This window comes from Roseibium sp. AWQ4_290 (assembly GCF_056160985.1).
The window spans coordinates 1-57,671 of the sequence record NZ_JBSWYG010000022.1; the positions used below are offsets into that span (position 1 = coordinate 1).

At 57.8% G+C, this 57,671-nt stretch carries 41 protein-coding genes and 1 pseudogene; 23 read left to right on the top strand and 19 right to left on the bottom strand.

Features of this window, described 5'->3' with window-relative positions; translation table 11 throughout:
• Positions 1 to 67: 67 nt before the first annotated feature.
• Complete coding sequence (locus tag ACXAH0_RS20300) at positions 68 to 631, bottom strand: hypothetical protein (RefSeq protein ID WP_475194589.1); 564 nt, start codon at positions 629 to 631, stop codon at positions 68 to 70.
• A 191-nt stretch (positions 632 to 822) separates the two neighbouring features.
• Positions 823 to 1,851, bottom strand: coding sequence for a hypothetical protein (locus ACXAH0_RS20305; RefSeq protein ID WP_475194595.1), 1,029 nt, complete (start codon positions 1,849 to 1,851; stop codon positions 823 to 825).
• Between the two features lie 94 nt (positions 1,852 to 1,945).
• Here ACXAH0_RS20305 and ACXAH0_RS20310 point away from each other — a divergent pair, with 94 nt between their 5' ends.
• Positions 1,946 to 3,007: a trypsin-like serine peptidase gene (locus ACXAH0_RS20310; protein WP_475194601.1), complete on the top strand. Its 1,062-nt coding sequence runs from the start codon at positions 1,946 to 1,948 to the stop codon at positions 3,005 to 3,007.
• A gap of 395 nt (positions 3,008 to 3,402) precedes the next feature.
• Here the strand turns inward: ACXAH0_RS20310 and ACXAH0_RS20315 are convergent.
• Positions 3,403 to 3,567 (bottom strand): annotated as a pseudogene (locus ACXAH0_RS20315) (transposase); the annotation flags it as partial.
• Between the two features lie 486 nt (positions 3,568 to 4,053).
• Entirely contained in the window at positions 4,054 to 4,932 is an 879-nt protein-coding gene (locus ACXAH0_RS20320; protein ID WP_475194606.1) for an ABC transporter substrate-binding protein, read from the bottom strand.
• 222 nt (positions 4,933 to 5,154) lie between these two features.
• Between ACXAH0_RS20320 and ACXAH0_RS20325 the strand changes: the two genes are divergently transcribed.
• The 12 genes from ACXAH0_RS20325 (at position 5,155) to ACXAH0_RS20380 (ending at position 19,895) form a co-directional block, all read left to right on the top strand.
• Complete coding sequence (locus tag ACXAH0_RS20325) at positions 5,155 to 6,819, top strand: arylsulfatase (protein WP_475194609.1); 1,665 nt, start codon at positions 5,155 to 5,157, stop codon at positions 6,817 to 6,819.
• A 92-nt stretch (positions 6,820 to 6,911) separates the two neighbouring features.
• Positions 6,912 to 7,898: an HAD family hydrolase gene (locus tag ACXAH0_RS20330; RefSeq protein WP_475194615.1), complete on the top strand. Its 987-nt coding sequence runs from the start codon at positions 6,912 to 6,914 to the stop codon at positions 7,896 to 7,898.
• Between the two features lie 38 nt (positions 7,899 to 7,936).
• Positions 7,937 to 8,746 carry an HAD family hydrolase gene (locus ACXAH0_RS20335; RefSeq protein WP_475194620.1) on the top strand — a complete coding sequence of 270 codons (810 nt, stop codon included), beginning with the start codon at positions 7,937 to 7,939 and terminating at the stop codon, positions 8,744 to 8,746.
• Positions 8,747 to 8,782: 36 nt separating this feature from the next.
• Positions 8,783 to 10,732: a multiheme c-type cytochrome gene (locus tag ACXAH0_RS20340; RefSeq protein WP_475194624.1), complete on the top strand. Its 1,950-nt coding sequence runs from the start codon at positions 8,783 to 8,785 to the stop codon at positions 10,730 to 10,732.
• Positions 10,733 to 10,827: 95 nt separating this feature from the next.
• The gene (locus tag ACXAH0_RS20345; RefSeq protein WP_475194627.1) at positions 10,828 to 11,640 is read left to right on the top strand and encodes a hypothetical protein; all 813 of its coding nucleotides are present in this window, start codon (positions 10,828 to 10,830) and stop codon (positions 11,638 to 11,640) included.
• Between the two features lie 263 nt (positions 11,641 to 11,903).
• Positions 11,904 to 13,505: an arylsulfatase gene (locus ACXAH0_RS20350; protein WP_475194629.1), complete on the top strand. Its 1,602-nt coding sequence runs from the start codon at positions 11,904 to 11,906 to the stop codon at positions 13,503 to 13,505.
• Positions 13,506 to 13,637: 132 nt separating this feature from the next.
• Entirely contained in the window at positions 13,638 to 14,660 is a 1,023-nt protein-coding gene (locus ACXAH0_RS20355; RefSeq protein ID WP_475194635.1) for an AAA family ATPase, read from the top strand.
• A gap of 13 nt (positions 14,661 to 14,673) precedes the next feature.
• Positions 14,674 to 15,660: a DUF58 domain-containing protein gene (locus ACXAH0_RS20360; RefSeq protein WP_475194638.1), complete on the top strand. Its 987-nt coding sequence runs from the start codon at positions 14,674 to 14,676 to the stop codon at positions 15,658 to 15,660.
• Positions 15,657 to 16,133: a DUF4381 domain-containing protein gene (locus ACXAH0_RS20365; protein WP_475194643.1), complete on the top strand. Its 477-nt coding sequence runs from the start codon at positions 15,657 to 15,659 to the stop codon at positions 16,131 to 16,133. Before ACXAH0_RS20360 ends, ACXAH0_RS20365 begins: the two co-directional genes overlap by 4 nt.
• Complete coding sequence (locus ACXAH0_RS20370; RefSeq protein ID WP_475194646.1) at positions 16,130 to 17,113, top strand: VWA domain-containing protein; 984 nt, start codon at positions 16,130 to 16,132, stop codon at positions 17,111 to 17,113. Before ACXAH0_RS20365 ends, ACXAH0_RS20370 begins: the two co-directional genes overlap by 4 nt.
• The gene (locus ACXAH0_RS20375; RefSeq protein ID WP_475194653.1) at positions 17,110 to 18,636 is read left to right on the top strand and encodes a VWA domain-containing protein; all 1,527 of its coding nucleotides are present in this window, start codon (positions 17,110 to 17,112) and stop codon (positions 18,634 to 18,636) included. Before ACXAH0_RS20370 ends, ACXAH0_RS20375 begins: the two co-directional genes overlap by 4 nt.
• Positions 18,637 to 18,641: 5 nt before the next feature.
• Positions 18,642 to 19,895 carry a hypothetical protein gene (locus tag ACXAH0_RS20380; protein ID WP_475194656.1) on the top strand — a complete coding sequence of 418 codons (1,254 nt, stop codon included), beginning with the start codon at positions 18,642 to 18,644 and terminating at the stop codon, positions 19,893 to 19,895.
• An 891-nt stretch (positions 19,896 to 20,786) separates the two neighbouring features.
• Here the strand turns inward: ACXAH0_RS20380 and ACXAH0_RS20385 are convergent.
• Entirely contained in the window at positions 20,787 to 21,422 is a 636-nt protein-coding gene (locus tag ACXAH0_RS20385) for a TetR/AcrR family transcriptional regulator (protein WP_475173051.1), read from the bottom strand.
• 83 nt (positions 21,423 to 21,505) lie between these two features.
• Here ACXAH0_RS20385 and ACXAH0_RS20390 point away from each other — a divergent pair, with 83 nt between their 5' ends.
• Both ACXAH0_RS20390 and ACXAH0_RS20395 read left to right on the top strand, forming a co-directional pair.
• Positions 21,506 to 23,551, top strand: coding sequence for an oxidoreductase (locus ACXAH0_RS20390; RefSeq protein ID WP_475194660.1), 2,046 nt, complete (start codon positions 21,506 to 21,508; stop codon positions 23,549 to 23,551).
• Between the two features lie 572 nt (positions 23,552 to 24,123).
• Positions 24,124 to 24,708, top strand: a complete 585-nt coding sequence (locus ACXAH0_RS20395) for a VPLPA-CTERM sorting domain-containing protein (protein WP_475194664.1) — start codon at positions 24,124 to 24,126, stop codon at positions 24,706 to 24,708.
• Between the two features lie 90 nt (positions 24,709 to 24,798).
• Here ACXAH0_RS20395 and ACXAH0_RS20400 read toward each other — a convergent pair whose 3' ends face one another.
• The 4 genes from ACXAH0_RS20400 to dctP are packed head-to-tail and all read right to left on the bottom strand — an operon-like array spanning position 24,799 to position 28,692.
• Positions 24,799 to 25,737 carry a dihydrodipicolinate synthase family protein gene (locus tag ACXAH0_RS20400; protein WP_475194667.1) on the bottom strand — a complete coding sequence of 313 codons (939 nt, stop codon included), beginning with the start codon at positions 25,735 to 25,737 and terminating at the stop codon, positions 24,799 to 24,801.
• Positions 25,738 to 25,781: 44 nt separating this feature from the next.
• Positions 25,782 to 27,077 carry a TRAP transporter large permease gene (locus tag ACXAH0_RS20405; protein WP_475173057.1) on the bottom strand — a complete coding sequence of 432 codons (1,296 nt, stop codon included), beginning with the start codon at positions 27,075 to 27,077 and terminating at the stop codon, positions 25,782 to 25,784.
• Positions 27,074 to 27,640, bottom strand: coding sequence for a TRAP transporter small permease (locus tag ACXAH0_RS20410; RefSeq protein ID WP_475173058.1), 567 nt, complete (start codon positions 27,638 to 27,640; stop codon positions 27,074 to 27,076). Before ACXAH0_RS20410 ends, ACXAH0_RS20405 begins: the two co-directional genes overlap by 4 nt.
• A 32-nt stretch (positions 27,641 to 27,672) precedes the next feature.
• Positions 27,673 to 28,692 (bottom strand): TRAP transporter substrate-binding protein DctP, encoded by a 1,020-nt coding sequence (gene dctP / locus ACXAH0_RS20415; RefSeq protein ID WP_475173061.1) that lies wholly within the window; start codon positions 28,690 to 28,692, stop codon positions 27,673 to 27,675.
• Positions 28,693 to 29,198: 506 nt separating this feature from the next.
• Here dctP and ACXAH0_RS20420 point away from each other — a divergent pair.
• Positions 29,199 to 29,858: a GntR family transcriptional regulator gene (locus ACXAH0_RS20420; RefSeq protein ID WP_475173064.1), complete on the top strand. Its 660-nt coding sequence runs from the start codon at positions 29,199 to 29,201 to the stop codon at positions 29,856 to 29,858.
• A gap of 351 nt (positions 29,859 to 30,209) precedes the next feature.
• Here the strand turns inward: ACXAH0_RS20420 and ACXAH0_RS20425 are convergent, their stop codons facing one another.
• Positions 30,210 to 32,432, bottom strand: coding sequence for a peptidase domain-containing ABC transporter (locus tag ACXAH0_RS20425; protein WP_475194671.1), 2,223 nt, complete (start codon positions 32,430 to 32,432; stop codon positions 30,210 to 30,212).
• The gene (locus tag ACXAH0_RS20430) at positions 32,429 to 34,174 is read right to left on the bottom strand and encodes a peptidase domain-containing ABC transporter (protein ID WP_475194674.1); all 1,746 of its coding nucleotides are present in this window, start codon (positions 34,172 to 34,174) and stop codon (positions 32,429 to 32,431) included. The genes ACXAH0_RS20425 and ACXAH0_RS20430 overlap by 4 nt, the downstream gene beginning before the upstream one ends.
• A 183-nt stretch (positions 34,175 to 34,357) precedes the next feature.
• Here ACXAH0_RS20430 and ACXAH0_RS20435 point away from each other — a divergent pair, with 183 nt between their 5' ends.
• Positions 34,358 to 39,316 carry a cadherin domain-containing protein gene (locus ACXAH0_RS20435; RefSeq protein WP_475194677.1) on the top strand — a complete coding sequence of 1,653 codons (4,959 nt, stop codon included), beginning with the start codon at positions 34,358 to 34,360 and terminating at the stop codon, positions 39,314 to 39,316.
• Positions 39,317 to 39,375: 59 nt separating this feature from the next.
• Here the strand turns inward: ACXAH0_RS20435 and ACXAH0_RS20440 are convergent, their stop codons facing one another.
• Entirely contained in the window at positions 39,376 to 40,614 is a 1,239-nt protein-coding gene (locus ACXAH0_RS20440; protein ID WP_475173070.1) for an HlyD family type I secretion periplasmic adaptor subunit, read from the bottom strand.
• A 288-nt stretch (positions 40,615 to 40,902) separates the two neighbouring features.
• Here ACXAH0_RS20440 and ACXAH0_RS20445 point away from each other — a divergent pair, with 288 nt between their 5' ends.
• Positions 40,903 to 42,126, top strand: a complete 1,224-nt coding sequence (locus ACXAH0_RS20445; RefSeq protein ID WP_475194680.1) for a zinc ABC transporter substrate-binding protein — start codon at positions 40,903 to 40,905, stop codon at positions 42,124 to 42,126.
• Positions 42,127 to 42,417: 291 nt separating this feature from the next.
• Here ACXAH0_RS20445 and ACXAH0_RS20450 read toward each other — a convergent pair whose 3' ends face one another.
• Positions 42,418 to 44,313: a L,D-transpeptidase family protein gene (locus ACXAH0_RS20450; RefSeq protein ID WP_475173419.1), complete on the bottom strand. Its 1,896-nt coding sequence runs from the start codon at positions 44,311 to 44,313 to the stop codon at positions 42,418 to 42,420.
• Positions 44,314 to 44,895: 582 nt separating this feature from the next.
• Entirely contained in the window at positions 44,896 to 45,450 is a 555-nt protein-coding gene (locus ACXAH0_RS20455; RefSeq protein WP_475194683.1) for a single-stranded DNA-binding protein, read from the bottom strand.
• Positions 45,451 to 45,908: 458 nt separating this feature from the next.
• Between ACXAH0_RS20455 and uvrA the strand changes: the two genes are divergently transcribed.
• The 4 genes from uvrA to trmFO all read left to right on the top strand — a co-directional run bounded on the left by uvrA (position 45,909) and on the right by trmFO (position 51,728).
• Positions 45,909 to 48,839: an excinuclease ABC subunit UvrA gene (gene uvrA / locus ACXAH0_RS20460; RefSeq protein ID WP_475194687.1), complete on the top strand. Its 2,931-nt coding sequence runs from the start codon at positions 45,909 to 45,911 to the stop codon at positions 48,837 to 48,839.
• Positions 48,840 to 49,186: 347 nt separating this feature from the next.
• Positions 49,187 to 49,339, top strand: a complete 153-nt coding sequence (locus ACXAH0_RS20465) for a DUF1127 domain-containing protein (protein WP_475173078.1) — start codon at positions 49,187 to 49,189, stop codon at positions 49,337 to 49,339.
• Positions 49,340 to 49,819: 480 nt separating this feature from the next.
• Positions 49,820 to 49,969: a DUF1127 domain-containing protein gene (locus ACXAH0_RS20470; protein WP_475173080.1), complete on the top strand. Its 150-nt coding sequence runs from the start codon at positions 49,820 to 49,822 to the stop codon at positions 49,967 to 49,969.
• Positions 49,970 to 50,309: 340 nt separating this feature from the next.
• Positions 50,310 to 51,728, top strand: a complete 1,419-nt coding sequence (gene trmFO / locus ACXAH0_RS20475) for a methylenetetrahydrofolate--tRNA-(uracil(54)-C(5))-methyltransferase (FADH(2)-oxidizing) TrmFO (protein ID WP_475194690.1) — start codon at positions 50,310 to 50,312, stop codon at positions 51,726 to 51,728.
• Between the two features lie 56 nt (positions 51,729 to 51,784).
• Here the strand turns inward: trmFO and ACXAH0_RS20480 are convergent, their stop codons facing one another.
• The 5 genes from ACXAH0_RS20480 to yajC form a co-directional block, all read right to left on the bottom strand.
• Positions 51,785 to 52,648 carry a phytoene/squalene synthase family protein gene (locus tag ACXAH0_RS20480; protein ID WP_475194693.1) on the bottom strand — a complete coding sequence of 288 codons (864 nt, stop codon included), beginning with the start codon at positions 52,646 to 52,648 and terminating at the stop codon, positions 51,785 to 51,787.
• Between the two features lie 103 nt (positions 52,649 to 52,751).
• The gene (locus ACXAH0_RS20485; RefSeq protein WP_475173087.1) at positions 52,752 to 53,129 is read right to left on the bottom strand and encodes an Mth938-like domain-containing protein; all 378 of its coding nucleotides are present in this window, start codon (positions 53,127 to 53,129) and stop codon (positions 52,752 to 52,754) included.
• Between the two features lie 139 nt (positions 53,130 to 53,268).
• Positions 53,269 to 54,219: a protein translocase subunit SecF gene (gene secF, locus ACXAH0_RS20490; protein ID WP_475173088.1), complete on the bottom strand. Its 951-nt coding sequence runs from the start codon at positions 54,217 to 54,219 to the stop codon at positions 53,269 to 53,271.
• Positions 54,220 to 54,234: 15 nt separating this feature from the next.
• On the bottom strand, positions 54,235 to 55,848 hold the full coding sequence (secD, locus tag ACXAH0_RS20495) for a protein translocase subunit SecD (RefSeq protein WP_475173090.1): 1,614 nt from the start codon (positions 55,846 to 55,848) through the stop codon (positions 54,235 to 54,237).
• A gap of 83 nt (positions 55,849 to 55,931) precedes the next feature.
• The gene (gene yajC, locus ACXAH0_RS20500) at positions 55,932 to 56,264 is read right to left on the bottom strand and encodes a preprotein translocase subunit YajC (RefSeq protein WP_475194696.1); all 333 of its coding nucleotides are present in this window, start codon (positions 56,262 to 56,264) and stop codon (positions 55,932 to 55,934) included.
• Between the two features lie 239 nt (positions 56,265 to 56,503).
• Between yajC and ACXAH0_RS20505 the strand changes: the two genes are divergently transcribed.
• The gene (locus ACXAH0_RS20505; RefSeq protein WP_475173421.1) at positions 56,504 to 57,376 is read left to right on the top strand and encodes an ATP-binding protein; all 873 of its coding nucleotides are present in this window, start codon (positions 56,504 to 56,506) and stop codon (positions 57,374 to 57,376) included.
• Positions 57,377 to 57,671: the final 295 nt, after the last annotated feature.

Sequence of the window (57,671 nt, forward strand, 5' to 3'; positions counted from 1 at the left end):
GAGACAACGGCGCTTGCAGCACGATAAATCCGCTGCTTAACTGAAATCCAGGTGCGCCAGACCCTCCTTAAGTCAGGCAGCCATCTGTCTCAAAATACATGACGACGGACACTATTTGACCGGTGTGACAGGCCCCGCAGGAAAGGGTTACGAACAGCGGCTGAGGCAGCAAATAGTCGATTTCTCCAACAGGATTGCCCTCACTGTCCACCGGACGGCCCTGGCTACCTGTTACCCCGAGCCCGCGTGGCAATATTCTGTCCGGAAGCGCCGGATCCGGAAACAGACCAAACTGCCCAAATTTTTCCTCAGGCAGCCCCCAGATCTCGGGAGCGAGGTCCGGCAACAGCTTCATCAGGACGAGCGGAGTTCCAACGAACCCGTTGCCCGCATTCACGAACCAGGCATGGCCGATCGGATCGGCCTGCCTGTTGCGGTCGATCTCGTCTGAACAAAGTTGCCGCAGCTGGTCCCATTGCAGACCAGGGTCGGCCTTCATGGCTTCGGAAAGCGACAGGCGCGACGAACAACTGGTCTCCGCTACCGCCTCTGACGGCATGAGAGCAGTTGCGGCCAGGAGTGAGACAGAAAATGCAGCAAGAGGCCGCAATGCAAATAACTTGAGTACCATGAATCCTCCTGCGATTACGTCTGTCGCGCAGCGTTCGCCAGTATCTTCCCAAAGCCGGGTGAGTGTCGGATATCGCGTTTGCGTGCCGTGGAGCGCGATGATTTTGCCGACCCTGCAGTGGTTGCTCCCTCGCTCACCAGCGACGTCTGCGAGGTCTCCCGCAGGCCGCTGGCGTTCGCAAGAGACGGGACTTAGGGCTTCAACGCTTCCTTGATCGTCTTGTCAAACCGGGCGGCAATCTTCACGAAACCCTCGTTGGTCGCATGGATCTCGTCATTCCAGTCGGTCACCTTGGGCAGAGCACCCCTGCAATCGACAACCCAGATCCGGGTTTTCATTGACTGCCCCGCCAGGCCTGAAAGCATGACGTAGAGCTCGTCCACCAGGAACTTGATGATGTTCCGGCGCAGGTTGTCGTTCTTGATGTTCCGGTCATCGAGCGGCTCGCCCAGCCATTCGTTGTTCGCCGCGTAGCTCGGATTGCGCGGGTCGTTGTTTCCAAAGGGGTAAGGGAACGCGTAGTCGTAACCGTGAATGATAATCGGCAGCTTTGCGAAGGAGGAATCGGCCCGGACGTCGGTAATCATCTTTTTGTAGGCGGTTCTCAGAAAATCGAGCTTGTCCTTCAAAACCCCGTGGTTGATGTGCCCCTGGACGTCGCTGGTGTCGCCGTTGAAGGGTCGAATAAGCTCATATAGCGCGGCAACCCCGGTTACTGGATCTTCGCCGATAATGTCATTTCCGGCGGCTGAAAACAGAAACGCTTTCACGTGGTCCCTGACTTGCCGCAAGGCGGCCATGTATTCGCGGCCGCCGTCCTTGAGCGGTCCATGCACCATGTTTTGCGCAGTATCGCCGGCCGCTCCGACAGAGTAGATGCGGTATTTCGGTCCGAGCTGGTCGATAACCTCTTTGATAAGCAGCGGAAACTGGAACCAGCTATCCCCTTCCGATACGAGAACCGGGGTCTTTTCACCGGAGTTCAACCGGTTCAGGAAGGTTCTCCGGCGCCGCCAGCGGGCCAAGCCATTGCCGATGGCCATGGCGTTTTCCATCTGCACCAGGTCATCCGACATCTCGACCTTTTTCGGGTCGGGCACCAGTCTGAAATCGAATCCACCTTCACCTTGTACAATTTTCGAATAACGGAGAATTTCTTCGTCGGCTGAATTCAGGTCGGTCAAAATTTCGTAATATCGGGCCAAAGAAATTTTAGGCATTATCCCCTCCACTTAACATCACGTAAAAAAGAAGTTGCTATTTATGCGTTAATTTTTAAACTTTTTAAACACATCACTTAAGGGAATGCAACTCATGGGTATAAAGATCGAAGCCCTTGGTGACCACGAGATGGAGGAGGCTATCGAGCGCTACAAAAAGCGCGCGTCGATCATTCAAAGGGCAATTTCGGACGCTCAGGACGGCAAGATCTCTTCAGCTGTGAGCAAGGAGCGCAAGGAACGATTTCTCGAGCGTCAAGGCTTTCTCAAAGTCGACTCGCCGGACGCACTGAAGATCAATCTCGAGGCGGCGATCGGAAAGACAGATGACATCGTTTCCATCGAATTTCTGGAAGCCGGCCTGCTCGCTGCGAAACCCGTCGGCAGGGTTACTGTATCCGGAGGCCTTTTGTTCGGGTCAGGATTTCTGGTCGGCGAAGGGCTTTTCCTGACCAACCACCACGTCCTCCCGACAAAGAAGCTCGCCGAACAGAGTGTCGTCGAATTCAATTATGAGGAACACAAATTTGGAACGATGCTGCCTTCAGCAGAGTTCTTTATCGAGCCGGATCGTTTCTGGATGTCTAGTAAGGAATTTGATTTCACGCTCGTTGCGCTTAGTCCATTCGACATATCCGGCGTCAACGTCAAATCCTTCGGCTGGCACCCGCTTCTTGGTGAAGGAAAGATCCTTGAGGGCATGCCGGTGAATATCATTCAGCACCCAGATGGAGGCTACAAGTCGATCGCAGTCCACAATTCCTATTTCCTGCTTGCTCAGAACGGCACGGAAAGCGAACAGTTCTGCTGGTATACGGGCGATACCCGCAAGGGAAGTTCCGGGGGACCGGTCTTTAACAAGGCATGGGAAGTCGTCGCCCTGCATCACAAGGCAGTGCCACGCGTGAACGAGCAAGACGAAATTCTGGACACCAATGGCGATCCGATCAGCAAGACGGACTTTGAGAAACGTCCATGGCTAGCAGATTATGTGGCCAATGAAGGCATTCGCGCCTCCCGATTGTTGGCCGCAATCACGGAAGGGAAGCTTCCGAACAAAAACCATAAGTATTTGCGGGAACGGTTGCTTAGGCTTTGGTCGTCGCACGCTGCAAAATCTTTGACAATGCGATTTAGAGGACTGAGCTCTTCTTAAAAATGCTTGTTTCAAATATATTAATTTGTAGAAGTTGAGACTTGATCTGACATCTCGGTTTTCAAGCTGAGGGTTACCGGCTTTGATGGTTGTGACCAAACAATCATCTCAAGCCCAAAAGGTAACCCTCATGTACGAGAGTAACGAACGGATCATCAAACACTGTTCCCCGTCAGCAACCATGAGACATATCGGCGAAATTGCTTAAGGAGGGTCTGGCGCATCTGGATTTCAATTAAGCAGCGGATTTGTCGTGCTGCAAGCGCCGTTGTTTCATGGTCCTCCTTTTGGTCTTTTCCCGTTCGAGCAGGATGATCTGTCCGCGACCTGTGTAGACATCGGCCGGGGTGAGATTTTTCAGGCTCTCGTGATAGCGGTGATGGTTGTAGTAGCTGCGCGATCCCCTCACGCCGACACAGCTCGGCGATCGAATACTCCCCACGCAAGCCTTCCAGTACAATGCAGATCTTCTCCTCCGCCGAGAATTTGCGCCGGGTCTTGCGGCGAATGTCTTTCACATGTTTTTCGGCCGATCCTTCCGGCCCGGATTTCTGTCTCATCTTCGCTCCCTTGGCGGGCTACGATGTGCCAGAAATCCTCCTTAAGCAATTTCGCCGATATGTCTCATGGTTGCTGACGGGGAACAGAGCGGATGCCAAGGCATCCGTGCAGGCCTCTTCGGATACAAAGAAGGGAAGAGTTTTATGGTGTCAGCGTCCCAATTCGGAGTCGGGTTCGTCACAGTCTGCATCAGTGGCTTGATGGAGAAGGGTCGCGAGCGGATACCGACCGACGAGATTCAGACGATCTTCCCCACTCCGGACGAGCGAGCCGCTGCCGTAATAAAAGCAGAGGGAGCAGCAGCAGTGTGCAGTGGTTCGCACACACAAATTCCTCGAGAGCGCGTTGCTCTTCGCGCGATAGCTTTTGCGGAGATTCGCCGGACCGAGCGGCAAAGCGTAATGCCTGCTCCTGCATTGTTGGGCGAGCTACTGTATTTCCAGAAAGTTGCTGCAGCGCTTTGTTTGGTAAGTCGAAGGTTTCTGCTAGGCGGTAAGGCGCGCCATATCTGCACCTATGTCTTCAAAAAGGTTTACCTTCCCGCCAACTATGCCGGTGCCTAAAAAGGTGCTGTAGACACTGTAAACTGGAGCCGTTGACACCCGTGCGATCTCGGTAGCGACGTCTCGAGGAATGAACTTCTGACCGTCGGCATCCTCCAAAACCGTGAGAACAATCAGAATGGTATTCTCGCCAAGGTCTGAAGCAGCTGTCTTGAACTGAGCCAGGGTCAGTTCCGAGAGATACTCCACTTCAAGCCCTTCGAAATTTGGACCCATCATCTTGTGAGCGCGTTCCAGCCATTCATGGTCGTAAGGCGCAGATCCAGTAATGACGACAATCCGGTTTGCATCTGGATGCAATGTTTTTGCAAGGCGAGCGGTCTCTCTAACGTCGAATTTTCTGACGATCGCGTAAACGTTATCCGGAAGGCCTTTGTCTTTTACTCTGGCTTCGTTCACACCGCCCAAAACGATTGGCACGTTACGCCCCAGTCGTTCGCGCAACTCGAGTGACATGTCGAGTGATTTCGAGCCGACGGCAACAATCGCATCAATCGAAGTATCGCTATATTTCTCAGTGAGAAATGCCGACAATTTTTCTCTGAAACCCGCCGACGTGAAGCGGATGAGATCCAGAAACTCGCTGTAAAACTCGGTAGCGACCGGCTGTGCGACCTTAAGTTCGGAAAAAAAGCCGGAAAAAATTTCTCGAGTTGCCGGGATTGTGCTTTCGGTCTCGTAGAGGACAAGCACTTTGTGAGCGCGCTCTTGTGCATTGATGCCGGTGCTGATCAAAACCACGCAAGTGAACAGAAACGAAACGAGCTGCACCCTCCCTGCAATTCTCGATTTTTTTTTCATAGTTGCCCTTTGGTCCAACTTACGCTACGAGACTTCAAAGGTTTTTACTTTCGCAGATGTCCGCTCACATCAAGCATTCGCATTTGATTTCAGACAGATAACAAGCCGATTTTATAACAGCTCTTGATTTCAAACGAATTGATGAAGCTCAAACAGTTGAACAAGAAGCGGGCCAAGTGATCAGAAATGACGAATGGAGTATTGGCTATGAATACACGATCCATGCCCACTCAACGACCATCGAGACCAAGAGCGGTCGCGGGTGTCCTCGCCCTGGCTGCCGCGTTCAGTCTATCGGTTTCCGCCGCTGCCCTTGCGCAGGAAGCACAAAAACCGAACATTCTCCTGATCGTCTCCGACGATACGGGATGGGGCGACCTCGGCCCCTATCTTGGCGGGGAAGGGCGCGGCATGCCCACCCCGAATTTCGATCAACTCGCCAGCGAGGGCATGACCTTCACCAATTTCTATGGCCAGCCGAGCTGTACGCCGGGACGCGCCGCGATCCAGACCGGCCGCATTCCCAACCGGTCCGGCCTGACCACCGTGGCCTTCCAGGGCCAGGGAGGCGGCCTGCCGAAGGCGGAATGGACACTTGCCTCGATGCTGAAGGAAGGCGGCTACAAGACCTATTTCACCGGGAAATGGCATCTGGGAGAATCCGACTACGCCCTGCCCAATGCGCAGGGCTACGACGTGATGAAATACGCGTTCCTGTATCACCTCAACGCCTACACCTATCCGGACCCGGCCTGGCACAAGAACATGAGCCCGGAGCTGCGCGAAATGTTCACGAAGATCACGACCGGGTCGCTGTCCGGAAATGCGGGCGAAAAGGCCAAGGAAGACTTCAAGGTCCTCGGCAACGAAGACACGCCTGACAAGGGCAAGGTCGGCATCCCCTATCTTGACGGCTATGTCGAAAAGGCAGCCTACGAGTTCCTCGAGGACGCCGCGAAGGACAAGGACACACCGTTCTTCATCAATGTCAATTTCATGAAGAACCACCAGCCGAACCTGCCGCACCCCGATTTTGTCGGCAAATCCATTTCCAAGTCCGACTATGCGGACTCGGTGGTCGAACTCGATGCACGGGTCGGCAACGTGGTGAAGAAACTGGACGAGCTCGGCCTCTCCGACAACACTGTCGTGTTCTATACCGTGGACAACGGCGCCTGGCAGGACGTTTATCCGGATGCCGGCTACACGCCCTTCCGCAGTACCAAGGGCACGATCCGCGAAGGCGGCAGCCGCGTACCGGCCATTGTCAGATGGCCTGATCATGTCAAGAGCGGCACCGTCAGTCACGACATCCTGGGGGGCCTCGACCTGATGGCAACCTTCGCCTCTGTCGCCGGCATCGACCTGCCCAAAGAAGACCGGGAAGGCCAGCCGATCATCTTCGACAGCTACGACATGACCCCGGTCTGGACCGGTGAAGGCAAGTCCAAGCGCGAGGACTGGTTCTACTTCACCGAAGACGAGCTGACACCCGGCGCCGTGCGCGTCAACAACTTCAAATATGTCTTCAACCTGCGCGGTGACGACGGTGCGCAGACCGGTGGTCTGGCTGTCGATACCAACCTCGGCTGGAAAGGCGCCTCGAAATATGTCGCCACCGTGCCACAGGTGTTCGATCTGCTTGCCGATCCGCAGGAACGCTACGACATCTTCATGACCACCTTCACCGAAAGCACCTGGGCGGTCGTTCCGGCCAACGATGCGGTCAAGAAACTCATGAAGACTTACGTCAAGTATCCGCCGCGCAAGCTTCAGAGCGAGACCTATTCCGGCCCCGTCACCATCACACAGTACCAGCGCTTCAAATGGGCGAAAGACCAGCTGGAGAAGGACGGGTTCAGCATCGGCATGCCGACCGGCAATTGATACCTTCAACAACCAGTGTCCGTCCCGCAGAGATGCGGGGCGGACCACGTTTTTCGACCGCAAAGAAGCCGGAGTAAATTGAAATGGAAGCCATGCCTTTTCTTCGTGTCATCGTATCCTGCGTTGCCGGTGTTGTGTTCAGCGTCTCTGCGGCATGTGCCCAATCCGACCCTCTACCTTCCTGGAACGAGGGCGCTAACAAACAGGCAATTGTCGACTTCGTCGAAGCCGTCACCACGGAAGGCGGGGCAGACTATGTGGCACCCGGCGACCGGATCGCCACCTTCGACAATGACGGCACACTGTGGGTCGAACACCCGATGTATATCCAGCTCGCCTTCGCGCTCGACAGGGTCAGAGCGATGGCGCCCGACCATCCGGAGTGGAAGACCACCCAGCCGTTCAAGGCCGTGCTCGACAACGATCTGGAAACTCTCGGCAAGGCCGGTGAGAAGGGGCTGCTGGAAATTGTCGGCGCGACCCATGCCGGCATGAGCACGGATGAATTCGAGCAAATCGTCTCCGAGTGGATCTCGACCGCAAAACATCCGAAGTTCGACAAGCCGTATACGGACCTCGTCTACCAGCCGATGCTCGAGCTGATGGATTACCTGCGCGCCAACGGATTCAAGACCTTCATCGTGTCCGGCGGCGGTATCGAATTCATGCGCCCCTGGACCGAAGAGATCTACGGCATCCCGCCGGAACAGGTCGTCGGCTCGTCCATCCAGACGGACTACAAGGTCATCGACGGTGTCCCGACCCTGCAGCGCTCGGCCAAGATTGCCTTTATCGACGACAAGGAAGGCAAGCCGGTCGGCATCCTGACCCATATCGGCAAACGCCCCGTCGCGGCTTTCGGCAACTCCGACGGCGACTACCAGATGATCCAGTACACGACCGCCGGGGACGGCAAGCGGCTGGGCATGTTCGTTCATCATGACGATGCGGATCGTGAATACGTCTATGACCGGGACACCCATTTCGGAAAACTCGACAAGGGGCTGGATGACGCCTCAGGGGAAGGCTGGCACATCATCAGCATGAAAAACGACTGGAAACAGGTCTTTCCGGAGTGACCGGTTCGAACAGTTCTGAGTTTAAGGGAGACACCAGCATGCAGCGGATACTTACGGGACTGTTCCTGAGCGTGTTTCTGCTCTTCGGTTCGGCCGGCCTGAGCCTTGCCCAGACCGATCCGCTGCCATCTTGGAACGACGGCCAGACAAAGCAGGCCATCATCGATTTCGTTGACGCCGTGACGACGGAAGGCGGTCCGGACTATGTCGCTCCGGACGACCGGATCGCCACCTTCGACAATGACGGCACGCTGTGGGTCGAGCAGCCCATGTATGTGCAGCTCGCCTTTGCGCTGGACCGGTTGAAGGACCTGTCCTCCCAGCATCCGGAATGGAAGGAGCGCGAACCTTTCGCCTCTGCCCTCTCAGGCGGGATCAAGCTGCTGGATGAATTCGGAGACAAGGGCGTCCTCCAGATCGTCGCCGCCACTCATGCCGGCATGACGACCAAACAGTTCGATGCCATCGTCACCAACTGGATCGCAACCGCCAGACACCCGGAGACGGGTATGCTCTACACCTCGATGATCTATCAGCCGATGCTCGAGCTGATGGACTATCTGCGTGCAAACGACTTCGAGGTGTTCATCGTCTCCACTTATCTTCAGCCCTTCCTGTCCTACACGACAAAAGACGCCTGGACATTCACGTTGAATTCGGAGGCCACCTACAACTGGACATCGAACGAGTGGTCTGTTCCGCTCAATGCCATGGTCTCGAAACTGGTCACGATAGACAAACAGCCGATCAGCTTTCAGGCCGGTGTCAGATATTATGCGGCGAGTTCCGACAACGGGCCGGACGGGTTCGGGGCGCGGGCAGCAGTGACGTTTCTCTTTCCAAAATAGACGGAAAACCAGGAATTGGGATCAGGCTTCTTGAACATGTCTTTCGTGAAAGGATTTCCGGCGGTCATCGCGCTGCTTTTCTTCGCCGCAAGTGCAACTGCCCAAGTGGATACGAAGGACCATCCTGCCTATCTCGGCAGTGCCGTTTGCACAAGCTGCCACAAAGCGGAAGCGGCAGCGTGGCAAGACTCCCACCACGCCAAAGCCTGGATGGAACCGGGGCCGGAAACGGTCGATGGTGATTTTGACGATACTGAATTCACCGCCCGCAACCGGACCACGCGGTTCTATACCGAAAACGGTGATTATTTCATTGAAACGGAGGACGTACCTGACGGGCCGAAGACCCTTAAGGTCATCGGTGTTGCTGGCATTGCCCCACTCCAGCAATACCTGGTCGAGACCGAACCCGGGCGCATCCAGTCCTTTGACGTGGTCTGGGACCAGGAGCAGAAGCGCTGGTATCATCTCTATCCGGATCAGGAGCTGAAACCGGCGGACGGGCTACACTGGACGGGGCCCTACAAGAACTGGAACGCCCGCTGCGCCGAATGCCACGCGACCGGATTTCAAAAGAATTACAGTCAGAGAGAACGGAATTATTCCAGCGAGCAGGTGGAAATCGGTGTCGGTTGCGAGGCCTGTCACGGACCTGGCGAGGCGCATGTTTCATGGGCCGATGATGAGGAAACCTACGCGGCGAGCCCCTTTCCGGGAACAGGCGAGACTGGCCTCCTGATCGATTTTACCGACGCGCTCCCGGAAACCGAAATCCAGCAATGCGCCGGCTGTCACTCAAGACGGGAAGCGTTCGAGGACGGCAATACGTTGCCGGGAACGCCGTTTTACGACGCCTACCGGCTCTCCCTTCTGCGCGCGGGGCTTTATCACGCCGACGGCCAGATCCTAGACGAGGTCTATGTCTACGGTTCCTTCTTGCAGTCGAAAATGTACGCCAACGGGGTGCGCTGCACGAACTGCCACGAACCGCATGGCAGTCAGCTCAAGGCGGAAGGAAACGCCATTTGCACCCAGTGCCACTCCCCGGCCGGCAACGAAGCCTTCCCGACCCTAACGAAAAAGCTCTATGACGACCCGTCTCATCATTTCCACGAGGTGGCCACGGCAGGTGCGGAGTGCAAGTCCTGCCACATGATCGAGCGGACCTATATGGGGATCGACAGCCGGCGCGATCATTCCTTCCGGGTGCCGCGCCCGGACCTGTCGGCCCGGCTGGATACGCCGAATGCCTGCAACGACTGCCATGCGGACAAACCCGCGGCATGGGCGGCGGCGGAGCTTGAACAGCGCTTTCCGGACAGCGCACACCGGGGACCTCACTTCAGCGAAGTCTTTGCCGAAGCGCGACAGAGCACAGGAGTGAGATCCGGCGATCTGTTGTCGATTGCACAACAGACGTCGCTGCCCAGCATCGTGCGCGCGTCCGCCCAGGAACTGCTTCTGCCCTCGGCGACGCCCTCTCTTGCCGGGGACGCGGCCGAGCTCATTCAGGATCCGGATCCTTTGGTTAGGGCCGCTGCCGTCGCCTTGCAGCAACAGGCGCCGCTGCCTGACAGAATCCAAAGGATAAGTCCAGCCCTGAACGATCCCGTCAAGGCCGTCAGGCTCGCGGCGGCCCGCCTGGTCGCCACTGCCAGGGTTGCCAACCTGCCGGACGCGCTGTCGCAAGCGGCGGCCAAGGCAACCGGCGAATGGCAACAATCTCTGGCCAACAAGGCCGACTTTCCCGAAATCCATATGGTGCTCGGTGGCACGGCCCTCGTCATGCGCAACGCGCCAGCGGCCATTGCCGCTTTTGAGGAAGTCACGCGACTCGACCCGCAACTGGTCAACGCCTGGGTCATGCAGGTGCGCATCAGGCTGGCAGTCAGGGACATGGCCGGCGCGCAACTCGCCCTGCAAAAGGCGTTGTTGGCAAATCCGGGCGACCCAACCCTTGAACAGTATAAGGCGCAATTTCGATGAATTTTCACGGACGTCGAACCAATCCAGTCGGCATCGCACTAAAAGACAGGTGTGACCGGGCGCGCTATCCGACTCCTGAGCACAAGGTGGCAATAATGCTGAAGACACATCTTTCTAAAGCGGCAATGGTCCTCGGCTGCCTCCTGTTCCAGAACCAAGCACAAGCGGCAGACCTGCCAAGCGCTTCAGCTCCGGATCCCGCCCCGGACGTTCGCATCGAACGCGCTTGGAAATTTGTCGTCGCACCCTATCTTCTCGCGCCGACAATCCAGGGCGACTCTCGCATCGGACGCTTGCCGTCGACCTCCCTTGACGTTTCTCCCGGGACGATTTTCGAGAACCTTCAATTCGGCGCCATGGGACATTTCGAGGCGCTTTATGACAATCGCTTTGGTGCCACCCTGGATATGGCCTACATGGATCTGGGCAAGGGACGCACCTTCCCGCGGGTTGGCGGAACTGTCGATGCGGGGGTCAAGCAACTCGTCACCGAAGCGTTTTTCGGCTACCGGTTCTGGCATCAGGACCGGAACTGGGCCGAAGCCTATGCCGGCGGGCGCTGGTGGTACAACCAGCTGAAGGTCACGGCCAACACGCCAGCCAACACCTTCACCCGAACAATCACAGAACAGTGGATTGACCCCGTCATCGGTTTGCGCGGGCAGGTATTCGTTGCACCCAAATGGTCTCTTTACGGCAGTGGCAATGTGGGTGGATTCGGCCTTGTTTCCGACTTCACCTGGGGGCTTCAGGGCGGTGTCGGTTACCACTTCAACGACAGGGTTGCCCTGCACCTACAGTACAAGGCCACAGGCGTCGACTATGACAACGACAAGTCGGGCACATCGGCCTTTGCCTACGACACCGTCACCCACGGCCCGATGATGGGCGTCGCCATCAGTTTCTAGTCATCGGGGGCAAGCCGGAACGAGACATTCTGGAAAGCGATCTTGCGGAGCTTTCTGATTTCTTTTCGATGCACTCAAGAGGTGTCTGGCCGATCTGCCCAGGATCTCCGTCAGTGTGGACCCTAACCACCAGCTAGGAGGATTTGATCATCATCAATGAATACACGCTTTGGAAATCTCATGCATTTTTGTGAGTGCCTCCAGTCCGAAGGCAAAGCCGATGGACGACCAGTACACCTGCATCTCAGGGGAAGGAACCAACAATGAGAATACGATTTAGACATTTGGCTGCGCAGCTGACCGTGTGCGCCGTTGGGGCTCTTGCCCTTGCGGGGGCTCCGGCTCAGGCGCAGGAAGCAGAAAAACCAAACATTCTCGTTATCTGGGGGGACGATATCGGCCAATCCAACATCTCCGCCTACACGATGGGGCTGATGGGTTACCGCACCCCCAACATCGACCGTGTCGCCGACGAAGGCATGATCTTCACAGACTATTACGGCGAGCAGTCCTGCACCGCCGGCCGTTCGTCCTACATCATGGGCCAGAGCGTGTTCCGCACCGGCTTGTCCAAAGTTGGGCTTCCGGGTGCGGATCTCGGCATGCAGGAAGAGGATCCGACCATTGCCGGACTTCTGAAGGCTGAAGGCTACATGACCGGTCAATTCGGCAAGAATCACCTGGGCGACAAGGACGAACACCTGCCGACCAATCATGGTTTCGACGAGTTTTTCGGTAATCTCTATCACCTGAATGCGGAAGAAGAACCGGAGAATGAGGACTATCCGGGTGATGTTGAACTCGCCGACGGACGCACGTTCCGCGAAGCCTTCGGTCCGCGCGGTGTCCTGAAGTCGTCCGCGGACGGCAATATCGAAGACACCGGACCGCTGACGAAGAAGCGCATGGAAACGGTCGACGATGAAACCGTCGCTGCGGCCATCAACTTCATCAAGCGCGCCAATGAACAAGGCAAGCCCTTCTATGTCTGGTGGAACGGCACACGCATGCATTTCCGCACCCATGTCGGCGACGACATGCGTCAGCGCGCCAACGAAATCGCGGGCCATCACGTGGATGAGTATTCCGCTGGCATGATCCAGCACGACCTGCATGTCGGCCAATTGCTGGACGTGTTGGATGAACTCGGCATCGCCGACAAAACCATCGTGCATTACTCCACCGATAACGGCCCGCATATGAACACATGGCCGGATGCCGCCATGACTCCGTTCTGGAGCGAGAAGAACACCAACTGGGAAGGCGCCTGGCGCGTGCCCTCGATGGTGCGCTGGCCAGGCGTGATCGAGCCTGGATCCGTTTCCAACGAGATCATGCACCACATGGACTGGTTGCCAACCTATCTGGCGGCGGCGGGCCGTCCGAACATCAAAGAGGAACTGAAGGAAGGCGGCGTCCAGGCGATCGGTCGCGAATACAAGGTTCACCTGGACGGTTACAATTTCCTGCCCTTCTTCAAGGGTGAGGAAGACAAAGGCCCCCGTCACGAGATCTTCTATTTCTCTGACGATGGCGACCTGACCTCTCTGCGCTACGACGAATGGAAACTCGTGTTCATGGAGCAGGAGAAATGGGCGACCTTCCGGGCATGGATGCAGCCTTTCACGGAATTGCGTGTTCCGCTGATCTTCAATCTGCGCCGCGACCCGTATGAGCGATCCTACAGGACTTCCAACACCTACTATGACTGGCTGATCGACCGGGCCTATCTGCTGGTGCCTGCCCAGCAATATGTGGGCAACTTCCTGGCAACCTTCCAGGAATTCCCGCCACGCCAAAAGGCTGCGAGCTTCTCGCTCGAACAGGTCATGGACAAGCTGACCGTTCCGAACGTGAACCAGTAAGGGAAAGCGTTTTTGTAACAGATGGACGACCGGGAGCTTTTTACCGGTCGTCCAGGAAACATCGATGCTTGATCGTCCCCGAGTGGTGGTCGGCACGTTTCTCACCCTCGTTTTATAACAGGACCCTGCGCCATGAGCAGTCCGGCAACTCCTCCCCGTGACCAGATCCTCGAACTTCGCACCCGCATGGGAAAAACCATCATCGGCCAGCGGGATGTGATCGACCGCCTTCTCATCGGACTTCTGGCCAACGGCAACCTGCTGGTGGAGGGATTGCCTGGCCTCGCCAAGACCCGCGCGATCAAGGCTTTGGCGAAAAACCTTGAGGCCGACTTCAGCCGCATACAGTTCACGCCGGACCTGTTGCCCTCCGATGTCACTGGAACGGAGATCTACTATCAGGCCGGTGCTCAGTCGGAATTCCGCTTCGAGCCCGGCCCGATCTTCGCCAATATCGTGCTTGCCGACGAGATCAACCGGGCACCCGCCAAGGTGCAGGCGGCGCTTTTGGAGGCGATGGAGGAGCGCCAGGTCACGGTCAGTGGCAAGACACACAAGATGGAGCCGCTTTTCATGGTCATGGCGACTCAAAACCCCGTGGAGCAAGAAGGAACCTATCCGCTGCCCGAGGCGCAGATGGACCGGTTCCTGATGCACGTCCTGATCACCTACCCGCCGGTGGAAGACGAGGTTGAGGTCATCCGGCTGGTGCGCGGCGAGGAGATTGCCGCTCTAGTGGCACCGCAGCCTGGCGGTGAGCCGCAATCCGAGGCCGACATTCCCGGCGATGCGCCGATCTCTCAAAAGGCAATCTTCGATGCCCGGCAGGAAATCGGCGCCGTTCACGTTTCGGAGGCAATGGAGCGCTATATGGCGGATCTGGTCAATGCAACAAGGTTTCCCGACGGGTACGGCGATAACCTGAAACGATGGATCGAGATCGGCGCTTCGCCCCGCGCCTCTCTCGCGCTGGACAAGTGTGGCCGGACCCATGCATGGCTCGCCGGGCGAGACTATGTCGATCCCGAAGATGTCAGGGCGATCGTACCGGATGTCTTACGCCATCGGCTCGGTCTGACTTTCGAAGCCCAGGGGGAAGGCATCGGGCCGGATCATGTCGTTGCCGAACTGACCGCGCAGGTTGCGCTGCCCTAGGGAGGAAAAGGTCTTGCGCGACAGGGCTGCCCGCATCCGAAATGGACTGACTGGACGCACGCCCGGCCAGGGCGAACCGGACCGGCGCGTACGCATAGACCGGGCTCATCTGATGTCGCTTGAAGGTAAGGCCCGCGGCCTGACCTTCCTGCCGCGCCAACCGGCGCGCAGTATTCTCAACGGCAGGCATGCGTCCCGACTGCGCGGCCGGGGTCTCAACTTCGAGGAACTGCGGACCTATCTGCCTTCCGACGATATCCGCTCGATCGACTGGAAAGTGACCGCACGGACCGGCGAACCGCATGTGCGTGTGTTCACCGAGGAGCGGGATCGTCCGGCCCTGATTGTTGTCGACCAGCGCATGTCGATGTTTTTCGGTTCGGAACGGAACATGAAGTCGGTCACGGCGGCCGAATGCGCCGCCCTTGCCGCATTCCGGATATTCGACCAGGGCGACCGGGTCGGCGGCATCGTCTTCGGTGACCAAGCCATTGCCGAAATCCGGCCGCGGCGCAGCCGAACCGCTCTCAATTCGTTTTTGACCGCCTTGAGCGATGCCAACAGCCTGTTGAGCGCAGACGCGCCTCCGGTCGACCCCATGCCGTTGAACCGCGTACTGGACGCGGTCGCGCGGATAGCCCGGCGCGATCACCTGATCCTCATCTTCAGCGATTTCGACGAGGTCGACGCGACAACACAGCGGCATGTGGCCGGTCTTTCGAAGCACAACGACCTCGTGCTCGGACTCGTCTCCGACCCCTATGCCAAGACCCTGCCGGCAGGCGTGCGCATCGTGGTTTCGGACGGCAGCCTGCAAGCGGAGATCGACACGGGCGACAGGACCGTTCACGACCGGCTGCGCGATATGGCAGGGGGACGCCTTGCAGAAATCCTCGACTGGCAGCGGAAATACGGCTTTCCGGTGATCCCCCTGTCCTCTGGCGAGGACAGTGTCCAGCAGATGGCCCGGCTCCTGGGGCTGGCAGGAGGACGCCAATGACCAGTACCGCTCCGGATCCGCTCAATCTCGTCGACCTCCTCGACAGTCTCGTTGAGCCGGCAGACCCGCCGCCGATCTCCATGATGCCGCAGACCTGGGGCTGGGCGGTGCTGGTCGCGCTTCTCGTGCTGACGGCGCTCGTTGTGGCGATCGGTCTTCTGCGACGCCATCACGCCAACGCCTATCGCCGGGAAGCGCTTGTCGAACTGAAACAGCATCCAGACGATCCCACCGCCATTGCACGCATCCTGCGCCGCACGGCGCTCGCGGCCTATCCGCGACAGCACGTGGCGGGACTGACCGGTGAGCGCTGGCTGTCCTTCCTCAGTCGCACCGGGCGGGATTGCCCGTTTGAGGGAGAGGCAGGCCGAACCTTGATCAGCGCGCCTTACCGCGACACGCCACCCGGTCCTGAACTGAAGGATCTGGCCGAGCGATGGATACGGTCTCATTTCCGGGAGACCGGAACATGATAAGCCTTGCGTTTCCCTGGGCGCTTCTGGCCCTGCCTCTTCCGTTTCTGATTTTCCGGTTCCTGCCGCCGCATCGGGAAAAGGTGCCTGCGCTCCGGTTTCCGTTCTTCCGCCGCATCGCGCAAACCGCCGGAAGCACGCCGGGACCGGGCGCGGTGGTGCTGTCCCGTTCACGTTTGCAGATGTTCACCTCGGTGCTGGTTTGGTGTCTGCTCTGTTTGGCGATCGCCCGTCCGGAACGCATCGGCGCGGTGATAGAGGAGACCCGCTCGGCACGCGATGTGGTCCTTGCCATCGATATATCCGGCTCGATGGATACCCGGGATTTTAGCACGCCGGACGGACAGCCGAAGCAAAGGCTCGCCGCCGTTCGCGACGTGGTTGACAGTTTCGTGTCCGGCCGCGAGAGCGACCGCATGTCTCTGATCGTGTTCGGCACCAAGGCCTATGTCCAGGCGCCGCTGACAGAAGACCTTGAAACCATCACGACATTGCTCGGACAGACGGAAGTCGGCATGGCCGGCCCGCATACGGCGCTCGGTGATGCCATCGGTCTTTCTATCCGCACCTTCGAGGCCAGCGATATCGATCAACGCCTGCTGATCCTACTCTCCGACGGAGCCGACACGGGCAGCCGCATGAGCCCGGTCAATGCAGCCGAAATCGCCGCCGGCAAGGGCATACAGATCTACACGGTCGGTGTCGGCGATCCAGAGGGTTCCGGCGAAAACCGGGTTGACCTGCCAACACTTCAGGAGATCGCGCGCAGGACGGGTGGCGAGTTCTTTTTCGCCGATGATGAGGCAGGTCTCACGGACGTCTATGACCGGATCGACGAACTCACACCAAGGCAAACACAGACGCTCTCCTACCGTCCGAAATCGAGCCTGGCCTATCTGCCTCTGGCCGCTGCCGCGATCCTTGGAATTGCCGGACTGCTTTTTCTCGCTTTTCCGCTTCACCGCAGGAGGCCGGCATGAGCGAACTGGAATTCATCCTTTCCGAACTGTATTTCCTCCGGCCACTCTGGCTGGTCCTCCTGCCTGTCCCGGTGCTCGTATGGTATTGGATCCGCCGCCGCGCGACGCGGCGAGGGCCGGATCTGGCAGGCATCGCTCCGCATCTGCGAGACGCCTTGACAGTGGGAAGCGGTCACAAGCGGCGCATTCTGCCTATCGACGGTGTGGTCTTGGTGATCTGCCTTGCACTGATCGGCGCGGCTGGCCCGACCTGGTCGCGCCAGCCCGATCCCTTCGTTGCACAGACAGCACCCTTGGTGGTCGTCCTGAAGGTGACACCGTCAATGACGGCCGACGATGTCGCGCCGACGCGGCTTGAGCGCGCGAAACAGAAGATCCTCGACCTGCTCGCCCTTAGAGCCGGTGCGCGAACGGCTCTGGTCGCCTATGCCGGCAGTGCCCATTCTGTCTTGCCGATGACAAGCGATCCAAATGTCATGAAGCCTTATCTGGAAGGCCTTTCGCCGGACATCATGCCCCAGGAAGGCGCCAATTCCGGCGCGGCTCTGGACCTGGCGACCGGAATTCTGGCGTCGGGCGAAGCGGGAAGGACCGGCGGGGCCCTCCTGTTCGTCGCCGATGCCATCGACACGGTGGACCTGCCCGCACTGAACGCCGCGGCCGGCGATGGCGCGGCGCTCGGCCTGCTGGAGATGCTTCCGGACGGTGCTTCCGATCCCGGGATAGAGGGCCTCGACGGCTTCAAGGTCCGGGTCACGCCCGATGATGGCGACATACGCGCTCTCGACCGGTCGCTCAACAGCGACTTCCGGCGTTTGCTCAACGAGACGGGCACCCAGCCCTGGGACGATAGAGGCTGGCTGCTGGCCTGGCCCGCTGCTCTGCTGACGCTTGTTTGGTTCCGCCGCGGCTGGACCATGCGCTGGTCGGTCCTGATTCTTGCGGCGGGACTGATGACCGGCGCGCCGGACCCTGCGCGTGCCGGTGTCGCCGACTGGTTCCTGACGACCGACCAGCAGGCCTGGCTGGCCTACCGGGACAAGGATTTCGGAAAGGCGGCGGAACTCTTCACCGATCCTATGTGGAAGGGCCGCGCGCAATACCGTGACGGACAGTATGAAGCCGCCGCGCAGACCTATGACCGCCTGGAGACCCCCGAGGCGGCTTTCGCGAAAGGCATGGCCCATATACGCAGCCGCGGCTATCGCGATGGCATAGCCGCCTTCGAGGAAACGCTGGCGCTGGACCCGGATTTCCCCGGTGCGGAAGACAATCTTCGCATCGCCCGGCAGATCCTGGATTTCGTCGAGACCGCACGCGAAGAGTCTGACACAGGCGAAGAACGGGGCATTGGAGCCGACGACATCGTTTACGACAATGAGGCCAAACGCGGTGTGGAAACGAAGATCAGCGAGGACGCAAAGGGTGGCCTGCTGACCGCAGATCAGTGGATGCAATTTGTCGACACGCGCACAGGGGACTTCCTGCGCCAGCGTTTTGCGATAGAGGCGGCACAACAATGAGGGGATTGTCGCGTTCTACACTTCTTGCCGTGTTGGTGCTGGTGATGGCCGCTGCCGCGGCAATGGCGCAGACCACACCTGTCGTCCAGGTCGAGTACGATGAAAACCGGACCATTCCCGGACAGTTCCTGACCCTGAGGATCACGGTCCTGGTGCCGACCTGGATGCCAAAGCCGATTGCCTTCCCGCCGCTCGATGCTCCGAACATACGCGTCCGCCTGCCGGACCAGGCCACCGCTCCAACGAGCAAAAGGATCAACGGAGATGAATGGTCCGGCGTCACCAGGCGTTATCTGGTCTCGCCAATGGCACCTGGCCGGTTTTCATTGCCAGAAGGTGCAATTGAGGTGAGCTATGCCGATCCCGACGACACATCGCAGGTAATCAAGGCAAATCTCGTGCTCCCGGCACTTGAAGTTGAGGGCCTGGTGCCTGAGGGCGCTGAGGATCTGATGCCCTTCATTGCAGCAAAGGGACTGACGCTCGAACAGGCGGTGTCCGACCCAGTTACGGACCTAAAACCAGGTGACAGCATCCGGCGCACGGTCACGGCCAATATAAGCGGTGCTTCGCCGATGATGCTTCCACAGCTTATGGAGCCGCCGCAAATCGTCGGTTTTACCACTTATGAAGATGAGCCGGTGTTGGCGGAAAGCGAGGATCGCGGCGTCATTTCCGGGTCGCGCACGGAGACACAAACGTTCATGGTCCAGGGCAACGGCAACGGCACGCTCCCGGGCATCGAGCTGCGCTGGTACAACATCGCTTCCCAAACCGTCGAGACGACCTCGCTCGACCCGGTCGAGGTCTCGGCGACAGGTGCAACCGTCACCGCCCGGGATCTGGTTCTCCGGGACAATCCCGCTGTCTGGCTGCTGGGGAGCGCCGGACTGATCGTACTCGCGATTGTTGTCTGGGCTGCCGGTCCGGTGCTGGTCCGCGCCGTCCGGACCCATCAGGAGCGCTTCAGGGCCAGCAAGGCTTATGCCCGAAAGACGGTCCTGAAGGCCATTGCCGCACATGATTACCCTGCCACGGTCGCAGCGTTGCAAACATGGGTCGAGCGACCTCCCGAAACCAGCAGGACGGATCGGCAGGACGTCCGCGACGCACTCCGCGCGATCAGTGCACAGCGCTACGGTGGAGCAGGTCTAGAGAGCACGGCTCGGGACTGGCAGACACTGGCCGAAAGCATCCGCCGGGCGGGGCACCATACGGCCGAAGCGGACCATGGTGCACTGCCTGCACTCAACCCATAACCATCAACTCTCCGGCTGGGAAAGCCTCTACCACCGCTGGAAACTTGAAATGCAGACTTACATTCCAGCGGTAGCTTGCAAGTCAGTTCGAAGAGCAGTGAATTCCTAAGCGTTGTGGCCATCGGCGCTTTTACCAATCCAGCATGCGACGGCGTCGTTTCCTCGCCCTTCACAGTTCGTCTAACAATATAGGGAGCGATTTGTTTGTCTTAGTTGGAAATGAATACGCCTTGTCAGTAGTAGTTCAACGCATAAATCTTAGCATACACTAGGTATCCTCAGCGCTGGCGACTTGACATGCCACTGGGTCGGATGACTGCTTTGGTTGTTTAACGATTGAATGCCGACAGTCCGCTCCCAGCGCCAGTCCAGTCGTTCGTTCCGACCGCAGCGAATTCACACTTCCCGCCCTCTATCGACATTTGCCCGCCTCGCAACGAACGGCAGTTTTCAGAGTCAGGCTGAGATACGGCGAACGACCGTAGTGGGGACGCAAAGCGGTCGTGTTCAGAAATTGCTGGCGAGGATGCATGTACTCGGGGCTTCAGTACTTAGACCCAGCATCCACGCGACATCGGCGCGACAAAATGCGTGTAAATGGCGGCTTTGCGAGACACTACTACGGACTCTGACTCCGTTAGTCCTGGTTTAAATCCAGGTTCTCCAGCCAACTCTTTTTCTGTAAGTCTTTGATTTAGCGTCACTCGATCCTGTTTCGTGATCCTCCGGTTTTCTAAACGTAACGGCGGACCACTTCAAAGGGGAGGATCAAGCTAGTTCAAAGGTCGTGCGGGGCGCGGTCTTTTGTTACGGTGAAAACAAGGCTCCGCAATGCGGGACGATACGGTATTGCGCGGCGGCTGCGCCAAGGTCTGCTTCTGTTGGTTTTGTTCACGCGTCTTGTGTCTGTATTCGAGCGTGCCTCTTTAAAAAGTCCTGAACCTCGGCGACAGTCGCGCGCACACCGGAGAAAAGCTCAACATAATGCTGGACGCGCGCAAGGCGCTCTGTTGGGTTTTCACGCACATCCATCGAGATGTACCCGATCTGTGAGTAAATCACGGTCATTCCGCGAACCTCTGATTGTTCCTTGGAGTATCCAAATCGCTCGAAAATCTGTGACACGGCGGTGATACGCTCTGTATCGGCCTGATCGATCTTGGCTTGAAGCGCGGAGTTTGTGCGCCCCCAGTTGCGGATCGCCAAATCGAGGGGGGCATCAAAAAGCGTGCGATCCAGCCAACAATCCATCAGGTTTAACAAGGCCTCGGACACAGAGGCCGCATCTCTGCGGCACATGGCAACCAAATTACCGGTGTTCTTGTCCTCCCATCGCTCGATCATCGCGCCATGCAGGGCGGCTATGTCATCGAAAAACCAATAGAAACCAGTGCGGGTCAGGTTCAGGCGGCGTGCCAATGTCATGACTTTGACCGCCTCTATGCCGTCTGAAATCAATACGTCATAGGCGGCTTCGAGCCAGATGTCCCGGGAGCCACGCTGCTTTTGAAGGGTGTCTGTTGCCATCCGGAAATGATCTGACGACTTGACATATATGTAAAGACCCGCTTTCTTGACATCAGTGTCAAGTTTTAGCCCGAGGATTTCTAATGGCGACCGATCCGCTCCTCCAGCCTTTCCAACTCAAGCACCTCACATTGCGTAACCGGATCATGACAACGAGCCATGAACCGGCCTATCCTGAGGATGGAATGCCCAAGGAGCGGTATCGGGCCTACCATGCCGAGCGTGCCAAGGCTGGGGTTGCGCTAACGATGACGGCAGGCTCCGCTGCGGTCTCCAAGGATAGCCCTCCCGTATTCAACAACATCCTGGCCTATAAGGATGAGGTGGTTCCGTGGATCCAAAGCCTGACGGATGGTTGCCACGAACATGGCTGCGCAGTGATGATCCAGCTGACGCATTTGGGCCGCAGAACGGGGTGGAACAAAGGCGATTGGCTGCCTTCTGTCTCGCCTTCGAAACACCGCGAACCTGCGCACCGGTCTTTCCCGAAGCGGATTGAAGACTGGGACATTGATCGGATTATACGAGACTTTGCCGATGCTGCCGAACGGATGCAGGCAGGCGGCATGGACGGAATAGAATTGCAGGCTTACGGCCACCTGCTGGATCAGTTCTGGTCGCCTCTGACGAATGATCTGGTTGGGCCATATGGTGCAGACACACTTGAAAACCGACTGCGGTTTCCAATGGATGTTCTGGCCGCAATTCGCAAACGCGTCGGGTCCGAGTTCATCATTGGCCTGCGGTACACAGCGGATGAGGCGCAAAAAGGTGGCATCACGGAAGAAGAAGGGCTGGAGATTTCGAAACGGCTTGCTGCAACGGGCCAGGTTGACTTCCTAAACGTGATCCGGGGGCGGATCCACACGGATCCCGCGATGACAGATGTGATCCCGGTCCAAGGTATGAAAAGCGCGCCGCATCTGGATTTTGCAGGCCGGGTCAAGGCCGCTACCGGCATGCCAACCTTCCATGCCGCACGCATTCCCGACGTCGCAACGGCGCGCTATGCGGTGCAATCAGGCCAGCTGGATATGGTTGGCATGACAAGGGCGCATATGGCAGATCCGCATATCGTCCAGAAAATCGTGGAAGGACGTGAGGACGATATCCGGCCCTGTGTCGGCGCCACCTACTGCCTCGATCGCATCTACCAAGCGGGCGATGCGCTGTGCATCCACAACGCGGCGACAGGACGGGAACTGACCATGCCGCACGAAATTACGCCGGCAGACACGCCAAAGCGCGTTGTGGTGGTCGGTGCCGGGCCCGGCGGATTGGAAGCGGCGCGCGTTGCTGCCGAACGTGGCCATGATGTGACGGTCATCGAAGCGCAGTCAGATCCCGGCGGACAGGTTCGCCTGACGGCGCTGAGTGCCCGGCGTAAAGAAATGATCTCGATCATCGACTGGCGCATGTCACAATGCGCCGCTCGGGATGTTAAGTTCCATTTCAATCTCTGGGCCGAGGCGCAAGATGTGCTCGCGTTTGAGCCTGATGTCGTGATCATCGCCACTGGCGGCCTGCCCAATACCGAACTGTTTGAAACAGGCCAAGACGCCGATCATGTGGTCACGTCCTGGGACATTATCTCCGGCGACGTAAAGCCGGTTGGGTCTGTGCTGATCTATGACGAGGCTGGGGATCACGCCGCGTTGCAAGCCGCTGAGGTCGCGGCAGAGAGCGGATGTCAGGTCGAGATCATGACGCCTGATCGCACGTTTGCGCCCGAGGTCATGGCCATGAACCTTGTGCCCTACATGCGGTCTTTGCAGGAGAAGGATGTGACCTTCACCGTCACCCGTCGCTTGCTCGGCGTGGCGCGCGATGGCAATCGGCTGTCGGTGCAGATCGGAACCGACTACAGCGATCTTGTCACAGACAAAACATACGATCAGGTTGTGGTGAATTACGGCATCTTGCCGTTGGATGATTTGTACTTCGACCTTAAGCCACACAGCACCAATTTGGGCGAGGTCGATTACGATGACCTGGTCGCGGGCACATCCCAGTCGGTCTCACGCAATTCCGAAGGCACGTTCCAATTGTTCCGCGTGGGGGACGCGGTCTCCTGCCGCAATACCCATGCAGCGATCTATGATGCGCTGAGGCTGATGAAAGACATTTAAACGCAATAGAACAGACTGCCGCCGAGACGGCAGTTGACGTTCACGCAAAACGCAGCATCGATCAACTTGGGCCCGGAGCTGACCTTTGCTGCGCTCTGAACAAATGTTCAGAGCGCGGACGAAGGGAGACCTCGCTGCGTCTGCACCAAAGTCTGCAATTGGAGGTTCAACTGCGCGCCTTGGGTCTGCAAAGGTCGGGATCTGTTCAGTTGCAAGAGAGCCATGAAGGCAGCAAAACTCAATGAGCCGTCGCCTGAAAACGAAAATGCGAGAGATATGAGACACGACCCTGCCTCACGGGATTTGAAGGCGAGAAATTAGATTCGCGTCATTACCCACTTACGCTTTTCGAACAATTTTATACTTTGTTTTTCGCTTTATGTACAAGTTGAACTTTCTCTTGAATTAATATTTGTATTTAATTTACTTTGATTGTATTTGATTTTTTGCATATCGGATTCATTCTCCCTCAGGGTACTCCCACTAAGTGCCTTAGGGAAAGAAACGCATTGCGAAATACGGCGTCCCGCGAGTGGGATGCTGAGTTGAGGTTTTTTAAAAGGGTCCTGAAGATGAAATACAGTCTTCTGTCAGCGGTTTTCGCTGTGTTTGCTCTTTTGATGACGCCGATGTCCGCATCGGCTGTCACCTGGAGCGTTTCCAATGTGCCGGTCGGCACAACAGCTTTCGACAACCCGGTCGGCACTGAAATTGTCGGCGACGTCTATAACAACGTAACGGGTACGTATTCGGGTGTGCGCACGTCTCCTTGGGGCGACAGCACGTCTCCCTATTCTGCGGTTTCCGGATTTGGTGCGGTTGCATCCTACTATTTCGATAAAGCTCAGAACTCTCTGTCCTTTATCTGGGGCACCCCGGATGCGGATCCTTATGGCCGGAACACAGTCGCCTTATGGTATCAAGGGTCGATTGTTGCCATTCTGACCGCCTTTGATCTCGGTCTGTCTTTTGGCGACGGCACCAAGCTGGTGAACTTCGCCAACTTGAAATTCGATCAGGTCTATTTTGCCAATCTCGGCGCTCCGGCTTTCGAATATGCAAACATGCAGACGACACCGGTTCCCCTTCCCGCCTCAGCCCTTTTGCTGCTCGGCGGTCTTGGCGGTTTGGCTCTCACCCGTTTCCGCCGCTCATAATAACCCCGTAAATAGCCCACCTTTAGGACGGTTGCCTGGCAACCGTCTTTTTTTGCGTTTAAGGTGATCTGGCCATCAAGATATTCGGCTTCAGGCCGCGTCTTTTAAGGTGGCAATGCGAGAGCGGAAGGTTTGTGCCCCTTCCAAGATGTGATCCAAAACAGCTTCCAGCGCCCAGAATCGCTCGTGTATGTCAAAGGTCACGGCCCGGCAGTCTGTGTGCGCGAATGTGCCAAGGCGTTGATGGAACCGTTTGGCGATCTTAGGGTAGCCCATTGGTTCGCACATGGCGGCAAGGGCCATAAAGTGCGCGAGATCAGAGGCAATATCGGGGTGATTGGCGCCGTGATCCTGTATCCAGCGGTAGAGATCCGGATGGAAATTGTTCATCACACCGCAGAAACCCTTCCCGCCAGCCTGCATGGCCGGCCATGCAAGCGCCGCATTGGCATTGTTGATGGCCAGGGGCGTGCCTGAACACAGGGAGATCCGGCGCTTCAGAACATCAAGATCGCAAGAGACGTCTTTCAGGATCGAAAACCGGCCGCTCTGCGCGCAAAAGGCAATGTGGTCATCGCTCAGAAGACGGCGGTAGGGTGCTGGACATTCATAAAGGCCGAGTGGCACATCGTTGGGCAGTGCCGCCATGAGTTTTTCCAGGCGGCTTTGCAAAACGGTGCCGTCTTCGTCCTGTCCAGCCAGCCGGTTGGTCACGAAGACCGCGCAGTCAATGCCGGTTCCGGCGATGGCTGTCATTTCAGCGATCTGGTCGTCCAAAGCATCTGAAATGTGGCCTGATGCTGCAATCGGAACCCGGCCAGCAACTGTCTTGACCGTGAATCTTGCCAGATCGACCCGCTCCTGGAGAGACAGGAACTGCATTTCCGACGACTGGCAGACAGCAAACAGGCCTTCCGAGCCGTTGCTGATATACCATTCCAGAAGACGCTCATAGCCGTCCCAGTCAATCTTGTTGTCCGGCGTGAAGGGTGTCAGCACAACCGGCACGATTCCAGCTATGGACTGCATGGCAGGCCCGTCCTTTCTTTCAAGAGATCAATGGCACCGCGCGCTTATCCGGGATACCCAAAGACACGCGGCAGCCACAAAACAATGTCCGGCATGAGGATCATCGCAAGCAGAGCCAGGATGAGTACCCCGAGAAACGGCCAGATTTCGCGGATCATTTCCACCAGAGGAATGCCGGTGACGGCATTGATGACAAATAGCAGCATACCGTAGGGCGGCGTGATCAGGCCGATCATGCAATTCACCACTGCAACGACGCCGAAGTGAACCAGATCAATGTCCAGTTCCCGGCAGGTGGGGATGAACAGAGGTATGATGACAAGAATGATCGTGGTTGCATCCAGTAGGCAGCCGAGCAGCAGGATCAGGATGTTGACGGCGATCAGGAACATCAGCGGCGAGACATCAATGCCGACCATTGCCTTGGCCAGAAGCGTTGGAATATTCTCGGACGCGACGATGTAATTGAGAATGAGAGCGCCGCCGATGACGATCCCGACTGCCGCTGAGGACCGGGCGCTTTCCACAAGGATGCGGTAAAAGGCCTTGAGCGACAGGGCGCGGTAGAAGACCGCCGCAAGGATGAGCGCGTAAAAAGCTGCCACCGCCGCTGCTTCGGTCGGTGTCGTCACACCGCCATAGATGCCGTAAAGCAGGATGGCGGGCATGAGCAGCGCAGGAAAAGCGTTGACTGTCAGCTTGGGCAATTCGCGCAAGGGAACGGGCGTATCCACCGTAGCGCCCCGGCGGCTGGAAATGTAAAAATTCAGCGCCATCATCAAAACGGCCATCAACAGCCCCGGAATGATGCCGCCCAGAAACAGGTAACCGATGGAGGATTGGGAAACCAGTGCATAGAGCACCATCGGAATCGACGGCGGAATGATCGGGCCAATCGTGGCAGAGGCTGCCGTCACAGCGGCAGCAAAGCCTCTCGAATAGTGACCTGACTTCACCATCATCTCGATGATGATCTTGCCGATCCCTGCGGCATCGGCCACGGCAGATCCGGACATGCCGGAAAAAATCAACGAGGCGACAATGTTGACATGGCCGAGCCCACCCCGGAACCGGCCAACAGCAGCCACACAGAAATTGAGCAGGCGTTCGGAGATCGTCCCCGCATTCATGATATTTGCAGCGACGATGAAGAGTGGCACAGCCAAAAGGATGAAGCTGTTATAAAGCCCATCCATGATCACTTTGCCGGCAACACCAACGCTTTGTCCTGCCAGGCCAAGATAGACAAAGGCCCCCAGCAAAATGGAATAGGCAATCGGCGCACCGATACCGGCCAGAATCACGATCGTGAGCAGGCACAACAGAAATTCAACGCTCATGACCGGCTGGCCCCGTCCTGTGTTTCTGCCTGATCTTCCTGAACGCCGTGGCGCAGCGCCTGCCAGACGGCCCACCCGAACCGCAGGGCGACCACACCCAGGAAAAGAATATAGACGGCATAGATGTCGCGCATGCGCAGACCATCGCCGAAGAGCTCCGACAAGGTGGCGGTCTTCTTCAGGCGCAGAATGTAGAATTTGGCCCATGTCGGTTCCAGGGACCATAGCAAACCGGCTGAAATGGCCGTTCCGCTGATGATGAGAAAGACCCGGCGCAGGCCCGGCGACGCCATTCGGTAGAACAGATCGAACTGCACCTGGTCCCGGGACCGGACAATGAAGGCATTGCCGAAAAAGACGATCCAGACCCAAAGCGCCGTGCAAAATTCAAGGGTCCAGCCGTAGTGGCCCGGCTCCAGGAGGGGGAAGGTCTCCCCTATCCAAGGAAGCCGGGCCGAATAACGGATAGCGATTTGCAGGATGAAGGTGGCGAACATGGCAGCCATCATCAAGGCTGCCAGGCCTTCGGCCGTCCGCGTTATCCATTTGACTACGGGTTTCATGCGGCCTACTCGCCACCCTCTCCTGTTGCCGATTACTGACCGAGCGCGTTGATCTGGTCGAGAACGCCGTCAGGCCAGGATTCTGCAAATTTGGAGCCGACATACTGGGCCTGCACATGCTCCCGGAAAGCCTTTACGTCCGGCTCGTAGATGGAGAGGCCCTGCTCTTCGAGGAACGAGACCAGTTCAGTCTCTTTCTGAAGCTGCTTCTTGCGAGCGCTGTCGGCCGCCGCATCGGCTGCCGCCTGAAGTTCTGCCTGCTGGTCTGCAGACAGGCCATCCCAGACCGCCTTGGAAAAGGCGATATAGTTCAGGTCCACAAGATGGGAGGTCAGAACGATCTGGTTGGTGACTTCATAGAATTTGGCATCCACCACAGTCGGCAGCGGGTTGTCCTGACCGTCCACAGATGCGGTTTGCAGCGCCGTATAAACTTCCGTAAAGGCCATCGGGGTCGGATTGGCGCCCAGAGCCTTGCCCAAGAACTGCCAGGCATCAGAGCCGGGCATGCGCAGGTTGACGCCGGCCAGATCCTTGGGCGTCATGACGGTCAGCTCATCTTTGGTCTGGCGCAGGTTTACCTGACGGCGGCCCAGATACATGACCGAAAGCAGCTTGACGCCGAGTTCGTCCTCAACCTTCTTCTTGAAGGGATCCATCAGCGGATCATTGAAAACAGCAACCTGATGGGCAGCGCTCTGGTGGACGTAACCGGTGGCGAAAATAGAGAACTCCGGGAAGAAATTCGCCAGTTCCTGCGCCGATGTCAGGGACATTTCGAGATCGCCAGAAGCAATGGCTTCGAGCTCGGAGCCTTGCGCAATCAGCGACGCATTGTAATGAGGTTCATAGGTTGCGAAATCCGATACGGCAGGCGCAAACACATCCGCAAGGGCGATTGTGCGCTGGTCCGTATCGCTGGCCGGGGTCGACATCCGCAATGTGACCTTGTCCTCAGCGGCGGCAGAGAAGCTGGTAAGCGGAACAAGGGTGAGCGCGGCTGCAGTGGCCATGGCCGCACCAAACCGGCGGCGTGTAATGACTGTCATCATTTCCTCCCTGAGACATGTATCGCAAGAGCCATCTAGCGCCGCTCCCTCTCTCTCCTCAAGCCTTAAGGACCGGCAGCTGGTCAGATTGACAACTCTTTCTGAGAAATTGCGTCTAACATGTTAGTGATATGTCAGCAAGTGAAAAGATCGGACGCCTTACTGCTCCTTCTCGTCAGATCACCTAGATATGATTGTTTTGGCTGTTTATTTTGATCTTTCCGCCGGGCGAATAGCACCAAATTCAGCCTCGTCACTCTGACGGAGGTTCTGACTTTGTAACGCCTCAACCAACAATGGCTTGCTTGCCATCATCGTGGCATCACACTAACCTGTTACGGTGACTGCGCTTGTTGTCAGGCGTGGTCTTGGGATTGAACCCGGATTTTGAACCTGTGGGGCATGGGTGAATTCAACCGTGGGGACCGTTTTAAGCATGTGTTTGACCCTGGAGGCTATGTGACGAGAACCATCCAGATCCTTTGCAGCGGATACGGAGCGGCGCCCGAATGACAGATCAGGGGCTGAAGACGACGCTTCGCTGGGAAGCCTACAGGTCGTTTACCGAGAAGCTGCTTGCGCGGGACATTCTGCCCGGGCAATTCGTGTCGCAGCGTGAGCTGGTCGAGATGACCGGCATGCCGCTCGGGGCCATTCGTGAACTGGTTCCGCGCCTTGAAGCAGAGGGAATCGTCAAGACCGTGCCCAAACGGGGCATGCAGATTGCCCATGTGGATGTCGACCTTATCCGGAACGCCTTTCAGCTGCGCATGATTCTGGAATTGGCCGCCCTGAAGGAGTTTTGCCGGAACGAGAGCCCAGGATCGATTGCAAAAATCCGTGCGGAGCACGAAGAGATCCTGGCAGAAGCCCGCAAGGAGGTAACCCCTGCCCTTTTGGACCGGGCTCAGGCGGTTGATTGGGGGTTTCATGACCTTGTCATTGACCGGCTTGGCAATGACCTCCTGTCAAATGTCTACCGGGTCAATTCCATAAAGATCCGGATAATCCGCGGCCGGGAAACCCGTATTCTTCCGGATCTGATCGAAGTGGTTGTCGGCGAACATCTCAAGATCCTGGATGCCCTGGAAACCCGGGACGAAGACCGGGCGGTTGCGGCGCTGGAAGATCATATTGACAGTGCCCGCAAACGTGCGTTGAGACTGTAGGGGGGCATACCCACTTTCCTCAAGCTGTTCCAAAGCATCCGGCCCGTTTTATCATTGACAAATCGGGGACGGCGCCATCTGGAGGGTGCCCGTCAGCTGACAGCGGAGGCAAAGCGGCGGAACGCCGCAAAAAGTGCAGCAAGTGGCGCTTCCTCCCGTTTCTTTCGGCTTTTCATATCGCGTCCATTTACATAAGTGGACATTTTACGCGCAAACTCGAAAAAGCGGGAGGTCGGGTTCAGGGTGGAATGGGCTGCGTGTGGCTATGCAGACCGGCGGGACCGGCGTGTGGTCCGGCGCCGCCAACTGACGGTTTGATGTCAGGATCCTGCCGTGAAGAACCGCATGTATCTACCCGGCCCTGGGCGTTTGCTGTCCCATCAAAGCCGGCACAACCTTGTCAGGGGCGCCCATCATGGCGATCTGGCCGCCTTGGAACAGCACGACGCGGTCCGCCATCTTCATATGGCTCGGCCGCTGGGTGTTGATCAGAACCGTTGCCTTGCCCCGAAGGGCCTGCAACACCGCCATGAACCGCCGGTCCCCGTCAAAATCCAGATGGGTGCCGGGATTGTCGAAGAGATACAAGGGAACGGTCTTTACCAAGGCCCTGGCCAGGACAATCCGCTGTTTCACATTGTCCGGCAGCCGTTTGACCGTCTCCGTATTCAGGCGGGTTTCAAGCCCGTCAAAATGGGTCTCCAGATAGGACAGCAGCCCGAGCTTTTCCGTGATGTCGTAAAGTCTCTCGTCACTTGCACCGGGCTCGCAGAGCAGCAGATTCTGCTTGACGGTGCCGTAGAAAAAGTCGAGCTCTTCCGGAGCATAACCGATCCGGCTTCGCCATTCCCCGGCATCCAGTTGGCGCACATCGAGGCCATCAAAGAGAATTGATCCCACCTGCGGCTGAAACAGGCCTGTGACGGCCTGAAACAGAGCCGACTTTCCAGATCCGCTGGGGCCCGTGATTGCGACCATTTCCCCCTGCGTGATCGTCAGGTCGACACCCTTCAAGCTGGCTTCCGTGCTTCCGGGATAGCGCAGCACCAGGGAAGAGATCTGAAGGTCTCCCTGAAGGTCGCGGGTGATCTTGGGCAGATAGCCTGGTTCCCGCTCCAGCGGCACTTTCATGAGAGCGTTGATCTGCTCAAGAACCGTTCGGCTCTGGGCAAGCTGTGTAATGCTTAAAAAGGCCTGGTTCATGGGATTGAGAACCCGCCAGGCCATGGCCATGGTCGCGATGAGCGCACCGAGGCTCATATTGCCTTCCATCACCTGCATGGCGCCAATACCAAGCACCAGAACACCGCAGATGGTCATCAGGGTCTGGGAAACCGTTTGCAGCAGAAAGGTCAGGCTGCGGGCATGAACGTTGGATTTGTTGAACTGTGCCGACAAGGCGGAAAACCGGTCAAGCCAGGCATCTTCCACGGACAGGTTTCTGAGCGCACGCTGAAACCGGAAGGTTTCGATCACGTGTCTGATGAACCGGGTTTTCTGCTCTCCGACAGCGGTGACTTCCCGCTGGATCCTGGGCAGAACATAGACCGCAATCAACCCGTAGACGAGCAGCAGCGCCAGAGGTGGGAAGGCCACCGGCCCACCGATCAGAAAGATTGCAACGATGAAGATCAGCGTGAAGGGGATGTCGACAATCGCGTTCAACAGCGGGCTTTGAAAGATGTCGCGCACACTGTCGAAATAGCGCAGCCGCATGACTTGCATGCCGACCGGAGCTTCCGACAGCATCGCATAGGGCAGATGCAAGATCCGTTGAAACGCTGCATTGCCCACGATTGCGTCCACGCGGCCACCCAGATAGGCCTGAAGTCTGTTCTTGGTTCTTCTGAGCACCAGTTCACACACAAGAATGATCGCTATCCCGGCTGCCATAGTCAGCAGAACATCGAACGCCTTGGCGCCCATGGCCTTGTCATAGATCGCCATGATGAACAGCGGCGGTCCCAAGGCAATGACGTTCAGAAGAAGTCCAATCCCCAGTATGGCCAGAATACTGGCGCGGAACTGTTTGGCTGCCGCGGAGGACCAGCTTCTGGCCGCACCCGTCTTTTCGGCCGGGTCACGATCTTCCGAAACGAGGAAAAGCTCGGCCTTTCGAAGGGCTTTGGGCGTGAGGAGAGCGGCCTTTTCGGAGGCTCCAGAATAGGCCCGGAAATCCCCTTCCGGCGTCTTGCTGGCCAGAACAAGAACGTCGTCCCCGGTGGCACACAGACACGGCAGCTGATGGTCGGGCAACGTTCCCAGGTCACCGTGAAACGGAGTTGTCACAATTTTGACCCGGCTCAGAACCTTGCGCAGGTCCTGAAGGGTGTCAATGCCGTCAAAATGCGGCAGCGCCTCGAACAATAGCCGGTCATTGCCCTGCCACGACATTTCGCGCAGGAGAGGAACAAGGCATTTTCCTGCCGGAGTTGTGCTATTGCTCAGATGAGAGAAAGCGGTCGACTGGCCAGCCGTTTCCCGCGTCAAATCATCGGACAGGTCTTCCCATTGCCGGTGAACCGGATTCGTCGAGGGCTCCAGGTCCAGAAGATCAAAAAGCGCGCGTGTCAAGCTGACAATTCCTTGCTAGCAGTGCCGGTCCGGCTCTTAGGCTCTGATACGCTTCCCGGCTTCAGATCCTGGAGCTGTCCGTTTTCCACGAGGAACTGCCGGTCGGCGACGGCCCGCATCGAGGGGCGCTGGCTGACCAGAATCACGGTCAAATGCCCTTTCAACTGTTTAAGAGCCTCCAGGAGCCCCTTTTCTGCGGACTGGTCAAGCAAGGCATTCGCCTCGTCTAGAATCAGGATTTTGGGCTCACCGCACAGCGCCCGGGCTATGCAGATTCGCTGAAGGATCGACGTGGGCAGCTTGCCTCCGAGATCCGCCCCCAGCTGCGTGTCATACCCTTTTGGCAGCAGATGAATGTCCTTTTCCAACCCGATGAGACGGGCCGCCATGCGTGCGTGAGCAATGTCGGAAATGGCACCAAACATGGTGATGTTATCAAGAAGCGTGCCGTTGAAGATAGCCGCCTTGCTGTCCACATAGGCGATTGAGCTGCGCATGGAATCCTTGTAGGGACCCGAAAAATCGTGCCCGCCAATCAGGACATGTCCTTGATCGGGGCACCGGTCCCCTTTCAGTACCTTCATCAGGGCTGTTTTGACGCCTCCGTCAGAGCCGCTGACACCAACGATCTCTCCCGGGGCGACCGTCAGATTGAGATCTGAGGCAATGCGGCCGCCTGACGGGCCGTTCAGCGACACATTCACCAATCGGATTGAACCATCGGAGCCGTTCTCAGGAACCTTTCCAGAGACGACCGGTGGCAGGTCGAACAGGGCCACGACCTGGCTATGGTCGTGGCGTAGCCGTTGCATATCAGTCAATTGGTTGATGGCCCTTAAAAAGGGTTGCACGAACTGCCCGGCCAGCAAGGTGCTGGCGGCAACGCCCCCAATGCTGAAAGTTTCCTCAATAACCATAACGGACCCGAAAAGAACAACGCAGACGGTCGTCAGCGTCGCAAAGAGCGACGAAGCATCCCGGGCCTGCCCAGCGAGTTGCATGTAACGGGCGCTCAAACGGGCCGTTTCCCCCTGCAGCCGTTCGAAGCGGCGCATAATCAACGCTTCCATGGCCTGGGACTTCAGGGTTCTGGCCCCGGTAAGCGCCTCGATGATGAAATCGGACTTTCTGTCGTCCTGATCGGCCCGGTCGGAGATGACGTTTCGCAGCGCCCGGTTCCGGTTGACGGCAAATAGACCGAAGAGGACCAGGAGACACAATGGAACAAGCGCCAAAGGGCCTGCAATGAAGGTCAGTACGGCCAGATAGACGCCACCAGCAGGCAGATCGATGGACAGAAGCCGAGCCTGGTCCCCGTAGTGATCGGAGACCGATTGCAGTGAGCGTAGCCGGTGCGTATGCACGGAAACCGGCGTTGCTGCAAAGTCTTCCGGATTGGCATGCAAGACCCGCCGGATCAGTTCCTTATGGCTGTGGTGATTAAAGCTGGCGCCCAGTCGGCACACGACGGCTGTTCTTGCGATCTTGATCAGGCCATCAGCGATCAGCACAAAGATGACACCTGCCATCAGGACCAGAAGCGTGTCTGAGGACTGGTTGGGCAACACCCGGTCATAGACCTGCAGAATCGCAAGGGGCATGGCCAGACCGAGGATGTTGGCAAAGATCGATGCGGTCACGACATCGGATGGCAGACGGGGAGCCGAAATCCACTGCCCACTCGGTGAGTGTTTCACCCGGATCATGGGAACAGTAAAGGAAGAAAAGATCGATTTCAGCATTAGTTAGCCAGAGTTATGCACCTATTATCCAACCTGCGCTGTCTGGTTTAACAAACGTTTACCCTACCCCCTCTTTGAGAGGCTAATTTCAAATAACCAACAGATTATCCGGATGATTTTTCGCTTTGTTAACGGCGCCGTCGTTCAGTGGTAGCAGATAAAAATGTGCGGACAGGCAAGCGAATGGCAAATGACACCGGAAATCGGCCGAATGGCCGGCATCAGGGCCAAAACAGCGAAGATAAAGCATCAACCCTGACTTCGGATCATTATCTCCAATCCGGCTTGATTGATACGCGGGACCGGCAACTGGATCCAGCCAGCGATTATCACCTCGCACAGGGCAATGATGATTCCAACGAATACATCGCTTCGAACCTGCATCTGGGGGGCGTCGACGGTGAGCCGTATCATGTCCCCCCCCTGCCCGCGCCGGCTGGCCGGGATGTCCCTGAAGCGGACCTCCTTGCCTTTGATCCTGACGATTTGGCGCCTGGGGCCGAAAACGGACTTTCTGCCGATCTCGTGTTTGACGAACCATCTGCGAACGGCCAGACCATACGCTCTGAAGCCCCCCTCGATACAGAAGACCTTGAGAACCTGGCCCCTGCCGCAGCCGTTGGGATGGTCGACGCTCCAGGGTCGAGCGCGCCGCCGGTCTCTCTCGCCGAGGAAGCCGCTGGCACCTCTGGCGCGATGATTGATTCTGGCGCGGCTCCAGCCCCTTCGGAGCGAATGGACCCGCTGCAGTCCTCAGCAGACGGAACCGGCCTTCAAATTGACCTCGAGAACGATGGCGGAGACGGTGCCGAAAGCGAATCCAGCCGGGAAGAGACAGTCACGCCGTCTCAGTTGTCTGCCGTTGCGGATGCGGATGGGTCGGACAATACCGTTACCGAGACAGCAGCGCCTGGAACTGCCACTGGCATTACGGCACAGGCAGACGCCGGTGGCAGCACCCAGGTGACCTACAGCCTCCAGGAGGACGCGGCTGGTCTGTTCTCGATCGATCCGGTAACCGGTGTCGTGTCTGTCGCAGGACAACTTGATGCGGAAACGGCTGCCAGCCATACGATCACCGTTATTGCCCAATCGTCTGACGGGCAAACCCAGACAGAGAGCTTTACAATCTCTGTTGGCGATGTGAATGAAGCGCGCATCTCCGATCTGACCGACACCACCCTGAGCGCGAACGAAATCTCGGAAAATGCGCCCGCAGGTTCAACCGTTGGGGTTACGGCTCACGCGGAAGACAGCGATGCAACCGACACGGTCAGCTATGAGATCAATGACGCCCGGTTTACGATTGATGCAAATGGTCATGTGACAGTTGCCGATGGTGCCGTGTTTGATGCTGAGACCGAAAGCCAGGTCACTTTTACTGTTATGGCTACGTCAAGTGACGGATCTTCGAGTTCCGAAGATTTCACGCTGAACGTTTCTGACTACAACGAATATGCTGCAAGCGATGTTGTCGATACAGGTGACGCGGCAAATGCGGTTTCTGAAGATGCTCAGGCCGGTGACGAAGTTGGGCTTACGGTCCATTCCGATGATCCGGATGCCACAGACACGGTTTCCTATACCCTCGATGACCCCCGGTTCGCGGTCGATGAGGAGGGCGTCGTCACCGTTGCGGAGGGAGCCGTCTTCGACGCAGATACGGAGAGCTCCATTGATGTGAAGGTTACGGCAACCTCTTCGGACGGATCCCAATCGGAAGAAACCTTCACGATCGATGTTTCGGGACCGGCCAATGCAGCCCCGACCAATATTCAGCTGGTCACGGATACGAGCGATCTGGTCCGCAATGGCAGCTTTGAGGAGTTCGACGTCGGGTCTGGATCGTTCATTCAAACAGAGACCGATCCGTCCGGGGCGTGGGCTACCGATAGCTCAATCGAAGTCTGGGACCGCAAGAATGGTATTGAAGCAACCGAAGGCGATCAGCATATCGAGCTGGACTCCGGCAATGAGGTAGACTCCATTTCCCAATCCATGGAGACGGTTACCGGACAGGTCTACACCCTTTCCATGGATGCACAGTCCCGTATGGGCTCCTCTATGAGCACTGTTGAAGTCTATTGGAATGGTGAACTTGTGGACACGTTCGACCCGGCAAAAGGCTCCTGGTCCACGTATGAATTTCAGGTCGTTGGCACGGGAGGGAGCGACCTTCTTGAACTCAAAGAAAGTGCAGGCGACAACGTCTCGATCGGCGCCTTCATAGACAATGTCACGCTCAAAGCCCATGACATGACAGTTGCCGAAGGCGTGGATGGCGCGGTTGTCGGCACGCTCACCACCACAGATCCGGACCAGGACGACACGCATAGCTATACGGTGTCCGATGACCGCTTTGAGGTGGTTGAAGACACCTCCGGCCAGCAGATCCTGAAGCTGAAAGACGCCGCGGACCTGGACCGGGAAGCCGAAGAAACCGTAACGGTCACCATAACCTCCACGGATGAAGGCGGCCTGAGTGTTTCGGAAGACTTCACGATCACCGTTGCCGACATAAACGAATTTGCCGTCTCGGCTTTGACCGACAGTGATCCCTCGGCAAATACAATCTCCGAAACAGCCGCTGCAGGCGCGGACACCGGGATCACGGCCGCAGCATCGGATGCAGACGCAACCGATACTGTGTCTTTTTCGATCGATGACGACCGGTTTGACGTCGGCTCGGATGGCAAGATCACGGTTGCCGACGGCGCTTCTTTCGACGCAGAGACCGAGAGCACGATTGATGTCACGGTCACGGTCGTCTCCTCAGACGGGTCCTCGTCTCAGGAAACCTTCACAATCTCCGTTTCGGATGTAAATGAAAGCGCTGTCTCCGATGTGACCGACACCGACAGTGCTGCCAATACAATCTCAGAGGATGCGTCAGGCGGCGCAGACACGGGCGTGACCGTTTCGGCATCTGATGACGTTTCAGACACGGTCACCTATTCCATCGACGACAGCCGCTTTGCCGTTGCTGAGGACGGCACGGTCACAGTGGCAGACGGCGCCACGTTCGACCATGAAAGCGAGCCGGTAGTGTCGTTCACCGTCACGGCCACGTCATCGGACGGGTCCCAATCCACGCAGTCGTTTGACATTGGGGTTTCCGATGTAGCTGAGACCTATCAGATTGCCGCCGGCAAGGATCAATTCACCGACGATGGTGTTTCGGAAACAACAATTACCGGCACGGATGGTGCAGAAACGATAACGGCGCATGAAGATGGCAGCACCATCTATAGCGGCGCCGGAGATGATGTGATCCATGGTGGGGACGGCAATGACCATATCGAATTCGGGACTGGTGCCGATACGGTCTATGGCGGCGCGGGCAATGACTTCATCGATGACGCCATGGGCGTCCAGATCAGTGATGCCGACAATTACCTTGACGGTGGCGCCGGGAACGACCGGATTTATTCTGGGGATGGGAACGACACGCTGATCGGCGGTGACGGCAAGGATGTTTTGACAGGTGAAGGCGACGATGACCTTCTGTCCGGGGATGGCGGAGATGATCTGCTGCGCGGTGGTACGGGGACCGATACCGCGGTGTATTCCGGGAACCTGTCCGACTACACGATCACAGACGACAATGGTGTTTTCACGGTCACCGATAACCGGGACGGATCACCGGACGGGACCGACACGGTCTTGGGCGTTGAGAATTTCCGGTTTGCTGACGGCACCTATTCAGCGGACGAGCTGCAAAACAGCGCGCCGACGGCCCTCAAGGTCTCCGGCACCTCCGCCCTGGGTCTGGATTCCACAGGCCTTGCCAGCGGCACTGTCGTCGCGGGCATCGAGACCGTTGCGGACGCGGATGCAGGCGATTCTTTCCATTTCAGCTTTGTTCAGCAGGACAATGACCTGCTTGAAATCGACCCTGTGACCGGGGAACTGTCGCTTCGCCAGGACTTTGACGGCGGGACGGCTCTTACTGAAAATGTCACCGTCAAGGTGACGGATTCGGGAAATGCTGCCTACGAGGAAACCATTAGTGTTGCGCTTGGCACCAATGACAATGATGCGCTGAACGGCAGCGCTCAGGACGACATCGTCTATGCCTTCGGCGGCAATGATACCGTTGATGGTGGCGGTGGGACTGATTGCGTGGTCCTGACCGGCGCGCAAAACGACTATTCCGTCCATGAGAACACGGATGGCAGCCTGACCCTTGTCGATACGCGTGAGGGCTCACCGGATGGGACCGTGATGGCCTCGAATGTGGAGACCTTTGCTTTCTCAGATGGCGACGTTGCGGCGGGGGACCTTGCTATCACCCCTGGAGCACCGCTCTTGGATGCGGACAGCAGCGGCAACTCATTTCATGAACTCGCTGAAGCTGGAACGAAAGTCGGGGTCTGTGTCGCGTCTTTGACCTCTGATGACGGTGCTTCCAGCTACGCCGTCAGCGATGACCGGTTTTCCGTGGATGCGGACGGAAACGTCGTCGTTGCCGATCATGCTTTTTTCGACAGCCAGAGCGAAAGCAGCATCGACGTCACCGTCACCGCATCTGCAGCGGATGGTTCAGTTTCAACCGGAAGCTTCTCGCTTAGAGTAACCGGTGACTACGATTGCGACTATGCCGAAAATGATATGGGTGGCTCATTCTATGGCTCTGGCCAATCCTTCCACGTTGACGGTGCCGGCGGAAGCGACACCCTTCAGACCGGCGATGAAAATGACCGAATCGAAGGTGGCTCCGGGGGAGCCGCAGATCAGATCATCGGCAATGGCGGCCGGGATCTCCTGATGGGTGAAGGCGGCGCAGACTGTATTTCCGGCAACGCAGGCAATGACATTCTGGTCGGTGGGGCTGGCGATGACAGCCTTCACGGCGGTGACGGATCTGACTTGTTCATGTACGGGCTTGGGGATGGCAATGACACCGTCTATGGCGGCGCTGGCAGCTGCTGGACTGATGTGATCGATCTCGGCGGTGATGCCTGTGTGTCTTCCGCAGGAGACTATTGCACGGACTGGACGGTGACAGTGACCACTGGAACTGTGGAAAACGTCATCACCGAAGAGGGCCGCCTGGAGCTGTCCCAGGATGCGAGCGGTACAGTCGACTTTGCTGATGGCAGCAAGATCGACTTCGCTCAGGTGGAAGAAATCCGCTGGTAAACGGCACCGGTACCATTGCGGAGACGAACAGGTCTCACGGACAGGACGAGAAAGCCCGGTCAGCGTTCGCTGAGCGGGTTCCCAATGGCGCGGGTCACCGGCTTCAGCATGTATTGCATGATGGACTTCGAGCCGGTGATGATCTTCGCGTCGACCACCATGCCCGGTGAAATCGTATCAGCCTCAGCGCCTGTACCAATCTTGTCTGACGGTAACGGAATCTCGGCCTTGAAGTAGTAATTGCCGTATTCATCCCGGAAGCTGGAGGCTGACACGACCGAAACCTTGCCTTTGACCGTACCCTGAATGTTGGGATCGAAAGTGGTGATCGCAATTTCCGCTTCAGCGCCCACGTCCACATGCCCGATGTCTCGGGGGGAAATGCGCACCTCTGCCACCAGATCACTGCTGGTGGGCACGATTTCTGCAACCACGTCACCCGGCGCCAGAACACTACCGGCCCCTTTCAGGTTCAGAGCCTTGATATGCCCGCTGATGGGCGCGCGCACGAACAGACGTTCAAAACGGTCTCTCTGCTTTTCCGCTTCGAACCGCAATTCACTGCGCTCCTGAGCCACCCGGCTGCGTTCTTCGGCAAGCTCTTCTTCGGCAGACGCTATGGAGCGTTCAAGCCCCGCCTTCGCCTCGTCCAGCAGCGCCTCGGCCCGGCCCTTGCGCCCAACCAGTTCGCTCAATTCACTTTGAGCCATCTGCAGCGCCGACTTTGCGTCCAGAAACCGGCGCTTGGACGTGTAGCCCTGATCATAGAGTGATTGCTGGATCGCAAATTTTTCCTGCTCGATCTCGACCTGGGTTCGTTGGAGCGCGATGCGTTCAGAGACACTTGCGATCTCGGCTTGTTTTTCGCTGACCCTCGCCTTCAGCACCTGCTGCTCCTGGTCGAAGGCCTTTTTCCGCGCCTCGAGAGCGGCCTGCTGGGCTTCGCTGAATTTGGCGGCGCCACCCAGGCGGAGCCCCGTGCCGTTCAAAGGTTCCAGGGCAAGGCGCTGTTCTTCCCGCGCCAGAAACCGCAGCCGGTCCTGCACCCGTTCCAGATCGCTGGAGGTCGCTGTTTCCTGCAGCCGCACGAGCGGGGTGCCCTTTTCAATCAATTGGCCTTCTTGAACCAGCACTTCAGCAACAATGCCACCTTCAAGGTGTCCAACGGTCTGCACTTTGCCGGCCGGTATGATTTCCCCGCTTGCCTTGGCCACCTCCCGAACCTGACCGACCATGGACCAGCCGAGAAAGGCGGCGGCTCCAAGTGACAATACCTGCAGAATACGGCGATAAACCACCGGTGGCGGCCCCTGTTCCAATTCAAGAGGTCCATCCAGTGAATACTCTTCCCAGGATGATTTTCGAAATACCATAACGCCCAAACTGCACATGAGACCAAGTACCTGGACCTTGCGTCATTAAAGTAAACAATCCTTGAAACAACGGGGTAACCACCTGGGTTCCCACAGAACCTGCCTCTGCCGGTTGTCCCTGTCCGCACTCCTGCCGCCCGGCGCTTGCGTGTCTCCCGCCCGGACGTTATAGAATTACGCGTTACAAGATTACATGCATGGATACGAACTCCAATGACATCTCAGACAAGGTTCCCTCGCCCCGCTTCGCCCTTCAAGAGCATTCTCTCTCGTACGGCGCTGACCGGGTCCCTACTTCTGGCCGCCGGTGCCACTCCGGCTTTTGCGGACGCCCCGAATGTCGTGACAACGATCAAGCCACTGCATTCCATTGCCTCCGCGGTGATGGAAGGCGTTGGCGAGCCGCACATCATCATTGACGGTGCGGCCTCGCCGCATGGTTTTGCCCTCAAGCCCTCCCAGGCGTTCCTGTTTCAAGGGGCGGATGTGGTTTTTTGGATCGGCCCGGAACTGACGACTTCTTTAGCCAAACCGATCAGCTCCATGGCCGCAAATGCCGTAACGGTTGAACTGCTTGATGCCGATGGCATTTCGCAGCTCCCATTCCGGGAAGGGGCAAATTTTGATGCCCATGATCACGGGGATCATGAGGGCCATGATCATGGCGCCCATGAGACCCATGAAGACCATGAAGACCATGAAGATCACGAAAAGCACGCTGATCATGATGACGGTCATGACCATGAAGAACATGCTGAACATGAACATGACCACGATCATGGCGAAGAAGCCCATTCCGAAGCACAGGGTCACGATCACGACCACGCTCACGAAGAGCACGCCCATGGTGATCACGGGCACGATGGCGATGATCACGAAGAGCATGCGGGCCATGATCACGCTCATGACCACCACGGCAAAGATCCGCACATCTGGCTGAACCCGGATAATGGCATCGCAATTGCCAAGGCCATGGCGGCAACCTTGTCAAAGGCTGATCCGGATCATGCGGCGCTCTATCAGAAAAACGCCGAGGCGTTTGCAAACCGGATTGAAGCTCTGGAAGCAGAAATTGAGGGCACATTGACACCGGTGGCTGGCAAGAAATTTGTCGTCTTCCATGATGCCTATCATCACTTCGAGCATCATTTCGGCCTCGAGGCGAGCGGTGCAATCACGATCTCTCCGGAAACTGTTTCAAGCGCCAGCCGTGTTGCGGAAGTGCAGGAGCGGATCAAAGACCTCGAAGTGACCTGCGTGTTCCAGGAACCTCAATTCGACGCCAAGCTTGTGGATGTGGTTCTGGAAGGCAGCGATGCCCACAAAGGTACGCTCGACCCGCTGGGAACCGAGTTGACCAATGGCCCGGATCTTTATCCGCAGCTTCTGGGCAATATTGCCGCGTCCTTGAACAAGTGCCTTTCCGGCCACTCTTGAATCGCTGGCAGGCGCAGCACGCTAGTGCCTGCCGCATAAGTCCGGACTAAAATTGGTTTGTCTTTCGCGTTGAAATCTCTGATCTCAGGCCGCGAAAGACAAACCAAAGCGGAGCCGATTTGCTCTCGTCCGGTAGAACAGCAAAACCCCCGGCGTCTCCGCCGGGGGCCTTAAAGACGTTCAGCGTCGGCACAATCCGGCGCTTTGTGTGTTCAGGCCCGTTTTTGAGGGCAAAGCCTGTGAATTCGGAGCTGTCTCTTACCTGTTGAGGCCCTTTCAAGCGTGGCGCGCCTACCCGTCTTGACGGGCCTTGGCGCGGGCCGCTTCTGTCTTGTCGATGGCCTTTAAAAGATAGCGGTCCCGGTCATAGACGTCGGAATAATAGCCCATCCCACTGCCATCGGCTTCCGGCCATGCGGTGAAGTAGGACACATAAACCGGGATGTTGCCGGTGACTTTTTCCTGCTCGTTCTGACCGGACGCGATCCTTGACGACACATAGTCCTTCGATTTACCAAGCACGGCAGCTGCCATGCCCTTGGGGTCCTGCAGGCGGATACAGCCGTGGCTGAAGGCCCGCACGTCTTTTTTGAAGAGGCTCTTGGACGGCGTGTCGTGCATATAGATATGATGCTTGTTCGGGAACAGGATCTTGACTTCCCCAAGGGCGTTCGACCGGCCCGGATATTGCCGCACATTCACTGATTGCTGCTTGGCAGCCACCGCATACCAATTGACAGATGCGGACGAAATCTGCCGACCGCCCGGGGTCGTCACCTCATAGCCTGCCCGGTCCAGATAAGACGGATCATTGGCCAGTTTGGGCAGCATTTCATTGACGATGATGGAATAGGGAACGCCCCAATAGGGATTGTATTCCACCACTTCGATCTTGTCGTAGAAGAAATTGGTCTGGTTCGACTTCTTGCCCACCACAACACGCATGGAATAGGGCTCTTTGCCAGCCTCTGTATAGGTGGCCGTGAAGGCCGCCTGGTTGATGAAGACCTTATGGGGACCGAGATGTTCTGGCAGCCAGCGGCTCCGCTCCATGGCGAGCTGAACCTTGGCAATCTTGGCCGCGTTGGTTTCCCCCACCATCGCCTTGATGGTGTTTTTGCCGACGATGCCGTCAGGCGTCAGGCCGGCATCTTTCTGAAAGGCCTTCACAAGGGCGACCAACTCCGGCGTATAGACGTCACTGCCGTCATAGGCCTCAAGCGTCTCGGCATGAACGGTCTTCAGCACATCGGACCCGTTCTTGGCGACTGCAGCAACAATATGCTTCATCTCGGGGCTCGACTTGCCCGCTTTCAGAAACGTGCCGGGTGCGATGACAATCTGTTCCTTGTCTTCGTCTTCCGCTTTCAAGCGTTTCAGTTCTTCAGTCAGCCTGCGGAAATGATCGCTTTGCGGCTGTATGGACTGAAGCGCGGTTGCTACATCATTGGCCGCAGCCAGATCGCCAAGCGCAGCGGCCAGGTCAACCTTGTGCCGGGGCAGATCATGATATTGGGAAATCCGGTTCGGATCGACGCGGCCGCGCTTTGCATCCAGCACATAGGTCAGAGCGGCAGCGCTGAGCCTCATCTCAAACCGCATCAGAACGGCGGCCCGGTCCGCGTCGTCAACGCCGCTGAGATCGGGAAGCGGCACAAAATAGTCTTCAGGCACCAGTCCGTATGAGGCCGCGTCACCCAGTTCCATCCGCAGCCGTTCGGCTTTCAGGGTGACGCCATTGGCATCCACCCAGAGAAAATCCGGATGCTCCCGGTAATAGGCGATCAGCGCCTTGCCCACGTCCGGAAGGACTGTCAGGGATAGGCCTTTGAGGCTTGGGCGGGCTTTGTCAAACGCCGTCAGAACTTCAGCCGCCGGCAGGGCATCGCTTCCCGTGAGAGCCGTTTCCTGCGCTTCGATACCCTCGGTGGCAGTCGGCTGGACTTCTGCAGTCTTCTTTTCAGAAAGTGGCGTCAGCGACACTGGCTTGAGCACATCCGCCTTGTAATTCAGGTAGCGCGGAGCGGACACCTTGACTTTGGCCGCTTTCTGGCGGAGCTGTTCTGCACGCAGCTGTTCCTGCTGAATTCGTTGCCGTTCCGGATTGAACAGACGTTGAAAAAAGCCCTGAGCAGACGCCGGACCGGCCATAGACGCGCAGATTCCTCCCGCCAGCACTGTCACCATGAGACAGGCTTTCAGGGATGTGCCAGCAGCCCATTGCAGCTGTTCCACTTTGCCGGTCTTGCGGGTGGCATCTGACCGTGTTTCTTGTTTCATATTGTTCGCCTGCATCGCGTAACCCTAAAAAGTCGCGGCCCCGGTAACCGGTTCGACGTGTCAGTAACACTGTCCGGGCGCGGAACCGCCAGCCCACTCTCCTTAAAATTGTCCCGAATCCTGAACGGGTCCGGTTCAACTTTGTCCGCGATGTGTAGCGCTGGAACCCGGTAAAATTAAGCCGGTGCAGCAATTCCGTCCGCGAACCGCAAACTGATTGTTACTATATCAGGATTGATGAAGGGGTTAAGGGCAAGGCTCATACACATATTTTGAAATCAAATCGGTGTGACGAATATGTCGCGTGCCTCTTGTCTGTTGCGTTGAAATCTTAGAATTTCTAACCGCAAGTGGCCGATCCGAGTGAACGCAATTTGCTCCAGGACCCGGGCGCATCGGCGGCAGTCGGCGTATTTCTGGCAGCGCCGCTTAAGGTGCGGAAGCCGGGTTTTTCCCGGCTCCCTTGGCCTCCACGACCAAAGTTTGCGGTCAGAACGGAATTTCGTCGTCCATGGGGCCGGCACCGCCGCCACCGCCACTGCCGAAGCCGCCGCCTCCAGATCCGCCGCCATAGCCGCCTCCGCCGCCGGAGCCGCCACCATAGCTTCCGCCGCCACCGCCGCCGAAGCCGCCGCCACCTTGGCTGTCATTGCCATAATCCGGCAATCCGCCCCCGGACTGGCCGCCTTCGCCACGGCCATCCAGCATGGTCAGATTCGAATTGAATCCCTGCAGAACGATTTCGGTGGAATACCGGTCCTGCCCGGACTGGTCCTGCCATTTACGGGTCTGCAGCTGGCCTTCAAGATAGACCTTCGAGCCCTTGCGCAAATACTGCTCGGCCACCTTGCACAGACCTTCATTGAAGATCACCACCCGATGCCATTCGGTTTTTTCCCGGCGTTCGCCAGAATTGCGGTCCCGCCAGCTTTCGGAGGTAGCAATGCGCAGATTGGCGATCGGCCGGCCGTCCTGTGTCCGGCGGACTTCCGGGTCGGCCCCGAGATTGCCGACCAAAATAACTTTGTTGACGCTGCCCGCCATCCTGCACTCCTGTTTGTTATGGCTTGTCCAGTTTCCGGTGCGGTCTGAAACCTTCTGCCGGGTAGTCTGAGCCTTTATAGCGGCTAGAAACCAGAACCGTAGCGGTCCGCCAAGCGCCGTGCCTTCATTTTTGTTCCCAAGAACCCATTTTCCACAAGGCAAGCCCTCTCCGCCACACCAGATTGACCGTGCCTCCCGGCCTGTTCTGAGGCAGCTTGCGGTTCCGTCCTCTTTTTCGCATCTTGTACTTGTTTTGTTCTTATCATTTCTGTAAACAGGTTTCAATTGCATCTCAGTTTTCATGGTGTTTCTCAACGGCCACGTCTTCCTCTACTGGATGTTGCCCGGTTCGGTGCTATATCGAGAAACGGTTTCAAGCACCGGCAGAGCTGTACTGGGACCAAGGCAAACGAATTGGCGGGCCGCTTAGGGCGGCCCAGACGGCAGGAACCACAAGCATGTCGACAACTGGCGGCGACCGGACAGACGAAACCTGGAAAAACGACCCGACGAAAATGATCAGCATTCGAGGGGCCCGGGAGCATAATCTCAAAGGTGTTGACCTTGACCTGCCGCGCGACCGGTTGATCGTCATGACCGGTCTGTCCGGTTCGGGCAAATCCTCACTCGCCTTCGACACGGTCTATGCGGAAGGCCAGCGCCGCTATGTGGAGAGCCTCTCCGCCTACGCCCGGCAATTCCTGGAAATGATGCAAAAGCCCGATGTGGACCAAATCGACGGTCTGTCCCCGGCCATTTCCATCGAGCAGAAGACAACGTCCCGCAATCCCAGATCGACGGTCGGCACGGTGACCGAGATTTACGACTATATGCGGCTGCTGTTTGCGCGGGTTGGGATTCCCTATTCCCCCGCCACGGGTCTGCCAATCGAAAGCCAGACGGTCAGTCAGATGGTCGACCGCGTAATGGAGCTGGAAGAAGGCACGCGCCTTTATCTGCTCGCACCGATGGTGCGCGGCCGCAAAGGCGAATACCGCAAGGAACTTGCGGAACTGATGAAAAAGGGCTTCCAGCGGGTCAAAATCGACGGAACGTTTCACGAGATTTCCGAAGCCCCTGCTCTCGACAAGAAATTCAAGCACGACATCGATGTGGTCGTGGACCGGATCGTCGTGCGCGAGGACATCTCCGGCCGGTTGGCCGATTCTCTGGAAACAGCCCTGAAGCTGGCAGACGGCATTGCGGTTGCCGAATTTGCAGACAAGACGGATGCCAAGGGGGATCCGGAAAGGCTGATTTTTTCCGAAAAATTCGCCTGCCCGGTTTCCGGGTTCACCATTCCGGAAATTGAACCGCGCCTATTTTCCTTCAACAACCCCTTTGGCGCCTGCCCGACCTGTGACGGGCTTGGCACAACGCTGGCCTTTGAAGAAGATCTCGTGGTCCCCGACCACTCCCTGTCCTTGCGCGAAGGGGCGGTCCTGCCCTGGGCCAAAACCGGCTCCACCTCGCCCTATTATTCGCAGACCCTGGAAGCGCTCTGCACCCATTTCAAGGTCGCCATGTCGACCCCTTGGAAGGATCTTCCCCAGGAAGTTCAAAATGCGGTTCTGCATGGCACCGGCAAGACCAAGGTTGAATTCGTCTATGATGACGGAGTGCGCAGTTACAGGACCGAAAAAGCCTTTGAAGGAGTGATCGGAAACATTGAACGCCGCTGGCGGGAGACCGAATCCACCTGGGTGCGCGAAGAACTGGCCCGGTTCCAGTCTGACCATGCCTGCCCGGCCTGCGGCGGGTTCCGGTTAAAACCCGAAGCCCTGGCAGTTAAGATTGCCAGCAAGCACATCGGTGAAATCACCGAATTGTCTATCCGCGAGGCGCGGGACTGGTTCGATGGCCTTCCGGCCCAGCTGAATGACAAACAGTCGGAAATCGCCGGGCGGATCTTGAAAGAAATCCGAGAACGGCTGAAGTTCCTGAACGATGTCGGCCTGGATTATCTGACCCTGTCCCGCTCCTCTGGCACTCTTTCAGGCGGCGAAAGCCAGCGCATCCGGCTCGCCTCGCAGATCGGCTCCGGCCTGACCGGCGTGCTTTATGTGCTGGACGAGCCGTCCATCGGGCTGCATCAGCGCGACAATGCCCGGCTTCTGGAAACGCTGAAACATTTGCGCGACCTAGGCAACACGGTGATCGTTGTCGAGCATGACGAAGACGCGGTTCTGACAGCCGACTATGTCGTGGATGTCGGCCCGGGCGCCGGGGTCCATGGCGGTGAGGTGGTGGCCAAGGGCACGCCCCCGGAGATCATGGCCAATCCGAAGTCTCTTACCGGCGAATATCTGTCCGGTGCCCGCACAATTGACCGTGCGGATGGACGGCGCAAGATCAACAAGAAACGGCAATTGTCCGTCCGCGGCGCCCGCGGTAACAATTTGAAGAACGTGGACGTGGATGTACCTCTCAGCACCTTCACATGCGTTACGGGCGTTTCCGGCGGCGGCAAGTCGACCTTCCTGATCGACACACTTTACAAGGCAGCAGCCCGCAGGCTGAACGGTGCCCGGGACAATCCTGCCCCCCATGATCGAATCGACGGGCTGGAAGTGCTGGACAAGGTGATTGATATCGACCAGTCACCCATCGGCCGCACCCCGCGCTCCAATCCGGCAACGTATACGGGCGCCTTTACACCGATCCGGGAATGGTTCGCCGGCATGCCCGAGGCGAAAGCGCGCGGCTATCAACCGGGCCGCTTTTCCTTCAACGTGAAGGGAGGCCGCTGCGAGGCCTGCCAGGGCGACGGAGTGATCAAGATCGAGATGCACTTCCTGCCGGATGTCTATGTCACTTGCGATGTCTGCAAGGGCAAACGCTACAACCGGGAGACACTGGAGGTCCAGTTCAAGGGCAAGTCAATCGCTGATGTTCTCGATATGACCGTAGAAGAAGCCGCCGGATTCTTCTCGGCGGTTCCGGCTGTGCGGGACAAGATGGAAACACTCGCGCGCGTGGGCCTCGGTTATATCAAGGTTGGCCAGCAGGCCACCACGTTGTCCGGCGGTGAAGCGCAGCGGGTGAAGCTTGCCAAAGAGCTGTCGAAGCGCTCCACCGGACGGACGCTCTATATTCTGGATGAGCCGACCACTGGGCTCCATTTCCACGATGTTGCCAAATTGCTCGATGTGCTGCACGAGCTGGTGGATCAGGGCAACACGGTTCTGGTGATCGAGCACAATCTCGAAGTCATCAAAACGGCGGACTGGATTATCGACCTTGGGCCGGAAGGCGGAGATGGGGGCGGTACCATCGTTGCCACCGGCCGTCCGGAAGATGTTGCCGAGACCCCGGAAAGCTATACTGGCCAGTTCTTGAAAGAGGTGATGCACCGCCGGCCGCAGCGCCGCCCGGATGCGGCTGAATAAGCGGATTGCGCTCTGCGTTCTGATATGCCGCCTCCACAGCCCCCATAGGCGTGTGGTGGCAGCACCGCAGCAGGCGAGCCGGGGCGGCCCGCAACTGCCTTAAAAGGCCTTTCATGAAGTTTTTTTCTTGTGAAGAAATGCCTGTGTGCATTGCACACAGGATTCTGCACTTGAAAAACGTCTCTTTTTTGGCCGATTTCCGCCGCTTTACGATTCTTTGTTTTGCATTGCACAAATTGCATGTCTGTCATGCGAAGTTCGCACTTCTTTTATTTTAGAGGGTGAATTATATATTTCTCAACAACGACGCAGCCAACAAAGCGCCGCGCTCTTAAAGGAATAAGAAAATGTTAGACACTGTGCGCAAAAAGTACAGCAACTGGGTGAATTATCGCCGTGCGGTTGACGAATTGTCCCGCCTCTCAAATCGCGAACTGCAGGATCTCGGCATCTACCGCAGTGATATCAAGTTCGTGGCCCGCCGTTCAGTGAACGGCTAAGAAATTCAGATCGCGTCCGAGGGCACCCTCCTCCCAGCCTAAGGACGTGTGACACGCGGGGCATCCTCCTCCCAGTCCCGCCACGTCGAAACGACGCCCGCCAGTACCTCCTCCCACTGGCGGGCGTTCGTTTGTCCGGCTCCAGGCTTTCCTTGATCTTCGCCTGACAGGCTCCTGTCTTTGGACCGCCCCAAATCCCGCCTCTTTATTCTCGGAACCTGGCCTGCGCGCTCCGGCCTTGTCCATACCCGTTTTTTGCAGATGCGAAGTCAGTTGCCTTCAGCTATGCTCAAAATGAGTAACAGCCCGGTAAATACTGCATTAACCCTTTGATGTGATGCATTTTCTGCATATCTGCCGCGCGATTTCCCCTCTACCTCGCAGTGCACAATTTTCCTATCTTGCTTCCTGTAAGAGATGAATGGGCCAGACACCGATCCGCGGTGCTATGGCCATGAGAGAGCTAGAAGGCCTAAAATCATGATCGACTCTGTTGTTCGCAAATTCAACAACTGGAAGCGCTTTCGTCAGACCTATGACGAGCTGTCCAGCCTGACCAACCGCGAACTCGACGACTTGGGCATTGCCCGCGCCGACATTGCCCGCTACGCACGTCAGGCAATAAAGTAATAAAAGTTTCGCAGCTGGCAGACGCCTCCTCCCAGTCTTTCAGCTGCATCTCCTTCTGACTAAGTGCAGAGGGTTTTAAAAAGCGTCTGCCGGTTCTCCTCCCTCCGGCGGGCGCTTTTCTTTTGTATTCAGGCTACAGCCTCTATCGTAAACCGGGTTTCATTCGCCAGGCTCCCACGCCGTCCGGTCATGGGTTTTGGACCCGCAATTCTGCGGGCAACGGCCGCAAATTGTTGCAGCCTATGGGCTTTGCCTGTAATCAGGATCACAGATAGACAGGCCGGATTTGCTGCTTTTTAGCAGCTCATTAGAGGGCCGGCTTCAACTTCAAGGAACAAGAATGAGCCCGATCCACGTAATCGGCGGCGGCCTTGCCGGGTCTGAAGCTGCCTGGCAAATCGCCCAGGCGGGACTGGATGTTGTCCTGCATGAAATGCGGCCCGTGCGCAGCACAGAGGCCCACCAGGGTGAGGGACTGGCGGAACTCGTCTGTTCGAACTCTTTCCGTTCCGATGATTCGGAGCAAAACGCGGTCGGGCTGATCCACCATGAACTGCGCCAGCTCGGATCCCTGATCATGGCCTGCGCCGATGCCCACCAAGTTCCCGCCGGCAGCGCGCTGGCCGTGGACAGGGACGGGTTCTCCGAGGCGGTCACAAATGCGCTCGCAAACCATCCACACATCACCATTGCGCGTGGAGAAGTTGCCGGGCTGCCGCCATCGGACTGGGACAGGGTGATTGTTGCCACCGGCCCCCTCACCTCACCGGCCTTGTCAGCAGCAGTCCTGGACGTCAGCGGCGAAGATGCACTTGCATTTTTTGATGCAATTGCCCCGATCGTGCATTTCGAGAGCGTCGATCTGTCAAAGGCCTGGTTCCAGTCCCGCTATGACAAGGTCGGTCCCGGAGGAACCGGCAAGGACTATCTGAACTGCCCCATGGACAAGGAGCAATACGAAGCCTTTATCGATGCGCTTCTGGCTGGAGAGACCGCAGACTTCAAGGAATGGGAAGCCAACACGCCCTATTTCGATGGCTGTCTGCCGATCGAAATCATGGCCGCGCGCGGCCGGGAAACCCTGCGCCATGGTCCGATGAAACCGATGGGCCTGACCAATGCGCACAACCCGGACGTCAAGGCCTATGCAGTCGTCCAGCTGCGTCAGGACAACGCTCTGGGCACGCTCTACAATATGGTCGGATTTCAGACCAAACTGAAATACGGCGCTCAGGCCGATATTTTCCGGATGATCCCGGGACTTGAAGCCGCGCAATTCGCCCGGCTTGGCGGTCTGCACCGCAATACGTTCCTGAACTCCCCGAAGGTGCTGGACGGGTCCTTGCGTCTGAAAGCCGATCCACGCCTTCGCTTTGCCGGGCAGATCACGGGCTGCGAGGGCTATGTGGAGTCGGCCAGCGTGGGGTGTCTGGCCGGTCTGTTCTCTGTCATGGAGGCCCGTCAGCAAAACATCGTGCCTCCGCCGGACACAACGGCGATGGGTGCGCTGCTGGGTCATATCACCGGCGGGCATATTTCCCGGGAAAACGGAGCAGGCAAGCCCGGCTCGTTCCAGCCGATGAATGTCAATTTTGGCCTGTTTCCACCAGTAGAGGCTCCCAGCCGGGATGAAGACGGCAAACGTCTGAAGGGCAAAGACAAGGCCCGGGCGAAGAAGCTGGCAATGACAAACCGGGCGAAATCAGATTTTTCTGTCTGGATGGCGGGACTTGGGCTGTCCAGGGACGCGGCTGAATAATCTAAGGGCCGAAATACGGCGGCTTTCAGAAAGACCCGTTTGCAGTCAGCGCCCTATTACAGCCTCGCAAGCGGGGCCTTCGCGCCCCGCCAGATGATCCATTGCCGCCGCACTTGCGACAGGTCTGCCACCTGTTTCAGCGGATCAAACGAATCTGCTTCCATGCGTTTCAAATAAGGCTCGACCAGCACAAGCGGCAAAAAGGCGTTGGCGCAGTGACCAGGCACGGTTTCCTGCGCCGCCTTGACCCGGCCCAGATGGTGCCGGACATGCGCTCGCATTTCCGTCAGCACCGCTTTCAGCGCGGCTGATGTGGTGCCTTTGAACAGGCTTTCCGGGTCCAGCCCATGGCGCTCGATCACATCCTTGGGCAAATACATCTGCCGCCGGGCTGCGTGCCAGGGCAGCGCCCGCATCAGGCCGGTCAGGCCATAGGCGACGCCCGCATGGCCTGCCGCTGTCGCGGTTCCCGCGTCCTTGCCCCCATTCAGCACCAGGCAGGCCAGTTGAATGAGGCCCGACACAGTTTCACCCGTATAGCCTTCCAGATCATGCAGGCTGGGCATCGGATCATGGTAGAGATCGAAGATCCGGGCTTCACTCATGGCTATCAGGCCCTGGCGTGGCAGGCTGTAGCTGGTGAGTGTATCAAGCAGCGCATTCGCCACCGGATTGGCAGCTGCCACACCATGTTCAGTCCCCTCCAGAAGATCCCGCCACCATTGCAGCCGCACTTCTCCTGGCAAAGGTTCGGAAACCATCTCCTGCACTCGGGCCAGTTCTGCGCTATAGGCATAAAGGGACAGGATCGCGTTCCGGTAGGGGGCAGGAGCCAGAAGAGCGCACAGATAGCGGTCCCGGTCATAGAGACGGACTGTTGCTGCTGCCTGTTCGAAATCCGCCGTCACGCCAGCCCTCACTCATGCTCCACCGGACTGCCGGCCTGTCCTGGCCTTTGTCTGACAGCCCATAGTCACGCCCCCAAAGGCGCCCCCCCAATCTTTATATGGCCCTTGCCGTTTGTCAGTCGACCGCCAGAAGCGCTGCGGCCACCGCCCGTTCTTCAGACAAAAGCACATTGAAGGTGCGCACGGCCGCCCCGGTTGACATGGGGTCGGCCAGGATCTGCACGTCCCGGAACCGGTCCTTTAAGGCTGGTTGCAACGGAACCAGATCTGTGCCGGTGCCCACCAGAAGCACCTCGATCTCGGCCTGTTCCGCGAAGATGAGGTCAAACGCCTCGGCGTCTAAACCGTTGATGCTGCTGACCGGCCAGCCATAGATCCCGCTCGGCAGGCACAACAGACTACCGCGGTGAGACATGTTTGCGAAACGGAAGCCCCCATCGCCATAAGCGTCCAGCGGCGCCCGGCCCGGGAAATGGGCGTCCCTGATCTCCATGGCAAAGATCCTCTAGAAAGGCCTGCGGCCACCTTGCCCCGTGGGGTGTCCCCAGACGGACGCAAGGTGGCCAGCCGCCAGAACAACGGACAAAGGGCTGATGCTCCCCGGCCCCGGGGCGCGCATCATAGTCTTGCGGTCAGGCCGGTGCCTTAGCCTTCGAGCCTTTCTCGCCATCCCCATCCGTCGGCGACATGGCTTCCGGCCGAAGGTTCAGAAGAATCAGGAACGGTGCTGCCAGGAAGATCGACGAATAGGTTCCGATCACGATGCCGAAAATCATCGCCAGCGTGAAAGACTGGATAACTTCCCCGCCAAAGGCATAAAGCGCGAACAGGGCCAGCAGCGTCGTCAACGAGGTCATGGTCGTCCGGGACAGGGTCTCGTTGATCGACTGGTCCAGAAGGTCCAGAAGCGGACGCTTCTTGTATTTCCGCAAATTCTCCCGGATGCGGTCATAAACCACCACCGTATCGTTGAGCGAATAGCCGATAATGGTCAACACCGCCGCGATACTCGACAAGGTGAAATCGAGTTGCAGCAGCACAAACAGGCCGACGGTAATGATCACGTCATTGGCCGTGGTCAGGATCGCGCCAACGGCAAATTGCCATTCGAATCGGAACCAGATGTAGACCAGAATGGCAAAGAGGGAGGCCGCGACCGCAAGCGCTCCGGCAGTCGCCAACTCACCGGAAACGCGGGGACCAACCACTTCAACCCGACGGAAATCAACGTTGTCGTCCTCAAACACGGTCCGGATCCGCTGAACAACCGATTGCTGGGCCAGTTCGCCGCCCGGCTGTTCCTCCACCCGGATCAGCACTTCATCCGCCGCACCGAATTCCTGGACCTGAACATCGCCCAGATTGAGGGTGGACAACTCCGCACGGATGGCACCGACATCGGCCGGCCCATCCGTCTTGAGTTCGATCAGCGTTCCGCCCTTGAAATCGATGCCGTAATTCAGGCCTACGGTGAAAAAGCCGGTCAGCGAGGCAATTACAAGCAGGATGGACAGCGGGAAGCTGACCTTCCTCAGCCACATGAACTTGATATGCGTGTTATCCGGAATAAGTCGTAGCAACATTTTTTGTCTCCCGGATCAAATCGGCAGTTCGGACGGACGGCGGCGGCGGATCCAGAGCGAAACCAGCAGCCGGCTGAACGTGAAGGCTGAGAAAACAGTGGTGAAGATGCCGATGGCCAGCGTAACCGCGAAGCCGCGGACCGGACCGGAGCCGAGCTGAAACAGGATCACGGCCGCAATCAGCGTGGTAATGTTGGCATCCAAAATGGTGCCTAGCGCACGGCTGTACCCCGCATCAATGGCGGAGATGACCGAGCGGCCCGCCCGTGCCTCTTCCCGGATACGTTCGAAAATCAGGACGTTGGCATCCACCGCCATCCCGATTGTGAGCACGATCCCGGCAATGCCCGGTAAGGTCAGGGTTGCCTGGAGGACGGTCAGGGCCCCAAAGATCAGGAAGATATTGGCCAGAAGCGCCAGATCGGCAATTACGCCAAAGCGGCCATAGGCCAGGATCATGAAGATGATCACGGCAAGACCGGCAATGATCGAGGCGATCTCGCCGGCGGCGATGGAATCGGCGCCAAGCCCCGGTCCGATGGAGCGCTCCTCAATGACCGTCAACTGGGCCGGAAGCGCCCCGGCACGGAGCAGCACCGCCAGGTCATTGGCACTTTGAACCGTGAAACTGCCGGAAATCTGCCCAGAGCCGCCCGTGATCGGTTCCCGGATGACGGGCGCGGAAATCACTTCATCGTCGAGCACGATGGCAAAGGGCCGGTTGACATTCTGCTGGGTGACTTGCGCGAATGTGCGCGCACCGGACTGATTGAACCGGAAATTGACAACGGGCTCATTGTTTCTCTGGTCAAAGCTGACCTGGGCATCGACCAGATCCTTGCCTTCCAGAAGCGGCTTTTCCTCCAGAAGATACGGGATCGGCGGGTCGTCCACCGAGTAGACCACCACAGTGCCGACCGGCGGGCGGCTCTGCAACGCCTGCTGGCCCGACATGGACGTATCCACCAGATGGAATGTCAGCTGCGCGGTCGTGCCAATGACTTCCTTGAGGCGTTCCGGGTCATCTTCACCTGGGGCTTCCACAAGAATGCGGTCCGCCCCCTGGCGTTGAATGCTCGGCTCTGTCGTGCCGAGTTCGTCCACGCGGCGGCGGATCACCTCGATGGACTGCTGCACGATATTCGTCATGCGGTCCTCAAGCCCCCGTTCGCTGTAGGTGAAACGGATTAGACCGTCGTCGCCCACCGTCATTTCGAACTCGTTGACCTGCTGTCCGCCAAACAGGCTGGAAACCAGCGGATTGACGAGCGGCTGAAGGCGTTCGCGGGCTTCATCCAGACGGGTCAGGTCCCGGATACGGACCTGGGCCGATTCGCCGCTGTGTTCCCCAAGGCCGGTATATCCGATCCGCGGATCCTGACGCAGCGTGTCTCGGATGTCGCTGACCAGACCTTTCAGGCGCTTGGTCATGTAATCTTTCTTGTCCACCTCATAAAGAAGGTAGGCCCCCCCTCTGAGATCCAGGCCCAGAACCATCTGGTTCTTAGGCAGGAAATCGGGCCAGCTCTCCAGCTGTTTGGCGGTGAAGAAATTCGGCAGCGTCGTCAGGATGCCGGCGGCGATCACAAGAACGATCAGCGCGATTTTCCAACGGGCGAAATGAAGCATGATGAAGCCTTAAAAACAGCCAGGCCGGCATTGAGCCGGCCCGGCACATAGATCACTGCGCCAAATGGCGCCTTCCCAAGGGATCAGGACGTCTCTTTGGCCGGTTCGGTCTTGGAGCGGACTTCCTGAACCATGGACCGGACAAGACGGACTTTCACGCCTTCCGACAATTCCACCTGCAATTCACTGTCATCAACCACTTTGGAAACCTTACCGATGAGGCCGCCCGTGGTCACAACTGTATCCCCACGGCGCAAATTGGCCACCATTTGCTGATGCTGTTTCATGCGCTGGCGCTGTGGCCGGATGATCAGGAAATACATGATCGCAAAGATGGCGACGAAGGGCAGGATCTGAATCAGGAAATTCGGACCAGCGGCTCCGGCCGTCTGCGCATAGGCTGGGGTGATAAACATTCAACTCTCCTAAGGGGCGTTTTATCTCTCCCTCAGGAAATACACCCAAGGGTAAAACGCGCTGAATTCTAGTGGCGCGGACTATAACTGTGGCGCGCCTCATTTCAAGCTTTGGAAGCGATTTCCAGCGTACCGCTATGGGAATAATTGGCGTTTTCGAGTGACCTGCCCCATGTTAAAGCTCGCGCAACACGCTTTAGGGTCACACATGGGCCTTTTCGACAGGGGTTGCAAGAATGATGACCGCGCAAAACGACCTTGCAGCGTTGAACGCAAAACTCGATTCTCTGATCGAGTTGATCGGCCGGGCCGTGCCTCAGCGCCCAAACCTTCCCGACTGGTCCGCCGCGGATGCCTTTGTCTGGGTCCCTGACCCGGGAGACCTGCATCCGGTCGCTTCGGTGAACCGGGTCGACATCACTCTCTTGTGTGCGGTTTCCCATGTCCGCGATCTGCTGCTGGACAATACCAGACGCTTTGCGCAAGGCCTTCCGGCCAACAATGCTCTTTTGTGGGGCGCCAGAGGCATGGGCAAGTCGTCCCTCGTCAAGGCGGCCCATGCGGCGGTCAACCGGGAGCGCGGTACGGACAGCCTGAAGCTGATCGAGATCCACCGGGAAGATATTGAAAGCCTGCCAAAGCTGATGGCGCAGATCCGGCCTGCCCCCTTCCGCTTCCTTCTCTTTTGCGACGATCTCAGCTTTGATCATGACGATACGTCCTACAAATCGCTGAAAGCGGTTCTGGACGGCGGCATTGAAGGCCGGCCGGACAATGTCATCTTCTATGCCACCTCGAACCGGCGCCATCTCCTGCCCCGGGACATGATCGAGAACGAACGCTCCACCGCGATCAATCCGGCAGAGGCCGTTGAAGAGAAGGTCTCTCTCTCCGACCGGTTCGGACTGTGGCTCGGGTTCCACAAATGCAGTCAGGATGATTATCTCGATATGGTTCGCGGCTACGCCGCTCATTATGGCCTCACAATCGAAGATGCTGATCTCAAGGCCCGGGCCCTGGAATGGTCCACCACACGCGGCAGCCGCTCCGGTCGGGTGGCCTTTCAGTTTATTCAGGATCTGGCGGGACGGCTGGGCGTCCCCATGTCCTGAAAGAGCCCGGCTGTTTGGCCCAGCCCCGAACCAACATGTGGACGGATAGAAAAGTCTAACCCTTACCCCTTGGTCCAACAGGGTATTCTGGGTTTGGAGACGCATTAAAAATCAGAATTGAGTATGAAACTGCGACGTCCCCGGCCCTGCTGTGCCATCAACGTCATACCAGCCTCACCAGATAAGACCCTTTTGGATGGATTCTTCAGGTTCGCTGGCAAGGCAAGGCGCGCAGACCGACCTTGTTGGGCCGGGCAAGCGGCGTGACACAGCGCAGCGGGCCTGAAAGAGCCTC

Bases quoted from the DNA above. Each gene is read 5' to 3' on its own strand.
- ACXAH0_RS20300 (WP_475194589.1), bottom strand. From the start codon at position 631: ATGGTACTCAAGTTATTTGCATTGCGGCCTCTTGCTGCATTTTCTGTC.
- ACXAH0_RS20305 (WP_475194595.1), bottom strand. From the start codon at position 1,851: ATGCCTAAAATTTCTTTGGCCCGATATTACGAAATTTTGACCGACCTG.
- ACXAH0_RS20310 (WP_475194601.1), top strand. From the start codon at position 1,946: ATGGGTATAAAGATCGAAGCCCTTGGTGACCACGAGATGGAGGAGGCT.
- ACXAH0_RS20320 (WP_475194606.1), bottom strand. From the start codon at position 4,932: ATGAAAAAAAAATCGAGAATTGCAGGGAGGGTGCAGCTCGTTTCGTTT.
- ACXAH0_RS20325 (WP_475194609.1), top strand. From the start codon at position 5,155: ATGCCCACTCAACGACCATCGAGACCAAGAGCGGTCGCGGGTGTCCTC.
- ACXAH0_RS20330 (WP_475194615.1), top strand. From the start codon at position 6,912: ATGCCTTTTCTTCGTGTCATCGTATCCTGCGTTGCCGGTGTTGTGTTC.
- ACXAH0_RS20335 (WP_475194620.1), top strand. From the start codon at position 7,937: ATGCAGCGGATACTTACGGGACTGTTCCTGAGCGTGTTTCTGCTCTTC.
- ACXAH0_RS20340 (WP_475194624.1), top strand. From the start codon at position 8,783: ATGTCTTTCGTGAAAGGATTTCCGGCGGTCATCGCGCTGCTTTTCTTC.
- ACXAH0_RS20345 (WP_475194627.1), top strand. From the start codon at position 10,828: ATGCTGAAGACACATCTTTCTAAAGCGGCAATGGTCCTCGGCTGCCTC.
- ACXAH0_RS20350 (WP_475194629.1), top strand. From the start codon at position 11,904: ATGAGAATACGATTTAGACATTTGGCTGCGCAGCTGACCGTGTGCGCC.
- ACXAH0_RS20355 (WP_475194635.1), top strand. From the start codon at position 13,638: ATGAGCAGTCCGGCAACTCCTCCCCGTGACCAGATCCTCGAACTTCGC.
- ACXAH0_RS20365 (WP_475194643.1), top strand. From the start codon at position 15,657: ATGACCAGTACCGCTCCGGATCCGCTCAATCTCGTCGACCTCCTCGAC.
- ACXAH0_RS20370 (WP_475194646.1), top strand. From the start codon at position 16,130: ATGATAAGCCTTGCGTTTCCCTGGGCGCTTCTGGCCCTGCCTCTTCCG.
- ACXAH0_RS20375 (WP_475194653.1), top strand. From the start codon at position 17,110: ATGAGCGAACTGGAATTCATCCTTTCCGAACTGTATTTCCTCCGGCCA.
- ACXAH0_RS20385 (WP_475173051.1), bottom strand. From the start codon at position 21,422: ATGGCAACAGACACCCTTCAAAAGCAGCGTGGCTCCCGGGACATCTGG.
- ACXAH0_RS20390 (WP_475194660.1), top strand. From the start codon at position 21,506: ATGGCGACCGATCCGCTCCTCCAGCCTTTCCAACTCAAGCACCTCACA.
- ACXAH0_RS20395 (WP_475194664.1), top strand. From the start codon at position 24,124: ATGAAATACAGTCTTCTGTCAGCGGTTTTCGCTGTGTTTGCTCTTTTG.
- ACXAH0_RS20400 (WP_475194667.1), bottom strand. From the start codon at position 25,737: ATGCAGTCCATAGCTGGAATCGTGCCGGTTGTGCTGACACCCTTCACG.
- ACXAH0_RS20405 (WP_475173057.1), bottom strand. From the start codon at position 27,077: ATGAGCGTTGAATTTCTGTTGTGCCTGCTCACGATCGTGATTCTGGCC.
- ACXAH0_RS20410 (WP_475173058.1), bottom strand. From the start codon at position 27,640: ATGAAACCCGTAGTCAAATGGATAACGCGGACGGCCGAAGGCCTGGCA.
- dctP (WP_475173061.1), bottom strand. From the start codon at position 28,692: ATGATGACAGTCATTACACGCCGCCGGTTTGGTGCGGCCATGGCCACT.
- ACXAH0_RS20420 (WP_475173064.1), top strand. From the start codon at position 29,199: ATGACAGATCAGGGGCTGAAGACGACGCTTCGCTGGGAAGCCTACAGG.
- ACXAH0_RS20430 (WP_475194674.1), bottom strand. From the start codon at position 34,174: ATGCTGAAATCGATCTTTTCTTCCTTTACTGTTCCCATGATCCGGGTG.
- ACXAH0_RS20435 (WP_475194677.1), top strand. From the start codon at position 34,358: ATGGCAAATGACACCGGAAATCGGCCGAATGGCCGGCATCAGGGCCAA.
- ACXAH0_RS20445 (WP_475194680.1), top strand. From the start codon at position 40,903: ATGACATCTCAGACAAGGTTCCCTCGCCCCGCTTCGCCCTTCAAGAGC.
- ACXAH0_RS20450 (WP_475173419.1), bottom strand. From the start codon at position 44,313: ATGGTGACAGTGCTGGCGGGAGGAATCTGCGCGTCTATGGCCGGTCCG.
- ACXAH0_RS20455 (WP_475194683.1), bottom strand. From the start codon at position 45,450: ATGGCGGGCAGCGTCAACAAAGTTATTTTGGTCGGCAATCTCGGGGCC.
- uvrA (WP_475194687.1), top strand. From the start codon at position 45,909: ATGTCGACAACTGGCGGCGACCGGACAGACGAAACCTGGAAAAACGAC.
- ACXAH0_RS20465 (WP_475173078.1), top strand. From the start codon at position 49,187: ATGTTAGACACTGTGCGCAAAAAGTACAGCAACTGGGTGAATTATCGC.
- ACXAH0_RS20470 (WP_475173080.1), top strand. From the start codon at position 49,820: ATGATCGACTCTGTTGTTCGCAAATTCAACAACTGGAAGCGCTTTCGT.
- trmFO (WP_475194690.1), top strand. From the start codon at position 50,310: ATGAGCCCGATCCACGTAATCGGCGGCGGCCTTGCCGGGTCTGAAGCT.
- ACXAH0_RS20485 (WP_475173087.1), bottom strand. From the start codon at position 53,129: ATGGAGATCAGGGACGCCCATTTCCCGGGCCGGGCGCCGCTGGACGCT.
- secF (WP_475173088.1), bottom strand. From the start codon at position 54,219: ATGTTGCTACGACTTATTCCGGATAACACGCATATCAAGTTCATGTGG.
- secD (WP_475173090.1), bottom strand. From the start codon at position 55,848: ATGCTTCATTTCGCCCGTTGGAAAATCGCGCTGATCGTTCTTGTGATC.
- yajC (WP_475194696.1), bottom strand. From the start codon at position 56,264: ATGTTTATCACCCCAGCCTATGCGCAGACGGCCGGAGCCGCTGGTCCG.
- ACXAH0_RS20505 (WP_475173421.1), top strand. From the start codon at position 56,504: ATGACCGCGCAAAACGACCTTGCAGCGTTGAACGCAAAACTCGATTCT.